This is a genomic window from Streptomyces sp. NPDC086554 (assembly GCF_040686095.1).
Lineage (GTDB): Bacteria > Actinomycetota > Actinomycetes > Streptomycetales > Streptomycetaceae > Streptomyces.
In genome coordinates, this window is record NZ_JBFBJK010000006.1 from 75794 (window position 1) to 131742 (window position 55949).

The 55949-nt window shown below is 70.4% G+C and carries 54 protein-coding genes (1 of these 54 cut by a window edge); 30 read left to right on the forward strand and 24 right to left on the reverse strand.

The window, feature by feature from the left end; translation table 11 throughout:
* Window positions 1-198: 198 nt before the first annotated feature.
* From AB0O76_RS11830 to AB0O76_RS11850, 5 genes are all read left to right on the forward strand, one after another.
* On the forward strand, window positions 199-798 hold the full coding sequence (locus AB0O76_RS11830) for a chemotaxis protein CheB (RefSeq protein ID WP_365488271.1): 600 nt from the start codon (window positions 199-201) through the stop codon (window positions 796-798).
* Entirely contained in the window at window positions 798-2699 is a 1902-nt protein-coding gene (locus tag AB0O76_RS11835; RefSeq protein WP_365488274.1) for a CheR family methyltransferase, read from the forward strand. The genes AB0O76_RS11830 and AB0O76_RS11835 overlap by 1 nt, the downstream gene beginning before the upstream one ends.
* 25 nt (window positions 2700-2724) lie before the next feature.
* Window positions 2725-3612 (forward strand): GAF domain-containing protein, encoded by an 888-nt coding sequence (locus AB0O76_RS11840; RefSeq protein ID WP_365488277.1) that lies wholly within the window; start codon window positions 2725-2727, stop codon window positions 3610-3612.
* Window positions 3613-3686: 74 nt separating this feature from the next.
* Window positions 3687-4898: a hypothetical protein gene (locus AB0O76_RS11845; RefSeq protein ID WP_365488280.1), complete on the forward strand. Its 1212-nt coding sequence runs from the start codon at window positions 3687-3689 to the stop codon at window positions 4896-4898.
* On the forward strand, window positions 4886-6154 hold the full coding sequence (locus AB0O76_RS11850) for a hypothetical protein (protein ID WP_365488283.1): 1269 nt from the start codon (window positions 4886-4888) through the stop codon (window positions 6152-6154). The genes AB0O76_RS11845 and AB0O76_RS11850 overlap by 13 nt, the downstream gene beginning before the upstream one ends.
* Window positions 6155-6165: 11 nt before the next feature.
* Here the strand turns inward: AB0O76_RS11850 and AB0O76_RS11855 are convergent, their stop codons facing one another.
* Entirely contained in the window at window positions 6166-6861 is a 696-nt protein-coding gene (locus AB0O76_RS11855) for a pyridoxamine 5'-phosphate oxidase family protein (RefSeq protein WP_365488286.1), read from the reverse strand.
* A 189-nt stretch (window positions 6862-7050) separates the two neighbouring features.
* Between AB0O76_RS11855 and AB0O76_RS11860 the strand changes: the two genes are divergently transcribed.
* The 3 genes from AB0O76_RS11860 (at window position 7051) to AB0O76_RS11870 (ending at window position 12191) form a co-directional block, all read left to right on the forward strand.
* On the forward strand, window positions 7051-9945 hold the full coding sequence (locus tag AB0O76_RS11860; protein WP_365488289.1) for a glycoside hydrolase family 2 TIM barrel-domain containing protein: 2895 nt from the start codon (window positions 7051-7053) through the stop codon (window positions 9943-9945).
* A gap of 63 nt (window positions 9946-10008) precedes the next feature.
* Complete coding sequence (locus AB0O76_RS11865; RefSeq protein WP_365488292.1) at window positions 10009-11391, forward strand: hypothetical protein; 1383 nt, start codon at window positions 10009-10011, stop codon at window positions 11389-11391.
* 38 nt (window positions 11392-11429) lie between these two features.
* Window positions 11430-12191: a hypothetical protein gene (locus AB0O76_RS11870; RefSeq protein ID WP_365488295.1), complete on the forward strand. Its 762-nt coding sequence runs from the start codon at window positions 11430-11432 to the stop codon at window positions 12189-12191.
* Window positions 12192-12214: 23 nt separating this feature from the next.
* On the opposite strand, the gene AB0O76_RS11875 is transcribed toward AB0O76_RS11870, so the two are convergent.
* Entirely contained in the window at window positions 12215-12649 is a 435-nt protein-coding gene (locus AB0O76_RS11875; protein ID WP_365488298.1) for an NUDIX hydrolase, read from the reverse strand.
* 37 nt (window positions 12650-12686) lie between these two features.
* Window positions 12687-13346: a DUF4389 domain-containing protein gene (locus AB0O76_RS11880; protein ID WP_365488301.1), complete on the reverse strand. Its 660-nt coding sequence runs from the start codon at window positions 13344-13346 to the stop codon at window positions 12687-12689.
* Window positions 13347-13496: 150 nt separating this feature from the next.
* Between AB0O76_RS11880 and AB0O76_RS11885 the strand changes: the two genes are divergently transcribed.
* Window positions 13497-13898 (forward strand): VOC family protein, encoded by a 402-nt coding sequence (locus AB0O76_RS11885; protein ID WP_365488928.1) that lies wholly within the window; start codon window positions 13497-13499, stop codon window positions 13896-13898.
* Here the strand turns inward: AB0O76_RS11885 and AB0O76_RS11890 are convergent.
* Window positions 13881-14579 carry a DUF6597 domain-containing transcriptional factor gene (locus AB0O76_RS11890; RefSeq protein ID WP_365488931.1) on the reverse strand — a complete coding sequence of 233 codons (699 nt, stop codon included), beginning with the start codon at window positions 14577-14579 and terminating at the stop codon, window positions 13881-13883. The two genes, AB0O76_RS11885 and AB0O76_RS11890, sit on opposite strands and share 18 nt — an antisense overlap.
* A 13-nt stretch (window positions 14580-14592) precedes the next feature.
* Window positions 14593-15531, reverse strand: coding sequence for an AraC family transcriptional regulator (locus AB0O76_RS11895; RefSeq protein ID WP_365488303.1), 939 nt, complete (start codon window positions 15529-15531; stop codon window positions 14593-14595).
* A gap of 80 nt (window positions 15532-15611) precedes the next feature.
* Between AB0O76_RS11895 and AB0O76_RS11900 the strand changes: the two genes are divergently transcribed.
* Window positions 15612-16472: an NAD(P)H-binding protein gene (locus tag AB0O76_RS11900; protein WP_365488306.1), complete on the forward strand. Its 861-nt coding sequence runs from the start codon at window positions 15612-15614 to the stop codon at window positions 16470-16472.
* A gap of 48 nt (window positions 16473-16520) precedes the next feature.
* Here AB0O76_RS11900 and AB0O76_RS11905 read toward each other — a convergent pair whose 3' ends face one another.
* Window positions 16521-17660, reverse strand: coding sequence for a YihY/virulence factor BrkB family protein (locus AB0O76_RS11905; protein ID WP_365488309.1), 1140 nt, complete (start codon window positions 17658-17660; stop codon window positions 16521-16523).
* Window positions 17661-17677: 17 nt separating this feature from the next.
* Between AB0O76_RS11905 and AB0O76_RS11910 the strand changes: the two genes are divergently transcribed.
* The gene (locus AB0O76_RS11910; RefSeq protein ID WP_365488312.1) at window positions 17678-19318 is read left to right on the forward strand and encodes an acyl-CoA dehydrogenase family protein; all 1641 of its coding nucleotides are present in this window, start codon (window positions 17678-17680) and stop codon (window positions 19316-19318) included.
* Window positions 19319-19561: 243 nt separating this feature from the next.
* Window positions 19562-20854 (forward strand): GAF domain-containing protein, encoded by a 1293-nt coding sequence (locus AB0O76_RS11915; RefSeq protein ID WP_365488315.1) that lies wholly within the window; start codon window positions 19562-19564, stop codon window positions 20852-20854.
* Window positions 20855-20974: 120 nt separating this feature from the next.
* Here AB0O76_RS11915 and AB0O76_RS11920 read toward each other — a convergent pair whose 3' ends face one another.
* Window positions 20975-22000: a M36 family metallopeptidase gene (locus AB0O76_RS11920; RefSeq protein WP_365488318.1), complete on the reverse strand. Its 1026-nt coding sequence runs from the start codon at window positions 21998-22000 to the stop codon at window positions 20975-20977.
* A 109-nt stretch (window positions 22001-22109) separates the two neighbouring features.
* Here AB0O76_RS11920 and AB0O76_RS11925 point away from each other — a divergent pair, with 109 nt between their 5' ends.
* The 13 genes from AB0O76_RS11925 (at window position 22110) to AB0O76_RS11985 (ending at window position 33277) form a co-directional block, all read left to right on the forward strand.
* Window positions 22110-22673: a GNAT family N-acetyltransferase gene (locus AB0O76_RS11925; protein ID WP_365488321.1), complete on the forward strand. Its 564-nt coding sequence runs from the start codon at window positions 22110-22112 to the stop codon at window positions 22671-22673.
* Window positions 22674-22855: 182 nt separating this feature from the next.
* Window positions 22856-22939 carry a putative leader peptide gene (locus tag AB0O76_RS11930; RefSeq protein ID WP_365488934.1) on the forward strand — a complete coding sequence of 28 codons (84 nt, stop codon included), beginning with the start codon at window positions 22856-22858 and terminating at the stop codon, window positions 22937-22939.
* A gap of 116 nt (window positions 22940-23055) precedes the next feature.
* The gene (locus AB0O76_RS11935) at window positions 23056-24753 is read left to right on the forward strand and encodes a nitrite/sulfite reductase (protein WP_365488324.1); all 1698 of its coding nucleotides are present in this window, start codon (window positions 23056-23058) and stop codon (window positions 24751-24753) included.
* The gene (locus AB0O76_RS11940; protein WP_160507861.1) at window positions 24750-24929 is read left to right on the forward strand and encodes a hypothetical protein; all 180 of its coding nucleotides are present in this window, start codon (window positions 24750-24752) and stop codon (window positions 24927-24929) included. The genes AB0O76_RS11935 and AB0O76_RS11940 overlap by 4 nt, the downstream gene beginning before the upstream one ends.
* Window positions 24926-25639 carry a phosphoadenylyl-sulfate reductase gene (locus AB0O76_RS11945; RefSeq protein WP_135335605.1) on the forward strand — a complete coding sequence of 238 codons (714 nt, stop codon included), beginning with the start codon at window positions 24926-24928 and terminating at the stop codon, window positions 25637-25639. The genes AB0O76_RS11940 and AB0O76_RS11945 overlap by 4 nt, the downstream gene beginning before the upstream one ends.
* Window positions 25639-26247 (forward strand): adenylyl-sulfate kinase, encoded by a 609-nt coding sequence (gene cysC, locus AB0O76_RS11950; RefSeq protein ID WP_365488328.1) that lies wholly within the window; start codon window positions 25639-25641, stop codon window positions 26245-26247. Before AB0O76_RS11945 ends, cysC begins: the two co-directional genes overlap by 1 nt.
* On the forward strand, window positions 26244-27182 hold the full coding sequence (cysD, locus tag AB0O76_RS11955; RefSeq protein ID WP_266871640.1) for a sulfate adenylyltransferase subunit CysD: 939 nt from the start codon (window positions 26244-26246) through the stop codon (window positions 27180-27182). The genes cysC and cysD overlap by 4 nt, the downstream gene beginning before the upstream one ends.
* Window positions 27183-27184: 2 nt before the next feature.
* Window positions 27185-28558: a GTP-binding protein gene (locus AB0O76_RS11960; protein WP_365488332.1), complete on the forward strand. Its 1374-nt coding sequence runs from the start codon at window positions 27185-27187 to the stop codon at window positions 28556-28558.
* 250 nt (window positions 28559-28808) lie between these two features.
* The gene (locus AB0O76_RS11965; protein ID WP_365488335.1) at window positions 28809-29939 is read left to right on the forward strand and encodes an aliphatic sulfonate ABC transporter substrate-binding protein; all 1131 of its coding nucleotides are present in this window, start codon (window positions 28809-28811) and stop codon (window positions 29937-29939) included.
* Window positions 29940-29975: 36 nt separating this feature from the next.
* A complete protein-coding gene (locus AB0O76_RS11970) occupies window positions 29976-30770 on the forward strand; it encodes an ABC transporter ATP-binding protein (protein WP_365488338.1) in 795 nt (264 codons plus the stop codon).
* Window positions 30757-31656, forward strand: a complete 900-nt coding sequence (locus AB0O76_RS11975) for an ABC transporter permease (RefSeq protein WP_365488341.1) — start codon at window positions 30757-30759, stop codon at window positions 31654-31656. Before AB0O76_RS11970 ends, AB0O76_RS11975 begins: the two co-directional genes overlap by 14 nt.
* A gap of 5 nt (window positions 31657-31661) precedes the next feature.
* Entirely contained in the window at window positions 31662-32408 is a 747-nt protein-coding gene (locus AB0O76_RS11980; protein ID WP_365488344.1) for a sirohydrochlorin chelatase, read from the forward strand.
* Window positions 32409-32419: 11 nt separating this feature from the next.
* Complete coding sequence (locus tag AB0O76_RS11985; protein ID WP_365488347.1) at window positions 32420-33277, forward strand: hypothetical protein; 858 nt, start codon at window positions 32420-32422, stop codon at window positions 33275-33277.
* Between the two features lie 10 nt (window positions 33278-33287).
* Here the strand turns inward: AB0O76_RS11985 and AB0O76_RS11990 are convergent, their stop codons facing one another.
* On the reverse strand, window positions 33288-33590 hold the full coding sequence (locus tag AB0O76_RS11990) for a helix-turn-helix domain-containing protein (RefSeq protein WP_365488350.1): 303 nt from the start codon (window positions 33588-33590) through the stop codon (window positions 33288-33290).
* A gap of 306 nt (window positions 33591-33896) precedes the next feature.
* Window positions 33897-34223, reverse strand: coding sequence for a hypothetical protein (locus AB0O76_RS11995; RefSeq protein ID WP_365488353.1), 327 nt, complete (start codon window positions 34221-34223; stop codon window positions 33897-33899).
* Window positions 34224-34321: 98 nt separating this feature from the next.
* On the opposite strand from AB0O76_RS11995, the gene AB0O76_RS12000 reads away from it, so the two are divergent.
* Both AB0O76_RS12000 and AB0O76_RS12005 read left to right on the forward strand, forming a co-directional pair.
* Window positions 34322-35662: an MFS transporter gene (locus tag AB0O76_RS12000; protein ID WP_365488356.1), complete on the forward strand. Its 1341-nt coding sequence runs from the start codon at window positions 34322-34324 to the stop codon at window positions 35660-35662.
* 68 nt (window positions 35663-35730) lie between these two features.
* Window positions 35731-36240 (forward strand): GNAT family N-acetyltransferase, encoded by a 510-nt coding sequence (locus AB0O76_RS12005; protein WP_365488359.1) that lies wholly within the window; start codon window positions 35731-35733, stop codon window positions 36238-36240.
* On the opposite strand, the gene AB0O76_RS12010 is transcribed toward AB0O76_RS12005, so the two are convergent.
* From AB0O76_RS12010 to AB0O76_RS12055, 10 genes are all read right to left on the reverse strand, one after another.
* A complete protein-coding gene (locus AB0O76_RS12010; RefSeq protein WP_365488362.1) occupies window positions 36233-36847 on the reverse strand; it encodes a DsbA family protein in 615 nt (204 codons plus the stop codon). The two genes, AB0O76_RS12005 and AB0O76_RS12010, sit on opposite strands and share 8 nt — an antisense overlap.
* 10 nt (window positions 36848-36857) lie before the next feature.
* Window positions 36858-37925, reverse strand: coding sequence for a 2-dehydropantoate 2-reductase N-terminal domain-containing protein (locus AB0O76_RS12015; protein WP_365488365.1), 1068 nt, complete (start codon window positions 37923-37925; stop codon window positions 36858-36860).
* A gap of 22 nt (window positions 37926-37947) precedes the next feature.
* A complete protein-coding gene (locus tag AB0O76_RS12020) occupies window positions 37948-38334 on the reverse strand; it encodes a DUF4440 domain-containing protein (protein WP_365488368.1) in 387 nt (128 codons plus the stop codon).
* Entirely contained in the window at window positions 38324-38890 is a 567-nt protein-coding gene (locus AB0O76_RS12025; RefSeq protein ID WP_365488371.1) for a DUF1697 domain-containing protein, read from the reverse strand. The genes AB0O76_RS12020 and AB0O76_RS12025 overlap by 11 nt, the downstream gene beginning before the upstream one ends.
* 106 nt (window positions 38891-38996) lie before the next feature.
* A complete protein-coding gene (locus AB0O76_RS12030; protein ID WP_365488374.1) occupies window positions 38997-40205 on the reverse strand; it encodes a S8 family peptidase in 1209 nt (402 codons plus the stop codon).
* Between the two features lie 391 nt (window positions 40206-40596).
* Entirely contained in the window at window positions 40597-41595 is a 999-nt protein-coding gene (locus tag AB0O76_RS12035) for a CDP-alcohol phosphatidyltransferase family protein (RefSeq protein WP_365488377.1), read from the reverse strand.
* Window positions 41596-41839: 244 nt separating this feature from the next.
* Window positions 41840-43063 carry a macrolide-inactivating glycosyltransferase gene (mgt, locus tag AB0O76_RS12040; protein ID WP_365488380.1) on the reverse strand — a complete coding sequence of 408 codons (1224 nt, stop codon included), beginning with the start codon at window positions 43061-43063 and terminating at the stop codon, window positions 41840-41842.
* Window positions 43064-43150: 87 nt separating this feature from the next.
* Window positions 43151-44446, reverse strand: a complete 1296-nt coding sequence (locus tag AB0O76_RS12045; protein ID WP_365488383.1) for a sugar ABC transporter substrate-binding protein — start codon at window positions 44444-44446, stop codon at window positions 43151-43153.
* On the reverse strand, window positions 44446-45279 hold the full coding sequence (locus AB0O76_RS12050) for a carbohydrate ABC transporter permease (protein ID WP_365488937.1): 834 nt from the start codon (window positions 45277-45279) through the stop codon (window positions 44446-44448). Before AB0O76_RS12050 ends, AB0O76_RS12045 begins: the two co-directional genes overlap by 1 nt.
* A complete protein-coding gene (locus tag AB0O76_RS12055; protein ID WP_365488940.1) occupies window positions 45279-46199 on the reverse strand; it encodes a sugar ABC transporter permease in 921 nt (306 codons plus the stop codon). The genes AB0O76_RS12050 and AB0O76_RS12055 overlap by 1 nt, the downstream gene beginning before the upstream one ends.
* A gap of 190 nt (window positions 46200-46389) precedes the next feature.
* Here AB0O76_RS12055 and AB0O76_RS12060 point away from each other — a divergent pair, with 190 nt between their 5' ends.
* On the forward strand, window positions 46390-47244 hold the full coding sequence (locus AB0O76_RS12060; protein ID WP_365488386.1) for an aminoglycoside phosphotransferase family protein: 855 nt from the start codon (window positions 46390-46392) through the stop codon (window positions 47242-47244).
* A gap of 10 nt (window positions 47245-47254) precedes the next feature.
* On the opposite strand, the gene AB0O76_RS12065 is transcribed toward AB0O76_RS12060, so the two are convergent.
* The 4 genes from AB0O76_RS12065 to AB0O76_RS12080 form a co-directional block, all read right to left on the reverse strand.
* A complete protein-coding gene (locus AB0O76_RS12065) occupies window positions 47255-47989 on the reverse strand; it encodes a 3'-5' exonuclease (protein WP_365488389.1) in 735 nt (244 codons plus the stop codon).
* A gap of 112 nt (window positions 47990-48101) precedes the next feature.
* Complete coding sequence (locus tag AB0O76_RS12070) at window positions 48102-49343, reverse strand: SAV2148 family HEPN domain-containing protein (protein WP_360766835.1); 1242 nt, start codon at window positions 49341-49343, stop codon at window positions 48102-48104.
* Window positions 49344-49446: 103 nt separating this feature from the next.
* Window positions 49447-50775 (reverse strand): copper amine oxidase, encoded by a 1329-nt coding sequence (locus AB0O76_RS12075; RefSeq protein WP_365488393.1) that lies wholly within the window; start codon window positions 50773-50775, stop codon window positions 49447-49449.
* 61 nt (window positions 50776-50836) lie between these two features.
* Window positions 50837-51607 carry a Tat pathway signal sequence domain protein gene (locus tag AB0O76_RS12080; RefSeq protein ID WP_365488396.1) on the reverse strand — a complete coding sequence of 257 codons (771 nt, stop codon included), beginning with the start codon at window positions 51605-51607 and terminating at the stop codon, window positions 50837-50839.
* Window positions 51608-51803: 196 nt separating this feature from the next.
* On the opposite strand from AB0O76_RS12080, the gene glgX reads away from it, so the two are divergent.
* Window positions 51804-53912 (forward strand): glycogen debranching protein GlgX, encoded by a 2109-nt coding sequence (glgX, locus tag AB0O76_RS12085; RefSeq protein WP_365488399.1) that lies wholly within the window; start codon window positions 51804-51806, stop codon window positions 53910-53912.
* Here glgX and AB0O76_RS12090 read toward each other — a convergent pair.
* A complete protein-coding gene (locus AB0O76_RS12090; RefSeq protein WP_365488402.1) occupies window positions 53887-55188 on the reverse strand; it encodes an MFS transporter in 1302 nt (433 codons plus the stop codon). The genes glgX and AB0O76_RS12090 overlap by 26 nt on opposite strands.
* An 81-nt stretch (window positions 55189-55269) precedes the next feature.
* On the opposite strand from AB0O76_RS12090, the gene treY reads away from it, so the two are divergent.
* Window positions 55270-55949, forward strand: partial view of a malto-oligosyltrehalose synthase gene (gene treY / locus AB0O76_RS12095; protein WP_365488405.1) — the 5' end (the start) only. Its footprint extends 1789 nt past the window's final position; the window shows 680 of its 2469 coding nt (coding positions 1-680); it begins with the start codon at window positions 55270-55272; its stop codon lies off the right edge, out of view.

Below are 55949 nucleotides of genomic sequence, written 5' to 3' on the forward strand. Positions count from 1 at the left end.
CGTCCGGCGTTCCGGCGTTCCGGCGTTCCGGCGTTCCGGCGTTCCGGCGTTCCGGCGTTCCGGCGTTCCGGCGTTCCGGCGTTCCGGCGTTCCGGCGTTCCGGCGGGCGGAGTCAAGCAGATGGCCCGGGCAGCGACAAGGGTCCCCGCCGCCCCGTGCTGCCCCACCGGTACGACCCGCAGCGGCTAGGCTCGGAATATGACGTCCGAACAGCACACATCGGGGCAGTACTCGGTCGTGGCTGTCGCGTCGTCCGCCGGAGGCATTCAGGGTCTCGGCGCGCTCCTCGGCGCCCTCGGCGCCGATCTGCCGGTGCCGGTGCTCGTGGTCCAGCACCTCGACCCCCGCCACCGGACGCTGCTCGCGGAGGTACTCGCCCGGCGTACGGAACTCGGCGTCAAGCTGGCGGAGGACCACGAGCGCATCCGCCCGGGCACGGTCTACCTGGCACCGCCGGACCGGCACCTCCTCGTGGGCCCCGAGGGCATCCTCAGCCTGTCGGACAGCGAACTCGTGCACTTCGTGCGTCCCTCCGCCGACCTGCTCTTCGAGTCGGTGGCCGGCGCGTACGGATCGCGGGCCATCGCCTGTGTGCTGACCGGCACCGGTGTGGACGGCGCGATGGGCGTGGAGGCGGTCAAGTCGCGCGGCGGCACCGTGATCGCCGAGGACCCGGAGACCGCGCAGTTCGCCGGCATGCCGTCGGCGGCGGTCGGCACGGGGGCCGTCGACTTCGTACTCCGTCTAGAGGAAATCGCCGCGGCCGTCCGTGGACTCGTCGAGAGCAAGAGGCAGTGATGAGCAAGTCGTCCGGCGCCGGGAGCGGGCCGGCGCCCGAGCAGAGCACCGGTGCCGAGCAGGAGACCGGGGGCAAGCGCGGATCCGCGCCCGAACCCGACGTCGACCAGGGCCTTGAGGACCTGCTCCGCTTCATCCGCGACGCCCGTGGCTTCGACTTCACCGGCTACAAGCGGTCCACCCTGGGCCGCCGCATCCGCAAGCGGATGGACGACGTCGGCGTGCGGGACTACGCGGACTACCGCGATCTCCTGGAGACCGACACCGTCGAGTTCCGCACGCTCTTCAACACGATCCTGATCAACGTCACGTCGGTGTTCCGCGACCCGGAAGCCTGGGAGCTCCTGCGGCGTGAGGTGGTGCCCCGGCTGATCGCCGATCTGGAGCCCGACGAGGAGATCCGGGTGTGGAGCGCGGGCTGCTCCAGCGGTGAGGAGGCGTACTCGCTCGCCATCATGTTCGCCGAGGCGCTCGGCATCGAGGAGAGCCTGAACCGCGTCAAGATCTACGCCACGGACATCGACGAGGAGGCGCTGCGCGACGCCCGTTCGGGCCAGTACCCGGCGAAGAACCTCGAATCGCTCTCCCCCGAGCTGCGCGACAAGTACTTCGAGCGGCACGACAACCGCTACGTCTTCCGGCCCGACCTGCGGCGCCGGGTGATCTTCGGCCGGCACGACATCACCCGGGACGCCCCGATCTCCCGCCTCGACCTGCTCGTCTGCCGCAACACCCTGATGTACTTCAACGTCGAGGCGCAGAACCAGATCGTCGACCGCTTCCACTTCGCGCTGCGCGAGGGCCGCTATCTCTTCCTCGGCAAGGCCGAGATGCTGCTGAGCGACGGCGAGCGGTTCGAGGCGCTCAGCATCCGCCAGCGCATCTTCCGGCGCAGGCCCGGCGGCAGCGCCACGCCGTACCCCGCGATCCCCATGAAGATGAGACCCGGCATCGGCGCCGAGACGCACGCCGTGTCGCGCACGCGCCAGCTGCGCGACCTGATCCTCGACGCCGCTCCGGGTGCCGCCGTCGCCCTGGACGAGGACGGCGTCGTCGTCGTGATCAACAATGAGGCCCGGGCACAGTTCGGTCTCACGGCCCATGACATCGGCCGCCCCTTCCAGGACCTGGAGCTGTCCTACCGGCCCACCGAGCTGCGTTCCCTGATCGACCAGGCCACCCATGAGCGCCGGACGCTGCGGGTGAACGGCGCGGAGCGGCGCCTGGGCAGCGAGGTGCAGTACTTCGACATCGTCATCCAGCCCATCTCCGGGGGCCAGGGGCTGCCGGTCGCCACCAACGTCACGTTCACGGACGTCACGCTGGCGACACAGCTCAAGGCGGAGGTCAAGCGGGTGCGTGAGGACCTGGAGACCGCGTACGAGGAACTCCAGTCCACCAACGAAGAGTTGGAGACCACCAACGAGGAACTCCAGTCGACGAACGAGGAGCTGGAGACCACCAACGAAGAACTCCAGTCGACGAACGAGGAGCTGGAGACGATGAACGACGAGATGCGGCTGCGCTCCACGGATCTGGACGAGGCCCGCGCCTTCCTCGAAGGCGTGGTCAGCAGCATCGCGGCGGGCGTGGTGGTCCTCTCCGCCGACATGCGGGTCAGGAGCTGGAACCGCGGCGCGATCGACCTGTGGGGGCTGCGGGCCGACGAGGTCCTCGACGAGGAGTTCTTCGCGCTGGACTTCGGGCTGCCCACCGACGCCCTGCGCCGGATCGTCCAGGAGTGCATCAGGTCGGGGAAGCGGTCGGGCCCGGTCGTCATCCCCGCCGTGAACCGCATCGGCCGGAGCATCGACTGCTCGGTGAACTGTTCCCCGTTCGACGGGCACAAGGGGGGCGTCGTTCTCCTCATGGAAGACGATTCCGAGGCGGGCGGCGGCTGACCCAGCGAGTCGTATTCTGGTGAACATGAAGGCCATGGGAGGCAGTTCGCCATCCTCGGAGGGCCAGGCCGAAGCCGCCTGGCGGCGTGCCGTCCGGGCGGTCGACCGCGCGGCGCGCGAGACGGCGAACGCCGAACGCCATGAGCGGCGCTTCGCGGAGACCGGCCGGATGTTCCACTCGACGATGGCCGAACGGCACCGCGCGGTCGCGGAGCGGCATCTGACCGCGGCCCGCCTCCAGGAGTCCTACGCCCGCCGGGTGCGGGAGTGGTCGAACGGCCACGGCCCCGGCCGGCCGGGGACCAAGAGCGTCGGCCGCCCCTTGTTCATGGCCGGGGTCGCGGAGGCCTGCGGGACCCGCAGTGCCGCGCTCACCCTGGTCGGCGCCGATCTGAGCCAGCTCGCGGTCGCCGCGTCGGACCGGCCGTCGCGCGGCGCCCAGGATCTCGAGTACGTCCTGACCGCGGGCCCCGGACGCGACGCGGCCCGCGCCCGCCGCAAGGTGTATGTGTCGGGCGGCGCCATCGAGGAGCGCTGGCCCGCTTACGGCTCCGGTCTCGCCGCCCTCGGCCTGAGCGCGGTCGCCGCGCTTCCGCTGCAGGTGGCGGAGGGCTGCATCGGCACGCTGACCGTCTTCGATCCCCCGCAGGACCTCGCCAGGTCGGAGGTCTTCGACGGGGTCGCGGGCGCCCTGACGGCGGGCGTGCTCCTCGGCCCCGACGCGGATCCCGGCCTGTACGGCGGCGCCGACATCCGGGCCGCGGTGCACCAGGCGGCGGGCGCCCTGTCCGAGCAGACGGGCGGCTCGATCGGTGACGCCCTCGCACTCATCAAGGCACGGGCGTTCGCCCTCGGCGAGTCCCCCGAGTCGGTGGCGCACCGCTTCCTGTCCGGCGAACTGAAGCTCCGCTAGCCCTTGCCCCGTGGCGCGCTCGCCCGGTTGGTAGCGTCGCCTCCCTGATCTTGTGAACGGGGAGGGGGAGCGCCATGTCCAAGCTGCGTGGCGTCAGCAGGCGTACGCGACTGCTTGTCGCCGGGGTGGCGGTATTCGCCGTCGCGGCGGCGGGCACCGGGATCGCGGTGTCACGGTCCGTGGAGCACAGCGAGCAACTGGCCGCCGACAAGGAGCAGTTGACGGAGGCGTGCGCGGGCCTGCTGCCCGAAGGGGTGGGCCACCTCATGCCGGACGACACGGCGGGCGAGCTGCGCGAGTACGGCACGATGCTGCGGCCGGGGCAGCAGAGCCGGGCGCTGCTCGACTGCACCGTGCGGTGGGGCGAGGAGGAGCCGGTGGTCCGGGTGCGGGCCCAGGCCGTGCTCGGCCCCGTCGATGCGCCCGGCGGCGGCTTCGCGCTGCCGCTGCCGAGCAGCGCGCTCGGCGGCGCGAGCGGCTCGGAGGGGATCGGCCCCGAGCAGGTGTCGGCGACCCTCCTGGCATCCTGCCCGAAGGGGCTCACCGGGCGGGTCAGGCCGTCGAAGGACCTGCTGGTGTCCGTGGAGGTGCCCTCGTCGGACGAGGACTCCATCGACGTACCGAAGAGCGATCGGCTCCTCGTGTCCCGTACGGCGGTGCGCGCCGCCGACTGGGTGAGCCGCGAGCAGGGTTGTGGCGGGCAGCCGCTGAAGGCGGGCAGGAGCACCGACGGCTCCGCGCTCTGCGACTGGTTCTCGCCCAAGGCGCTGAAGTTCACGCCGGGCAGCTGGCAGTTCGACGGCAACGACACGACGTACAGCGAGCGGGCGGGCTCCTGTGCCGGCGAGTGGGACGACACCGCGGGCCGGGCCGAGGAGCGGAAGGTCAAGGCGGCGAGCGCGGAGAGCTGGTCGGGGGTCGTCGGGGCGGGCGCGTACGAGCGTCATGGAGACTCCGGTGACGTTCCGGGCGGTAACGACAGCACCCACAAGCCCGACGACGACGGGCAGTTGAGGATCGAGTCGTCGGGCGACGAACCCCAGCTCGCGCTCTGGGCGCGGTCGGCGTGCGATGCCGGGCCGACGTACCACCGCATCTCGGTGGTGCCCGCCTTCGACTTCCAGTACGAGGACACGGTCGTCCTCGACAAGAAGGACCGGCGGCGGATCTCCGCCCAGGCGCGTGCCGTGCTCGACCGCTATCTGGCGGCAGCAGACGGCTGGCCGCGGCGTTCGCACTGCCGGAACACCGAGATCATGGGAGAGGTGGAGGAGTGGCAGGGCTGACCTGGCGGTCCGGCGCGGGACGGAAGCTGACCGCGGCGGCCGGGGCGGTGCTCGCCCTCGCGCTGCTTGCGGGCGGGTGGTTCTGGTTCGGCGGGGGCTACGACCGGTGGGCGGCGCAGCGGCAGATCGACGGGGCCTGCGACGGTGTGCTGCCCTCCGCCGAGGTGCGTGACGTCCTCGGCGAAGGACCGTTCGATGACGGCACCGACGCCGACAACCGCACGGAGGGCGAACTGGCCGACGCCTCGCTGCGGGTGGAGTGCTCGCTGCTGCGCCAGGTCGAAGAGGGCACGGGCAAGCCCACGCGGCACGGATCGCTGGAGGTCAGTGTGCGCGCGGTGCCGGAGCGGCGGGATGGGGACGACGAAAGCCCCGCCGCGCGGCAGCAGCGGCGCGAGGACTTCCTCGGCCAGGACGGCGGGGTGTATCCGGACGTGGGCGGTGTGCTGCCGCCTGCCGCGCTCGGCCAGGGGTGGAACAGCACCTTCGCCGCCGGCGACGGCAGCTCCGGTGCCGGTGCCCGCACCTCGGTCCTGCTCGACTGCGCACGCGGCCGCGGCGGGCTGCTCGTGACGGTCGTCGCCGAGGACGAGGGGAGGACCGCCGAGGACCCGGCGACGCGTACCGCGTTCGCCCGGATGGTCACCGCCACGGCCGCCAATGCCTCCGCCCACTGGGGCTGCGAGGCCGACCTGGGCAAGCGTCCGCGTACGGCGCCGCTGGACGTGAACGAGGACGAGAGCGTGCCGCTTGCGGAGGCCACCGCGTCCTGCGAGGGCGTTCCGGGGCGTGGCTTCGCGGTCTCGCGGGCCTGGGAGGGCGCGCGGCGCGGGACGCCCGTCGAGATGTGCGTCGTCGGCGCCGGGTCCGTGGACGGGCAAGGGCGCCCGGTGGCCGGTGCCGCGTCGGACGTCGAGGGCCGCTACCGGCTGACCGCCCGCTACGGCCCGTACGCGCAGGACGAGCGGTACGGCTACCTGGAACGCTACGACTACATCGAGCGCGACCGCATGCTGGGCGTGGCCCCGGCCGGACCCCTCGTGTTCGGCGGGTACTGGGCGAGCGCGGAGTGCGCGAAGGGCGGCGAGCGCGCCCTGTTCACGATCGAGCCGCCGGGTTCTGGATCCCCGTCGTACGCGAGCGACAAGCGGGACAGGCCCACCGCCGCCGACCGTGCCTACGAGCGCGCCGCCCTGAAGGCGTTCGCCGAGAAATCGGCGAAGGCGCACGGCTGCAAGGCCCCCGTGCAGCCGTGAGCTGACCTCCGTCAGCCCTGCCGGGTCCCACCGCGCTCCGCGATGTGCGGCGGGACCCCGACGCCCGGGGCGAGCGCCGGATCCGGCACCGGGGTGCCCCAACTGGCCGTCAGGGGAAGGTTTCCGGCCCAGACGCCGAGCGCGGCGTCCGGTCCCTCGCCGTCGTCCGGAGGGCCCACGCTCGTCTTGACGGACGCCTCCTCCAGCGAGAGCGCGAGCAGGGTCGTCGCGGCCAGTTCCTTGCGGCTCGGGCGCCGCGCATAGTCCCACTGGCCGGGCGTCGCGTGCTCGGTGAGCAGCCGCAGGCCCCGCAGCTTCCGCTCCGGTTCTGTGACCTTGCGCGGTACGCCGTAGATCATCGCGCTGCGGTAGTTCACGCCGTGCTCGAAGACGGAGCGGGCCAGGATCAGACCGTCGACATGGGTCACGGTCACACAGATCTCGGCGTCCGGGTCGGCGGCCAGGCTGCGGCTTGCGACCGAGCCGTGCAGATACAGGTGGGTGTCGTCGCGGCCGTAGACGGTCGGGACCACCATGGGATGGCCGTCGACGACGACGCCCAGGTGGCAGACGAATCCCGCGTCGAGGATCGCTTCGAGCTCCGCGCGCTCCAGGCCGCCCTGCTCACGCAGCCTGCTGTGGCGGGTGCGGCCGGTCTGCGGCAGTTGGGCGGGCAGTGTCGCGGACGGGTAGGGCTGGCTGGTCATCACACCCGGGGAGATTACCGATATCGCAACCAGAGCGCCATACCTAAGATGCTTTCCACTGAGTGATGCGCCTCATTCAACGAAATCCGCACCCAGTGCGTTATTCGTCCAACTCGCTCGCCGAGAATCCAACAACCCCCGCCGCCCGAGTGTTGTGAGGCCCCGCATCCCCGCTGTCTGATGGAAACCATGGATCTCCCCTATTACGAGGACGTATCCCCCGGTTCCGGCTGCCTCCCGCCCCGCGCCTGGTACGCGCGGTCGGACGCCGCCGCCCTCTCCCTGAACGGCAGTTGGCGCTTCCGCCTCTCCGCCACCGCAGGATCCGCCGACGACTCCTTCGCATCCGACGGGTACGACGCCGCCTCCTGGGCCGACATCGCGGTGCCCGGCACCTGGGCGCTCCAGGGCCACGGCGCGCCCGCCTACACCAACGTGAATTATCCCTTCCCGGTCGACCCGCCCCGCGTACCGACCGAGAACCCCACCGGCGACCACCTGCGCGTCTTCGACCTGCCGGGCGACTGGCCCGCGGACGGCGGGAACGTGCTGCGGTTCGACGGGGTCGAGTCCTGCGCCCGTGTCTGGCTGAACGGCACGGACCTCGGCGAGTTCAAGGGGTCCCGCCTTCCGCACGAGTTCGCCGTGGGGCATCTGCTGCGCCGCGAGGGCAACGTCCTCGCGGTCCGTGTCCACCAGTGGTCGTCCGGTTCGTATCTGGAGGACCAGGACCAGTGGTGGCTGCCGGGCATCTTCCGCGACGTTACCCTCCTGCACCGCCCCGAGGGCTGCGCGCTCGACTTCTTCACGCATGCCTCGTACGACCATCGCGCGGGGACGGGAACGCTGCGGGTCGCTTCCGACGTGGCGGGGCGGGTCACCGTGCCCGAGCTGGGCATCGACGTCGCGACCGGCGACGCGGTGACGGTGGCCGTCGAGCCGTGGACGGCCGAGACGCCCCGTCTGTACGACGGTGTGCTCGCCACGGCGGGCGAGCGGATCCCGCTGCGGATCGGCTTCCGCACGGTCGCCGTCGAGGGCGGTGTCATCAAGGTCAACGGCCGCCGCATCCTGTTCCGGGGCGTGAACCGGCACGAGTTCCACCCGGAGACGGGCCGCACCCTCGACCTCGCCACGATGCGCGCCGACATCCGCCTGATGAAGCAGCACAACATCAACGCGGTCCGCACCAGCCACTATCCGCCGCACCCGGCGTTCCTCGACCTCTGCGACGATCTTGGCCTGTGGGTCATCGACGAGTGCGATCTGGAGACCCACGGCTTCACCTTCCAGGACTGGCGCGCCAATCCCGTCGACGACGAACGCTGGACGCCCGCCCTCCTGGACCGCGCGGCCCGCATGGTCGAGCGCGACAAGAACCACGCCTCGGTGATCATCTGGTCCCTCGGCAACGAGTGCGGCACGGGCCGCGGCCTGACCGCGATGGCCCGCTGGATCCGCGAGCGGGACTCCGACCGCCTCATCCACTACGAGGGCGACCGTTCCTGCGCGGACACCGACATGTACTCGCGCATGTACGCCGATCACGCCGAGGTCGAGCGGATCGGCCGCAGGGAGGACGACGACGGCCCCGCATCGCGCCGCCAACTGCCCTTCATCCTCTGCGAGTACGGGCACGCGATGGGCAACGGCCCGGGCGGCCTGAGCGAGTACCAGAAGCTCTTCGAGGCGCACGAGCGCAACCAGGGCGGCTTCATCTGGGAGTGGATCGACCACGGCATCGCACACGCGGAGTTCGGCTTCACCTACGGCGGCGACTTCGGCGAGGAGCTGCACGACGGGAACTTCGTCTGCGACGGACTGCTCTTCCCCGACCGGGTGCCGTCGCCGGGCCTGACGGACTACAAGGCGGTCATCCAGCCGGTGCGTTTCGCGTACGACGGGGCGGCGGGGACGGTCCGGATCACCAATCTGCACGACTTCGCCGACCTCTCCCACCTGGACTTCGAGTGGACGTACGTGAGCGACGGCGACACGGCCGACGAGGGCGGTGAACTGGCCGTGCCGAAGGACCTCGCGGCGGGTGAATCCGTCGAACTCAAGCTTCCGGACGTGCCGTTGGAGTCCCGTGACGTCGAGACGCGGCTGCACGTGACGGCGGCGGTCGCCGTGGAGACGAACTGGACGAGGCTCGATCACGTCGTGGCGCGGGCCGACTTCCCCGTCGTGCCGCGCCCCGCCACCCGCGCCGCGACCGGCGCACGCCCCACGCCCGACACCGGCCCCGTCACGCTCGGCCGCGTCACCCTGGGCCCCGGCACCTTCGACGCCCGCACCGGCGAACTGCGCACCCTCGGCGGCATCCCGCTGCGGGCCGCCCCGCGTCTGGACGTCTGGCGCGCCCCCACCGACAACGACAACGGAGCGTCCTGGCAGTCCGACCGGCGCAACGGCGTGCTCTGGCGCGAGCTGGGCCTGCATCGCATGCAACACCGCCTGGATGATGTCGAGTTGACCGACGACGCGCTCACCGTCCGCACCCGCGTGGCGCCCGCCGCGCGCGACATCGGCCTGCGCGCCGTGTACCGCTGGACGTCCGACGGCTCCCGGTTGCGGATCACGGTCTCCGTCGCGCCCGAGGGCGAGTGGCCGGTGCCGCTGCCCCGGCTCGGTGTCCGGCTCGGGCTTCCGGCCGCGTACGGGTACGCGCACTGGTTCGGCGGCGGACCCGGCGAAGCGTATCCGGACACGGCGGCGGCCTCCGTCGTCGGCCGGCACTCCATGCCGGTCGACCGGATGCAGACCCCGTACGTCTACCCGCAGGAGAACGGCGCCCGTGCGGACGTCCGTTGGGCCGAGCTGCGCACCGCCCTCGCCGGCGACGGCGTACGCGTCGAAGGCGATCCGGCGTTCTGGTTCACGGCGCGGCGCTGGACGACCGAGCAACTGGACGCGGCCAGGCACCGCACGGATCTCTCCCCGGGCGACACGGTGTGGGTCCATCTCGACCACGGCCAGCAGGGCATCGGTTCGCAGTCCTGCGGGCCCGCTGTGCTGCCTCCGCACGAACTCCACGCCGCTCCGGCGGAGTTCACGTTCACCTTCACCGGGGTTTCCGTGTGACTCAGCACTAGACTGGGGGTCAACGACGAACCACGTGCCGCCTTGAGGGGGAGGGAGCACCCCTTGTCACAACCGCGGCTGGGCCGCGGCCCGTTGCGGCCGTCGGCCCCACCTCCTCCCCCGCCGGACGACTCCCGCCCCAGCCGTTTCGTGGGCTGGCTGGGCGGCTTCGGCTGCGCGGCGGCGGGGTACGCGGTGTTCCAGTCCCTGGTGGGCGTGTTGCCGGACGCGATATCCGGCGACACGGCCCGCTATGGAATCGCGGCGGTCAGCGGCATCGGTACGAGTGTCGCCGCGTGGCTCGCGGCGGCGCTGATCCGGGCCAGAGCCGGGGCGGACGCCACCATCCGTGTCCCTGAACCCCGCACCCCGGCCGCCGTCGCACCCGCCCCCGGACCGCTGCCGCAGCTGATGGCGGCCACCCACGCGACGCTCACCGCCGAGCTCGCCACCTTCGACGACCCGGAGCGCGGCCGCCTCACCGGCTGGGCACACGCGCTCGACGAGCCCACCCGGCCGGTGCGGCCCACGCCGACCGGCACCGCCTACGGACTGCACATCGCGCTCGAACTGGGCCTGCCCGACGGCCGGTTGCGCACATCGGAGCTCGTCGAGACGCTGTGGCGGCTGCGCCTCGCGGACGGCGGCTGGGCGGCCCGCTCACAGGGCTCCACACCCCGCCCCGAGGTGACCGCCCTTGTGCTCGGGGCGCTCGCGCGGGCGGGCGCGGACCCGGTGCGGCTCGCGGAGGAGGCGACGCAGTGCTCGGCGCGCTTCACCGAGGAGCTGGAGCCGTCGGGGCTCGGCAGGACCCATGTCGTGACGACGATGCTGCGCGGACTGCTGCGCGCGGCGCCCGACTCGCCCGCCCTGACGCGCCTTCGGGCCGAGCTGGTCGACCGGACGATCACCGATCCCCAGCGGGAGCACCGGCGCTGCTGGGGCCCGGCCCTGCGCGCCCCCGTCACGCGCCCGTCCTCTGTGCACACCGCTCAGGCCGTGGTCGCGCTCGACCGCGCGGCGCGGGTGCTCGGCGAGGACAGCAACACGCGCGCCGCCCGCGAGGACGGCATCCGCTGGCTGCTCGCATGCCCGACCCCGGACCACGAGGACTGCGCCGACCTGCGCAACACCCAGGAGGAGGTGCGCCGCCCGCACCCGGTCGACTCCTGGCGCCAAGAGGTCCTTGCCGTACGGCACTTCACCGCCGCCTGGATGGTGCGGGCGCTGCTCACGCCGGACGCCTGGGAGATCGCCGCCGACGAGGGCCGCGAAGAGGCCTGGCGTTCGCTCCTGTCGGGAGCGGTGGGCGCGGTGTGGCGGCAGCAGGACGACGGGATCTGGAACTGGGACGGGTTCGATCTCGGCCGCCCGATGTGGATGACCTATCAAGGCCTTTCGGCGCTGCGGGCACATGCCGTATGGATGTATCAGCCGGGTAGGTGATCCCCCGGCGCGCTCGCGACCAGGGGGAGAGTGACCGCATGGGTGGGCGGCATGTGCACGGGGCCCGGCGGCTGCTCGAAGGGGCCCTGGAAGGGCTGCCCGAGGAGGACCTGGTGCGGGCGGCCCGCACGGTCGTCGCCCGGCTCGGCGCACCCGAGCGGCTCCCTGCCCTGGTGCGCGAGCTGGCGACGGGCGTCGGCGACCCCTCGGGCTGCGCACTCCTCTCGTACCGCCATGTGCTCGGCTTCGACAAGCTGCTCCTGGTCGACGGCGGTCCCCGGCACATGCTGCGCGCCCACATCTGGCATCCGGGCACCCGTACGACGGGCCGCGAGGACATCCACAACCACCGTTCCCCGCTTGCCTCCTACGTGGTGCGGGGCACCCTCGGCATGGAGCTGTACGAGTCGGTCAAGAGCGCCGAGAGCGCGACCGGCGGTGGGCTCGCGGCGTCCTGGTACCGGGAGTCCCTTTCCGACGAGGAGGGCCACTGGCTCCTCGAACCTGCGGGCGCCGCACTGCTGCGGCTCACCCAGAACGCGGAGTACGGGGCGGGCAGCAGCTACGGCCTTCCGTCGTACGCCCTGCACCGCGCGTGGTGCGCGTCGGCGGAGACGACGGTGACGCTGTTCCTGGAGACCGGGTCGGGGCGGCGCACCTACACGGACGTGTTCGCCGAGACCGAGACCGAAGCCGAGGCCGACTCGGGCGGCCGCGCGGAGGCGGTCGCCAAACGGCCGATGGAGGTCAAGGAGTACCTGGCGGAACTGGAGTCGCTGGCGGGTCTGATCAGCCGGTAGGAGTCAGCTCAGCCGGTAGGAGGTCAGCGCCAGGAGCTGAACGCCGTCGCGCTGAACGCCTGCTCCACGATGTCCCGGTTGTAGTCGTCGATCTCGACCGTGCCGATGTCGGCAGGCGCGAGCCAGCGGTACTCCTGATCGGGCAGCGGAAGGGACACGTCGAAAGTGAGCGGCCTGACAAGGAAGTTGTCCTGCCAGTTCTTCACCTCGTGCCCGTGATACCGGCTGACGAAGGACGACTCGCCGACCTTGCGCAGCACCTCGCCGAGCAGCCCGGTCTCCTCCTTGAGCTCCCGCAGCACGCCCGCCCCCGGACTCTCGTCCGGATCGAGCTTCCCGCAGGGAACGCCCCACACCCGCGGCAGGAAACGCTCGGTCTCACTGCGCCGCACGAGCAGCACACGGCCTCGGTGGGCCACGACGGCAGCCGCCAGTCGGTTGTCGCTCGGCAAGTCCATGGCTCCCACCGTAGCGAGGATTCGCGGACCGGGACAGTCAGCCGAGGGGCTCCCGCTCCCCCTGATCGAGGCGGTACGGCGGATACACGTCCGTGAGCAGCAGGCCGTACGCCATGACGCGCGCGACCCAGCGGTGCAGACCGATGTTGAGGTCGTACATGCCCCTCGGGTAGCGGCCTGTGAAGAGCAGCGAGACGCCGGCGTAGAAGGCGAGGAGCCCGGCGAGCCCGCCGTTGAAGCGGTAGCCGCCCGACATCAGTGCGGCCACCAGGAGCTGGGGCAGGACGAGCAGCCAGCTCTTGACGAGGACCAGGCCGCGGGAGAGGTGCTCGGGGTGCGCGATGTCCAGGTGGGCCGGATAGTCGGCGACGTCCCGCAGCGTGAAGGGCGGATAGCGGTCGGTGCCGAGCGATCCGTACGCGTAGTACTCGACGCGCCAACTCCAGCGCAGTACACCGACGTTGAAGTCGAACAGCGCCCGTGGATAGCCGCCGGTGATCAGAACCGCGAAGAACGCGACCACGGTGACCAGCAAGAATCCGATCCAGAGGAAGAACAGCACGACGTAGTGCGGTATCGCGAGCAGCCACTTCACCAGCCAGAGCCAGCGGGACAGCGCGGGGTCGAAATCGGCCTCCAGGCGTACAGGGCTGAGCGGGTACTTGCTGGGTGCGGTCGCCGTGGGCATGGCGCACATGTCGGTCATCTCCCGTGTCGGCCCGTACGTGCCTTCTCTCTCTGCACATGTACGACCGTGAGCGGGCGGCGGCAAGGAGTGGCGCGGCGTCCGTTTCCTTCAAGACCGGGGCCGGGGCCGCTGCCTACGCTGCGAGGCATGAACACGAACATCACACCCCGCTTCGATCTCGTCGGCCTCGTCGTCTCGGACATGGCCGCCGCTCTTGAATTCTACCGCCGCCTCGGCCTCGACTTCCCGGCCGGATCTGACCGCCAACCGCATGTGGAGGCGGCGCTGCCGGGCGGTCTGCGGATCGCCTTCGACACGGAGGAGACCATCCGCTCGTTCGTCCAGGGCTGGGAGCCGCCGCAGAGCGCGGGCCGCATCGGTCTCGCCTTCCACTGCGAGACACCCGAGGGCGTCGACGCGGCCTACGCGGACCTGACCTGTGCGGGATACCGCAGTGAGCTCAAGCCGTTCGACGCGGAGTGGGGGCAGCGGTACGCCACTGTCCTGGACCCGGACGGCAACAGCGTCGACCTTTTCGCACCCCTAGCGCCCGCGCAGTAGTTCGCCAAGGGGCAGCCCCGTCAACTCCTTTACGTCGCGGGCCAGATGAGCCTGGTCGGCGAAGCCGGCGACGGTGGCCGTCTCCGCGTACGGCACTCCGTCCCGGGCCAGGGCGAGGGCCCGCTGCAGTCGCAGCACCCTGCCGAGGGTCTTGGGGCCGTAGCCGAACGCGGCCAGTGAACGCCGGTGCAGGAGGCGGGTGTTGACGCCCGCATCCGCAGCGGTCGCCGCGACGCTCCGCCCCGCCTCAAGTGCCTTCACGACGTACGTGATCAGCGGGTCCTGCGGCTCCGCGCGGGCCGCGCGCTCCAGAGCGAGGGAATCCAGGGCTGCCACCGGATCCGGGGCCGCTTCCATCCGCTCGGTCAGCCTGCGCGCCTCGGCGGACGGCAACAGGTCGGTCAACTCGACGCGCCGGTCGCGCAGTTCGTGCGCGGGGACGCCGAGGAAGGCGGGGGCGGTGCCGGGGTAGAAGCGGATGCCGACGTAGCGGTCGGCTGCCGACTCCGGGCCCGGGTGGTACGCGCGGGTGTCCGGTCCCGCGACCAGGAGTCTGCCACCGGACCAGAGCAGATCCATGCAGCCGTCGGGCAGGACGGGCCGCACGCTCCGGGCGTCACCGGCGCCGGTGCGGGTCCACAGCACCGCGCCGGCCACGCGGGACGCCCGCTCCGCGTACACCATGCCCGACACGCTACGCCGCCCGCGACCGATGTTCCTGGGGGCTGACCCCGTACACCCGCTTGAAGGCGCTGGACAGCGCGAACGCGCTGCCGTACCCGACGCGGCGGGCGATCGCGGCGATCGTCTGCTCGCCGTCCCGCAGCAGATCGGCGGCGAGCGCGAGCCGCCAGCCCGTCAGATACGCCATCGGCGGCTCGCCCACCAGCTCGGTGAACCGCCGGGCGAGCGCGGCCCGCGAGACCCCCGCCTTCGCGGCGAGCGCGGCGATGGTCCACGGGTGCGCGGGGTCGTCCTGGAGCAACCGGATCGCCTGTCCGACGACCGGGTCGCTCATCGCCTTGTACCAGGCGGGCGCGGCCGCCTCCGGCCGCGAGAACCAGGCACGCAGCGAGGCGATCATCAGCAGGTCGAGCAACCGGTCGAGGACGACGTCCTGGCCCGGCTCGTCCTTGGCGATCTCGTCGGCGAGCAGCGGGGTGAGCGGGCAGTCCCACACGTCGGTGGGCAGCACGAGCAACGGGGGCAGCGCGTCGAGGAGCCGTCCGGTGATCTCGCCGCGCGCCTGATAGGTCCCGATCAGCATCTCGACGGGGCTGTCGAGCGACTGACCCCAGGCCCGCAGGCCGAGGTCCTTGTACTGGCCGAACGGGGGGCCGCCGAGCGGCACGCAGCGCTCGCCCGGCTGGATCTCGGCGAGCGGTCGCGTCGCCGGGTCGTCGGCGCAGGTGTAGTGGTCGGGGCCGCGGGCGATCGCGACGTCGCCGGGACGGATCAGCTGGGGCGCCGCCCCGTCGTCGGGCACGATCCAGGCGTTGCCGCGGACCATGATCATCACCGAGAGCGGCGCTTCGTCCGCGATCCGGACGGCCCAGGGCGGCTCGAAGCACGCCCGGATCATGAAGGCTCCCCGCGCGCGCGGGCCCTCCAGCAAGCCTGCGAGTACGTCCATACCGGAAGCGTAGACGCACGCGTATGGGAGTGAGTCCCTGACGGATGGTTCCTTGTGGCGCGCGGCAGTTCACTGAAGTCATGACAGAGAACGCACTGAACACACAGCAGACGCAGAACAAGACCGTGTTGGTCACGGGCGCTTCCGGCAAGACCGGGCGCCGGGTCGCGGAGGCCGCCGATGCGGCCGGGTTCACGGTGCGGGCCGCTTCGCGGTCGGGCGCGGTGCGCTTCGACTGGTACGACCCCACGACGTGGGAGGAGGCGCTGCGGGGCGCGGACGCGGCGTACCTCGCGTACCAGCCGGACGTCGGGGCGCCCGGCGCGGGCGATGCGGTGGGCGCGCTGGCCCGGCAGGCGGTGGCGCTCGGCGTACGGCGGATCGTGCTGCTCTCGGCACGGGGCGAGGACCAGGCGGAGCCGGCCGAGCGGGCGGTGCGGGAGTCCGGGGCGCAGTGGACGGTCGTACGGGCCAGCTGGTTCGCCCAGAACCTCAGCGAGGGTCCGCTGCTTGACGGCATGCGGGCCGGGGAGCTGGTGTTCCCCGCCGGGGAGGTGCTCGAGCCGTTCATCGACACGCGGGACATCGCGGATGTGGTGGTGGCGGTGCTCGGCGCGGCCGACGACCGGTACGCGGGGCAGGTCGTGGAGGTCTCCGGGGGACGGCTGCTTTCGTTCCGGGACGCGGTGGCGGAGATATCGGCGGCTGCGGGGCGGGAGATTCGGTATGTGCCGGTTTCCGCGCGGGAGTACGGGGGTGCTCTCGCGGAGTACGGGGTGCCGGCGGAGGAGGCGGAGTTCCTGATCGAACTCTTCGAGACGAATCTCGACGGCCGCAACGCGTACCTCTCCGAGGGGGTTCAGCGGATTCTGGGGCGGGCCCCTCGTGACTTCGCCGATTTCGCTCGGGAGCATGCGGAACTGGGCGTCTGGAAGCGGTGAGGCTACGCCCCAGACCCCGCTCCCCACCCGATTGCCCCGCAGAGCCCCCTACTCCGGGGGCTCCTCCTCGCCCCCGTTCTTCTTCGCATGCGTCCGCAGCCGCGACGACACATCGTCCGGCGGGAGGAACTTCGACCAGCGTTCGGGGAATTCGGACGGCATGTCCGGGTCGTCCGGGTCCTGGGAGGCCTCCCGCGCGGCCGCCGCGCGGGCCACCACCTCCGCCGCCCGCGCCTCACGGATCCGCTCGTTCGCGGCCCGCGCCGCCGCCGTGGCGACGGACGGCCACACCCGGTCGATCGCCGCGTTCACGGCCGCGCCCACAAGCACCGCGAACGCGGAGACGCCGATCCACAGCAGCACCGCGACCGGCGCCGCCAACGAGCCGTAGATCGTGGGGCCTTCGACCGTGCTGGTGAGATAGATGCGGAGCAGGAAGCTGCCGAGGACCCACATGCCAAGGGCGATCAGCGCGCCCGGCATGTCCTCCACCCAGGGCGACCGCACCGGTACGGACACGTGGTAGAGGGTCGTGAGGAAGACGATCGACAGGAGTATCACCACCGGCCAGTACACGATCTGCACCACCGTCGTGGAGCCCGGCACCAGTTGGACCACCGCGTCGGGCCCCGCCACCATCAGCGGCAGCGCCACCGAGCCGATCAGCAGCGCCACGATGAACAGGCCGAAGGCAAGGAGACGGGTCTTGACGATGCCGCGTGCGCCGTCCAACCCGTACATGACCGTGATCGTGTCGATGAAGACGTTCACCGCGCGCGAGCCCGACCACAGGGCGAAGAGGAAGCCGATGGAGATGACGTCGGGCCTGCCGACCCGCATCACGTCCTCCAGTATCGGCTGCGCGATCTGGCTGACGCCCCTGTCGGACAGGACCGTGCGGGACGCCTCCAGGATGTTGTTCTCCACGCTGGCGATCGTGTTCGCGCCGGTCCACCGGTCGACGTACGCGAGCAGGCCGATCAGGCTGAGCAGCAGCGGCGGCACGGAGAGGAGGGTGAAGAACGCCGCCTCGGCCGCAAGGCCCAGGATCCGGTATTCCACGCACGAGTTGACCGTGTCTTTGAGCAGCAGCCAGGCGGTCCTGCGCTTGGAGACGTTGCTGTAGAGAGCGCGGGCCCGGGTCCAGCGGCCCGACGGCCGCCCGGGTGTTTCTTTTGCCTGGTGCACCTCCTTACCGTAGCGGCATGGCAGCCACCACCCACACCGTGACCAACCAGGCTCCGCCCCTGGTGGGATATGACGTCTTTACGGCGGACCGGGCACTTGTCGAGGGAATCGAACGGCACCTCGACCCCGCGCTGCTCAGTACCGCGCATGAGCAACTCTCCGAACTCGGGCGCGCGGCGGGCTCCGCGCAGGCGCGGGAATGGGGGTTCCTCGCCAATGAGAATCCGCCCGTTCTGCACACCCATGACCGATACGGCCATCGCGTCGACGAAGTCGCATTCCATCCCGCGTGGCACCGGCTGCTCGGAAAGGCCGTCTCGTCGGGTCTCACCACCGCCTGGGTGCGGCCCGGCGGGCATCTGCGGCGCGCGGCGGGATTTCTGGTGTGGACGCAGGTGGAGGCGGGTCACGGCTGCCCCCTGTCGATGACGCACGCGGCAGTGCCCGCGCTGCGGGCCGATCCCGCGCTCGCCGCCGAGTGGGAGCCGCGGCTGACTTCTCTCGTGTACGACGAAGGTCTTCGGCCCGCGTCCCAGAAGGCCGGTGTGCTCTTCGGCATGGGGATGACCGAGAAACAGGGCGGCAGCGACGTACGGACGAATACGACGCGGGCGCGGGCGCTTGCCGATGAAGGCACCTATGAGCTGACGGGGCACAAGTGGTTCTGTTCCGCTCCTATGTCCGACGGTTTTCTCGTGCTCGCGCAGACCGACGCGGGACTCACGTGCTTTCTCGTACCGCGTGTGCTCGCGGACGGAACGCGTAACGCCTTTGCCATTCAGCGGCTCAAGGACAAGCTGGGCAATAGGTCGAACGCGTCGAGCGAGGTCGAGTTCGACGGGACCTGGGCGCGCCGGGTCGGTGAGGAAGGGCGCGGGGTGCGCACCATCATCGAGATGGTGGCGGCGACGCGGCTCGACTGTGTCGTCGGGTCGGCGGCGATCATGCGGCAGTCCGTCGCACAGGCCGTGCACCACGCCACGTACCGCGAGGCTTTCGGCGGCAAGCTCGTCGACAAGCCGCTGATGCGCAACGTCCTCGCGGATCTGGCCCTGGAGTCGGAGGCGGCCACGACGCTCGCGCTGCGGCTCGCGGCGGCGTACGACGACGGGAGCGAGCAGGAGCGGGCGTTCCTGCGGATCGCGGTGCCGGCCGCGAAGTACTGGGTGACGAAGCGGTGCACGCCGCACGCGGTGGAGGCGCTCGAAGTCCTCGGCGGCAACGGCTACGTCGAGGAGTCGGGGATGCCGCGGCTGCTTCGCGAGTCGCCGCTCAACTCGATCTGGGAGGGCTCGGGAAACGTACAGGCACTGGATGTGCTGCGGGCGCTGCAACGGGAGCCGCTGGCGCTGAACGCCTTCCTCCAGGAGGTCGGGCTCGCGCGCGGCGCCGACTACCGCCTGGACGGCGCGATCAAGGGCCTGCTGACCGAACTGGCCGATCTGGAGGGCGCCGAGGCGCGGGCGCGGCGGCTCGCCGAGCGGATGGCGACGGTGCTGCAGGGCTCGCTGCTCGTGCGGTACGCGTCCCCGGAGGTGGCCGACGCGTTCTGCGCGTCGCGGCTCGGCGGGGACTGGGGGTCGGCGTTCGGGACGCTGCCGCACACGCTCGATCTGGCGGCCGTGGTGGAGCGTGCCGCCCCTCGCATCACGGACTGACCGAGGTCACGGGGGTGGTGCTGCGCCGACACGGCACCACCCCCGCTTTCAGGCCCCGTTGAGGAGCGTGAACGCCGCGCGAACGGCGTTGGGCCAAGCCTCGACTCCCGCACGGCTGTTCGCGAGGGTTGCATGAGGTTGCAAGTGAATTGTTTATTCCCGAACTAATACCCTTGCGGGCGTCGAAGGGGCACGATTGAGTACGGGCCCCGACGCACTGGTCTGTTCGGGAAGGACTCAGTGATGACCGCGACGTCGACGATCAATCTCGCGAGGATCTCCACCATGGACTGCACGCAGGCCGCGCGGCTGCTCGCGAATGTCCGCCACGCCGCGCTCTGCGGGCAGCGGCCGCGCGTGCTGCCGCGTCCGGTGATCGGTGAGTCCTGGGGGCGCATGCTGAACGACGGGGTCGACCCGGACCGGGACTTCAGGTCCCGGCTCCTGAGCGTCGAGGAGCTGGAGGAGCGGCGCCGCGCATCGCCCCTGTTGGAGGTCCTTCCGCTGCTGCGGAACGCCCTCGTCTCGGTGGCTGACGTGGCGCACCACATCATGGTCGTCTGTGACGCCGACGGCCGGGTCCTGTGGCGCGAGGGAAACTCCACGGTGCTGCGCAAGGCCGACTCGCTCGGCTTCGAACTGGGCGCCGACTGGGGCGAGAGCATCGTCGGCACCAACGGCATAGGTACGCCGCTCGTGGTGCGCAGGCCCGTGCAGGTGTTCTCCGCCGAGCACTTCGTGGAGACCCACCACGCGTGGACGTGCACGGGCGCGCCCATCACCGATCCCCGCTCCGGCCGGCTCATCGGCGTCGTCGACGTCAGCGGCCCGCTCAACACGATGCATCCGGCGACGCTCGCCCTGGTCGACTCGGTGGCCAAGCTCGCCGAGGCACGGCTGCGGGAGAACCATCTGACGACGCTCGACCGGCTGCGGACGGTGGCGGCGCCGGTCCTCGCCCGGCTCGACGGGCGCGCCGTCGCGGTGGACCCCGACGGCTGGACGGCCGCGGTCACGGGGATGCCGCCGATGGACCGCATATCCCTGCCCAAGTCCCTTGCCTCGGGGCACACCTGGCTGCCCTCGCTCGGCACCTGCGCGGTGGAGCCGCTGCCCGGCGGCTGGCTGGTCCGCGTCGAGGAGGAACCCCAGCCGCTCGCCGCGACCCGCGTGATCCTCGACGTGAGCGGTCCGCGCCGCTGGACGGTCACCGTCGAGGGCGGCGGCACCGGCGACTGGACCCACGAACTGAGCCCGCGCCACGCGGAGTTGCTCTACCTCCTCAGTACGCACCCGACGGGGCGCAGCGCTTCGGACCTCGCCGAGGACATGTTCGGCGACCCGGCCCGCACGGTGACGGTCCGCGCCGAACTCTCCCGAGTACGCCGCTACTTGGGCGGCCTCCTCGCCCACCGCCCGTACCGCTTCCCGGAGGACGTGGACGTCGAGGTGCTCCTGCCCGACAACACGGCGAGCCTGCTTCCGCACTCGACGGCGCCCGCGGTGCGGAGGGCGCGGGGGGTGGCGGAGCCTTGAGGGGCGGATCGGGAGCGCCCCGAAGGGGCGCGGGGAACTGCGCGACCAGCCACAATGGCGCCGCAGAAAGGCGACCTGCCGCCGGCAGGGGTGACCACCGGCGGCAGGACGCACCGGGGCTCACACCCCGGGTATCTCCCGAGCCTGGAAGGCCTTACGCACGGCATCAGCCGCCCCCTTGCCATACATCTTCTGCGCGGTCGCAATCGTCGTCACGGCCGCGTCCTCAAAGCTCGTGTCGGGCGCAAACCCGAACTGGGCGTTCACAATGATCCGGTCAGCGGTACGCGCACCGAGCGCGCCGCGGATGTCGAAGAGCGCGCGGGACCAGATCTCACCGTCCGCGTGCACCTCGCCTTCCCGGTCGGCGTACGTCTTGTCGCTGTCGATCCGGCGCAGGCAGTGCGGGGCGTCGGAGTACGAGACGGCGTCCCAGTCCGCGACACAGGCGAGGTCCGCCTTCGCGGGCCAGCCGTACTTGGCATCCGCGTACGCGCCGACCGACACCGCCAGATAGTCGCCCCAGGCCTCGCCGATCGACCCGGCCTCCAGGGAGGTGCCGAAGCCGGGCACCTGTGCGTGATGCACGGCGTGCCCGTACTCGTGGATGACGACCTCCGCGTCCTCGGCGTCGTCGACGCCGCCCTTGCCGAAGCGGATCTCGGCCTTCTTGTCGGTGAAGTAGGAGTTGTCCGCACCCCACTGATTGATGCGGACGGGCTGGGCGCGGTCGTTGGCACCCGGCAGCTCGGTCCCGAAGCCGAGGCTCTGCAGATACTCCTGTGACTCATTGACCCAGAAGTACGCCATGACCTGCTCGAACTGGTCGTCGTCGCGGGAGTACGTTCCGACGTCCGCGATCTTGGCCGAGGCACCGGTGTCCGATCTGACGTACGCCCACTTCCCGTTGAGCCCGCCGCTCGCGTCGAGATGGCGCAGGGCGGCGGTTGCGTAGGCGCTCTCGGGTACGGAGCTCGCGGAATCCTTGGCGTCGACGAGGGTCTGGTCCCCCGACGACTGGACGGGGTTGACCATGAAAACGCGGGCCTGCGGGTCGGCCGAGGCCGAAGCGGGTGCGGCAAGCGTCGCGAGGGCCACGGTGACGGTGGCCGCGGCGAGCAGGCCGCGGGGTGTGCGGCGGGCCATGGGACATCCTCCAGCTAGAAGAATGCGGGGGGTGGCAGAGCGCTGCGGGATCTTCCCGCATCCCGGACCCCTTTGGCCAGGGTGCGCGGCTCATGATTCGCTGACCCGCATGAGCATCACTGTCACCACGTGGTCCCTGGAGCAGACCGCTCCCACCGATCTGCTCCCCGCCGCCGCACCCGAGGGCGACGATCTGCGGATCGTCAGGGCCGAGATCCCCTCCCCCGAGTTCAGCCGCTTCCTCTACGCCTCCGTCGGCGGCGACATCCGCTGGACGGACCGGCTCTCCCTCTCCTACGCCCAGTGGCAGGAGGAGCTCGGGAAGCCGGGCGTCGAGACCTGGGTCGCGTACGAGAAGGGGACGCCGGCCGGATACGTCGAACTGGCCGCGCAGGAGGACGGAGTCGTCGAGATCGTCTACTTCGGTCTCATCCCCGCCTTCCGGGGCCGCCGGATCGGCGGCCACCTGCTCTCGCAGGGCGTCCGCCGCGCCTGGGACCTGGCCGAGCGGTGGCCGGAGCTCACGCCGACGAAGCGGGTGTGGCTGCACACCTGCTCCAAGGACGGCGAGCACGCGATGGACAACTACCTGCGGCGCGGCTTCAAGCTTTTCGACACGAAGGTGGAGCAGGAGCCGGATGTGGCTGCGCCGGGGCCTTGGCCGGGGGCCTGAATCCGACCACGAGGGCTTCACGTCGGGGCCCGAAGGGACCGCGAAGGGGATCGGCACCTCATGGTGCCGCCGGTGGAGCGTCGCAAGTGACCCACGTCACGACGTCTCATGAAGTGGGACGAGAGTGTCCAGATTACGGACACTGGTGGACTGGGTCTAAAGTCCCGTGACACGCTTCCGCCATGGATCGCACTGGAATTGCCTTGGTGAGTCGACGTCACGTCGATCTCGGCCGCATGTCCAGCGCCATGTGTCCGGCGAGCTGACAGCACCAGCGCCGACGACTCCCCCTGCTTGACCATCCCCTAGCGCACCGCCGCGCCCCTAGCGCGAAGTGTGCAGGTCAGAGCCGCCCTCAGCCCGCCTTGAAGGACGTATAGCCATGGCTGCCACCCCCGAAAACCCCACGACTGCCGCGCCCAAGCGCAAGGTGAGCCGTCACCGTGGTGAGGGCCAGTGGGCCGTTGGCCACTTCACGCCGCTCAACGGCAACGAACAGTTCAAGAAGGACGACGACGGTCTCAATGTGCGGACACGCATTGAGACGATCTACTCGAAGCGTGGGTTCGACTCCATCGACCCCAACGATCTTCGGGGGCGTATGCGCTGGTGGGGGCTCTACACCCAGCGCCGACAGGGGATCGACGGCGGCAAGACCGCCATCCTGGAGCCCGAAGAGCTGGACGACGAGTACTTCATGCTGCGGGTGCGGATCGACGGCGGACGGCTCACCACCGAGCAGCTGCGGGTCATCGGTGAGATCTCGCAGGAGTTCGCGCGCGGCACCGCCGACCTCACCGACCGGCAGAACGTCCAGTACCACTGGATCCGCATCGAGGACGTTCCCGAGATCTGGGAGCGGCTTGAGGCCGTGGGGCTCTCCACTACCGAGGCCTGTGGTGACACGCCCCGCGTCATCCTCGGCTCGCCCGTCGCCGGTATCGCCGAGAACGAGATCATCGACGGCTCCCCCGCGATCGACGAGATCCAGCGCCGCTTCATCGGCAACCCCGACTTCTCGAACTTGCCCCGTAAGTTCAAGTCCGCCGTCTCCGGATCGCCTCAGCTCGACGTCGCGCACGAGATCAATGACATCGCCTTCGTCGGCGTCAACCACCCCGAGCACGGGCCCGGCTTCGACCTCTGGGTCGGCGGCGGGCTCTCCACCAACCCGAAGCTCGGCGTGCGGCTCGGCGCCTGGGTGCCGTTGGACGAGGTGCCGGACGTGTACGGCGGTGTCATCGGCATCTTCCGTGACTACGGCTACCGGCGCCTTCGCAACCGCGCCCGCCTGAAGTTCCTCGTCGCCGACTGGGGCCCGGAGAAGTTCCGGCAGATCCTGGAGGACGAGTACCTGAAGCGGAAGCTCGTCGACGGGCCCGCGCCCGAGCAGCCGACCGGCACCTGGCGCGATCACCTCGGCGTGCACAAGCAGAAGGACGGCCGCTTCTACGTCGGCTTCGCACCCCGCGTCGGGCGCGTGGACGGCACCACGCTCACGAAGATCGCCGAGGTCGCCGACGCCCATGGCTCGGGCCGGCTCCGCACCACCGCCGAGCAGAAGATGATCGTGCTCGATGTGGAGGAGGCTCAGGTCGAGTCCCTCGTCGCCGGGCTCGAAGCGCTCGATCTGCGGGTCACCCCCTCCCCCTTCCGGCGCGGCACGATGGCCTGCACCGGCATCGAGTTCTGCAAGCTGGCGATCGTCGAGACCAAGGCGCGCGGCGCCTCGCTCATCGATGAACTGGAGCGCCGCATCCCGGAGTTCGACCACCCGATCACCATCAACATCAACGGCTGCCCGAACGCCTGCGCCCGCATCCAGGTCGCCGACATCGGCCTCAAGGGCCAGCTGGTCCTCGACGCCGACGGCAACCAGGTCGAGGGCTTCCAGGTGCACCTGGGCGGCGCGCTCGGGCTCGAAGCCGGGTTCGGCCGCAAGGTCCGTGGCCTGAAGGTCACTTCGGCCGAGCTGCCCGACTACGTGGAGCGGGTCCTCAAGCGCTTCGAGCAGGAGCGCGCGGACGACGAGCGGTTCGCCACCTGGGTGGCGCGTGCTTCCGAGGAGGCCCTCTCGTGAGCGAGCGTGCCGCGCCCTTCTACTGCCCCTACTGCGGTGACGAGGATCTGCGTCCGAACGAGACCGGTCACGGCGCCTGGGAATGCGCCGCGTGCAACCGGGCCTTCCAGTTGAAGTTCCTCGGGCTGCTCGCCCAGGGAGTTCAGCGCAACAGCGGTGGAGGGGAAGAGATATGACCACGGCTCAGGCTCAGGAGTCGCGTACGAACGACGAGTTGAAGGCGCTCGCCGAGCAGGCCGGGCGCGACCTGGAGGACGCCTCCGCGCTTGAGATCCTCCAGTGGGCCGTCGACACCTTCGGGAGCCGCTTCTGCGTGACCTCCTCCATGGAGGACGCCGTCGTCGCCCACCTCGCGTCGCGCGCCCGCCCCGGCGTCGACGTGGTGTTCCTCGACACCGGCTACCACTTCCCCGAGACCATCGGCACCCGTGACGCCGTCGCCGCCGTGATGGACGTCAACGTCATCACGCTCACGCCGCGGCAGAGCGTCGCCGAGCAGGACGCCGAGTTCGGCGCGAAGCTGCACGACCGCAACCCCGACCTGTGCTGCGCCATGCGCAAGGTCAAGCCCCTTGAGGAGGGCCTGACTTCGTACGCCGCCTGGGCCACGGGCCTGCGCCGCGACGAGTCGCCGACGCGGGCAAACACCCCGGTCGTCGGCTGGGACGAGAAGCGGCAGAAGGTGAAGGTCTCGCCGATCGCCCGCTGGACGCAGGACGACGTCGACGCCTACGTCACCGAGCACGGCGTCCTCACCAACCCCCTCCTCATGGACGGCTACGGCTCCGTGGGCTGCGCGCCCTGCACCCGCCGCCTCCTGGAGGGCGAGGACGCCCGCGCCGGACGCTGGGCGGGCAACGCCAAGACCGAGTGCGGGATCCACTGATGACGGCCACTCGGACAAGCACTCAGGACCAGACACACACTCAGGATCAGACACACCCTCAGGAGAAGCACGTGACCACCGGAGCCACCATCTGGCTCACCGGTCTGCCCAGCGCGGGCAAGACCACCATCGCGTACGAACTCGCCGGCAAGCTCGGCGAGGACGGCCACCACGTCGAGGTGCTCGACGGCGACGAGATCCGCGAGTTCCTCTCGGCGGGCCTCGGCTTCAGCCGCGAGGACCGGCACACCAACGTGCAGCGGATCGGCTTCGTCGCCGAACTGCTCGCCCGCAACGGCGTGAAGGTCCTGGTACCGGTGATCGCGCCGTTCGCCGACAGCCGCGAGGCGGTGCGCAAGCGCCACCAGACGGGCGGCACGCCGTACATCGAGGTCCATGTGGCCACGCCGGTCGAGGTCTGCTCCGTACGCGATGTGAAGGGTCTGTACGCCAAGCAGGCGGCGGGCGAGATCTCCGGGCTCACCGGGGTCGACGACCCGTACGAGGCACCCGAGTCGCCCGATCTGCGCATCGAGTCCCAGGACCAGACCGTGCAGGAGTCCGCGGCGGCCTTGCGCGCGCTGCTCATCGAAAGGGGTCTGGCATGACGACCACCGTGGCCACCGTGACCGAGGGCACCGACAGCCCGTACGCGCTGTCGCACCTGGACGCCCTGGAGTCCGAGGCGGTGCACATCTTCCGCGAGGTGGCGGGTGAGTTCGAGCGGCCGGTGATTCTCTTCTCCGGCGGCAAGGACTCCATCGTCATGCTGCATCTGGCGCTGAAGGCGTTCGCTCCCGCGGCGGTGCCCTTCTCGCTGCTTCACGTCGACACCGGGCACAACTTCCCCGAGGTCATCGAGTACCGCGACCGCGTGGTCGCCGAGCACGGCCTGCGGCTGCACGTCGCCTCCGTGCAGGACTACATCGACGCCGGAAAGCTGCGGGAGCGCCCGGACGGGACCCGCAACCCGCTGCAGACCGTGCCGCTCACGGAGAAGATCCAGAGCGAGAAGTTCGACGCGGTCTTCGGCGGCGGGCGCCGCGACGAGGAGAAGGCGCGCGCCAAGGAGCGGGTGTTCAGCCTCCGTGACGAGTTCTCGCAGTGGGACCCGCGCCGCCAGCGCCCCGAGCTGTGGCAGCTCTACAACGGCCGGCACGCCCCCGGTGAGCACGTCCGCGTGTTCCCGCTGTCCAACTGGACCGAGCTTGACGTGTGGCAGTACATCGCCCGCGAGGGCATCGAGCTGCCCGAGATCTACTTCGCGCACGAGCGTGACGTGTTCAAGCGTTCCGGGATGTGGCTGACCGCCGGCGAGTGGGGCGGCCCCAAGGACGACGAGACGGTCGAGAAGCGGCTTATCCGCTACCGCACCGTCGGCGACATGTCCTGCACCGGTGCCGTCGACTCCGACGCCACCACGCTGGACGCCGTCATCGCCGAGATCGCAGCGTCCCGCCTCACCGAGCGCGGCGCGACGAGGGCCGACGACAAGCTCTCCGAGGCCGCGATGGAAGACCGCAAGCGCGAGGGGTACTTCTAGACATGACCAGCACCACCGGACCCGACAAGGCGCAGCCGCTCTCCACGGAGCAGCTGTCGGCCACCACCCTGCTGCGCTTCGCCACCGCCGGGTCCGTCGACGACGGCAAGTCCACCCTGGTGGGCCGGCTCCTGCACGACTCCAAGTCGGTCCTCACCGACCAGCTTGAGGCCGTCGAGCGGGTCTCGCTCGGCCGCGGCCAGGAGGCGCCCGACCTCGCGCTGCTCACCGACGGTCTGCGGGCCGAGCGCGAGCAGGGCATCACCATCGACGTCGCGTACCGCTACTTCGCCACCGCGCAGCGCCGGTTCATCCTGGCCGACACGCCGGGCCATGTGCAGTACACGCGGAACATGGTCACCGGCGCGTCGACGGCCGACCTGGCCGTGGTCCTCGTCGACGCCCGCAACGGCGTCATCGAGCAGACCCGCAGGCACGCCGCCGTCGCCGCGCTCCTGCGCGTCCCGCACGTCGTGCTCGCCGTGAACAAGATGGACCTCGTCGCGTACGAGGAGACGGTCTTCGCGAAGATCGCCGAGGAATTCACCGCGTACGCCGTCGGGTTGGGCGTCCCGGAGATCACCGCGATCCCGATCTCCGCGCTCGCCGGCGACAACGTCGTGGAGCCGTCCTCCAACATGGACTGGTACGGCGGCCCGACCGTCCTGGAGCACCTGGAGACGGTCCCGGTCAGCCACGACCTGACCTCCTGCCACGCGCGCCTTCCCGTCCAGTACGTGATCCGCCCGCAGACCGCCGAGCACCCCGACTACCGGGGTTACGCGGGGCAGATCGCGGCCGGCACCTTCCGGGTCGGCGAGTCCGTGACGGTGCTGCCTTCGGGGCGTACGTCGAAGATCGCGGGCATCGATCTGCTCGGTGAGCCGGTGGACGTGGCCTGGACGCCGCAGTCGGTGACGCTGCTCCTGGAGAGCGACATCGACATCTCGCGCGGCGACCTGATCGTGCCGAGCGGCGACCAGCCACCGACCACGCAGGACATCGAGGCGACGGTCTGCCATGTCGCGGACCAGCCGCTCGCCGTCGGCCAGCGGGTGCTGCTCAAGCACACCACCCGTACGGTCAAGGCGATCGTCAAGGAGATCCCCTCGCGGCTCACCCTCGACGACCTCTCCCAGCACCCCGCCCCCGGGCAGCTCGTCGCCAACGACATCGGCCGGGTCCTGGTGCGCACCGCCGAGCCGATCGCGCTCGACTCGTACGCCGCGTCGCGCCGCACCGGTTCCTTCCTCCTGATCGACCCGGCGGACGGCACGACGCTCGCGGCGGGCATGGCGGGCGACGCGTTCGCCACCGGCGACGAGGCGGCCGACGAGGCCAAGTCGGCCGCCGACGACGAGGGTTGGGACTTCTGACCATGATCTCGATCGATTACTTCTCGACCTTCGCGAAGGAGGGCGGCCGCATCGGCAGCGGCGCCCTCGGCAGCGGGCAGGGCGGGGTCGGGCGATGTGCGGCATGACGTACGCGCACCGCTTGCGCGCCCTCACCCCCCGCGAGATCGATCTGCGAAGACGAAAACCTGCCGACCTTCCCGGCCACGACCTGAGGGCGTAGACACGACCCGACGGCGTGCGAGCCGGGCCGACGAGAGGACCCCCTCCCGTGCCTGCCAGCTTCCGCGCACCACGCACCACCGGCGGCCGCCGTGCCCTGGCCGCCGCGGCCGCCCTGCCGCTGCTCGCCGTGGTGCTCACCTCCTGCGGTTACGGCTCCGAGGCCTCCGACAAGAACGACAAGGCCGACATCGCCGCCGGGGCGAAGAAGATCGAGGGCCTCGACGAGGTGAAGATCGGGTACTTCCCGAACCTCACGCACGCCACCGCGCTCGTCGGCGACCAGGAGGGCCTGTTCCAGAAGGAACTGGGCGCCACCCAGGCCAAGTACACGCAGTTCAACGCGGGCCCCTCGGAGATCGAGGCGCTGAACTCGAAGTCGATCGACATCGGCTGGATCGGCCCGTCGCCCGCCATCAACGGCTACGCCAAGTCCGACGGCAAGAGCCTGCGCATCATCGGCGGCTCGGCGTCCGGCGGCGTGAAGCTGGTGGTGAACCCGGACAAGATCAAGTCCCTGGACGACGTCAAGGGCAAGAAGATCGCGACGCCGCAGCTCGGCAACACCCAGGACGTGGCCTTCCTCAACTGGATCTCCGAGAAGGGCTGGAAGGTCGACGCGGAGAGCGGCAAGGGCGATGTGTCGGTGGTCCGCACCGACAACAAGATCACCCCGGACGCCTACAAGTCGGGTTCCGTGGACGGCGCCTGGGTCCCCGAGCCGACCGCGTCGAAGCTGGTCGCCGAGGGCGGCAAGGTGATCCTCGACGAGGCCGACCTGTGGCCGGACAAGAAGTTCGTGATCACGAACATCATCGTGTCGCAGGAGTTCCTCGCCAAGCACCCGAAGGTCGTCGAGGCCGTCCTGCGCGGCTCGGTGAAGACCAACCAGTGGATCAAGGACAACCCGGACAAGGCTAAGGCCTCCGCCAACGCCGCACTCAAGGAGTCGTCCGGCAAGGCGCTGCCCGCCGAGATCCTCGACCCGGCGTGGAAGTCGATCCAGACCACCGACGACCCGCTCGCGGCGACGCTGGACACCGAAGCCGAGCACGCGGTCAAGGCGGGCCTCCTCGAGAAGCCCGACCTCAAGGGCATCTACGACCTGAAGCCGCTGAACAAGGTCCTGAAGGCCGCGGGCAGGCCCGAGGTCGACGACGCCGGTCTCGGCGTCAAGTAAGCCCGGAATCCGACCAGTTCCCAGGAGGTGACGACCATGGCAACCGCAACCACCCTCGCCAAGGCGGCGGACAGCACCGAGATCAGCGGGTACGCGGCCCGGATCGAGCACGTCTCGAAGTCCTTCGCCACACCCGCAGGGCCCCAGCTCGTCCTGGACGACATCACGCTCGATGTCGCTCCCGGCGAGTTCGTCACCCTCCTGGGAGCCTCGGGCTGCGGCAAGTCGACGCTGCTCAACCTGGTGGCCGGGCTCGACAAGCCGTCGGCGGGCTCCATCGCGACGGACGGCCGCCCGGCCCTGATGTTCCAGGAGCACGCGCTCTTCCCGTGGCTGACCGCGGGCAAGAACATCGAGCTCGCCCTGAAGCTGCGCGGCATCACGAAGGCCGAGCGGCGCGAGCGGGCCGAGGAGCTCCTCGAACTCGTACGGCTCAAGGGCGCGCACGGCAAGCGGGTGCACGAGCTGTCCGGCGGCATGCGGCAGCGCGTGGCGCTCGCCCGCGCGCTCGCGCAGGACAGCCAACTCCTGCTGATGGACGAGCCGTTCGCGGCGCTCGACGCGATCACCCGTGACGTGCTGCACGACGAGCTGACCCGCATCTGGCGCGAGACGGACGTCTCCGTCCTCTTCGTCACGCACAACGTGCGCGAGGCGGTCCGCCTCGCGCAGCGCGTCGTGCTCCTCTCGTCGCGCCCGGGCCGGGTGGCGCACGAGTGGCGGGTGGACATCCCCCACCCGCGCCGCATCGAGGACACCGCCGTGGCGGAACTGTCCGTCGAGATCACCGAACAACTGCGTGGGGAGATCCGCCGTCATGGCCAGCACTGAGAGCACCACCTCAGTCGTCAAGGACAGCAGCGAGGACCTGGCCGGTCTGGAGGCGGGCCTCGACGCCCTGGAGACGGTCCAGACGAGCCGTACGCCCTTCCGCAGGACCCTGGTCCAGAAGGTCCTGCCGCCGGTGACCGCCGTCGTGCTGGTCCTGGTGGTGTGGCAGATCCTGGTGTGGGCGGAGGTCACCGACTCCTACAAGCTGCCCTCGCCCTCCGCCGTCTGGGACGAGGTCCAGGAGGCCTGGCTGCAGGGCACGCTCCTCGACTACATCTGGACGTCCGTCTCCCGCGGTCTGCTCGGCTTCCTGATGGCCCTGGTGATCGGTACGCCGCTCGGCCTGATCGTCGCGCGGATCCGCTTCGTGCGGGCGGCCATCGGTCCGATCCTGTCGGGTCTGCAGTCGCTGCCGTCGGTGGCCTGGGTGCCGCCGGCCGTGATCTGGCTGGGTCTCAACGACCAGATGATGTACGCGGTGATCCTGCTCGGCGCGGTCCCCTCGATCGCCAACGGCCTGGTCGCGGGCGTCGACCAGGTGCCGCCGCTGTTCCTGCGCGCGGGCCGCACCCTGGGCGCCACGGGCCTGCGGCACACCTGGCACATCGTGATGCCGGCCGCGCTGCCCGGGTACCTGGCGGGTCTGAAGCAGGGCTGGGCGTTCTCGTGGCGTTCGCTGATGGCCGCCGAGATCATCGCGCAGTCGCCGGATCTGGGCATGGGCCTCGGCCAGCTCCTCGAAGCGGGCCGCACCAACAGCAGCATGTCGCAGGTGTTCCTGGCGATCCTGCTGATCCTGGTCGTCGGCATCGCCATCGACCTGCTCATCTTCAGCCCGCTCGAGCGGCGCGTGCTGCGCAGCCGCGGTCTGCTCGTGAAGAGCTGATTCCCATGTCCGCACCGGTGCTTCTCGTCATCGCCCACGGCAGCCGCGATCCGCGGCATGCCGCGACGGTGCGCGCCCTGGTGCGGCGGGTGCGGATGCAGCGTCCTGGGCTCCGGGTGGAGACGGGGTTCCTGGACTTCAACTCGCCGACGGTCCCTGAGGTGTTGGAGTCCCTGGACGCAGAGGGCGTACGCGACGTGATCGCACTGCCGCTGCTCCTCACCCGGGCCTTCCACGCGAAGTCGGACATCCCCGCGGTCCTGGCCCAGGCCCCGCCCCGGCTGCGTATCCGGCAGGCGGCGGTGCTCGGGCCTTCGCCGCTGCTCCAGAGCGCCCTGGAACGGCGGTTGTACGAGGCGGGCCTGACGCCCGCCGACAAGTCCTCGACCGGGGTCGTGCTGGCCTCGGCGGGGTCATCCGACCCGGAGGCGATCGCAGTGATCGCTGAAATCGCGCGGGAGTGGCGGCACACCGGTTGGTGCGCCGTGCGGCCTGCGTTCGCCTCCGCATCTCTTCCCCGCACGGAGGACGCCGTGCGGGAACTGCGTGAGATGGGGGTGCGCCGCGTCGCGGTCGCGCCCTATGTGATCGCGCCAGGTTTTCTGCCGGACCGCATCGACCGCGGCGCCGCCGACGCGGACGTACTGGCCCGGGTTCTGGGCCCCGCGCCGGAGGTGGCCCGGCTTCTGCTGCGGCGCTATGACGAGTCATGTGCGGCCCGGCGGGTGGCGCGGGTACTCGCGCTGGCCTAGCTTGTGGGTCCATGACCCTCACCAGATCCCGCACGCTCTGGCTGCGGACCGAGCCCCTGCACGCCGTGATCTACTTCGAGGAAGGCTGCCGCGCCATGGGCCGCGCGCTCGGCCTCAAGGGCTTCTGGATGGGCTACTTCGCGGCCCGCACCGCCCCGATGGGCCCGGTCGAACCGGGCGCGGCAACCGCCGCGCTCGGCGTCTTCGCCCCCGGCATGGTGGCGCGCGCCCTCCCCTCCGCCTGGCAGTACGCGCACCCCGGCCGGATCGTGGAGGAACGCGCGGCGCACTCGGCGCGGGCCCTGCGCTCCCTCGTCCCGGACATCGAGAAGCGGGTGGCCGAACTCGTCCCGCCCCTCGCGGCGATGGTCGAGGACGCCCCGTCGCCGGCCCGCCCGCTGTTCACGGCGAACCGCGAGGTGAGCGAGCGCACCGACCCGGTACAACGCTTGTGGCAACTGGCGACCTGCGTACGGGAGTTCAGAGGCGACGCGCATGTCGCGGCGCTCGCCGACCACGGCCTCGACTCCTGCGAGGCGCTGGTGCTCGCCGCGGCGACGGACCGGGTGGACCCGGGGACCATCCGCCAGGACAGGGGCTGGAGCGAGCAGGAGTGGGCGGAAGCGGTGGACCGGCTGCGCGGCCGCGGCCTGCTTGACGGCGAGGGGCACATCACCGAACACGGGCGCACCGAACGGGAGTTGATCGAGGACGCCACGGACCGCCTGTCGGCACGGCTGCTCCGCCCGCTCGGCGCACGCGACGCGGACACCCTCCTGGCCGCCCTCGAACACCCCGTACGGCAGATCCTCGCGGCAGAGGTACTGCCCTTCCCCAATCCGATCGGGCTGCCGCGACCCACCGGGTGAACTCCTTTGCTCAACGGCAGAGTTCATCCCCGAGCTCGGTCCTGCTGTACCGCACGCTGCGGCCATGACGCGTGCGGCCGAGCAGCCCGGCGTCGTACAGGACCGTGAGGTGCTGGCTGACCGCGCCCGGAGTGACGCCGAGGCGGTGGGCCAGCTCGGTGGTGGAGGCGGGCTCGGCGAGCAGGAGAAGGAGCCGGGCCCGCGCCCGGCCGAGGAGGCGGATCAGGGCGTCGCCGGTGACCGGGGGCGGCTCCTCGGAGATGGCGGCGCGGCCCCGCAGGGGGGTGGCAACTGCTCGCCCTGTAGGGCGCATTGGGCCGATTTAGCTCGATCGTGTGATGATCGGGCTCTGGGCTTGCTGTGTCGCGGGGGCGTCCGGGTAGCGTCGGTGGTGCGATCTGGGACACCGAGTGCGGTGCCAGCGTGCGGGGCCCCTGCTCCACCAGAGTGATGGTTCAGGGCCTCCCCGTCGCCTCTGGCCACACTCACCTGGCCAGGTCGCGCAGGGAACTGGCCTCCCGGGAACGGACCACGCACGAGATGCGTGTCGCCGCCCCGGGGTCGAGTACGCCGGGGACCAGTGCGCCCAAGACCGTTCGGGGCACGCCAGAGAGCGGACTCACTCCCGCTCACTGCCAAGGAACGGTAGAAGAGCAGCGGCGGCAGGGAACTGTCGATCATCGGCTGGGCGCCGCCCGCGAAGAGCGTCGGGGCGAGGACCAGGCCGCGCCCGGCGCGGCACCCACAGGCGCGGCGTGACGAGTGCGGCCAGGAGCTCGGTGTCCTGCCGGTCGAAGGCGGGGCGCAGCCGCCGCAGCCAGGGCCGTTGATGCGGGTAGCGCGCCGGGTCCCGCCAGGAGCGGAGCGAGAAGGCCGCTTCCTGGAGCGGTGAGTACGCGAAGGACGTACGGGCGAGATCGTCGACGCCGAATCTGAACGTGATCACCTGGCCCGCTCCCCTCCCCCTGGTCCGGCCCGGTTCGACTGTTTAGGTGCACGCTAAATGAATGCCGCCGGGGTGGTGACGGCGGGTTGGGTGAGCGCATGAGCACTCCATCACGCGAGACGACGGAGCCGGAACCGATACCGCGGGCCGACCAGGTGGACCGGGCGGAAAGGGCGGACCCCGAACCAGCAGGCCACGCCACCAAGGCCGCCGGCTTCCTCCCCGCCGACCCGATCCTGCGCCGCCTCTCCGTCCTCACCTTCCTCAACGCCTTCGGCAACGGCCTCTACTACCCCATCGGCGTCCTCTACTTCACCCGCGTCGTCGGCATCGACGCGACGGCGGTCGGGCTCGGCCTGACGGTGGCCGGTGTGGTCGGCGTGCTCGCCGGCGTACCGGCGGGGCGGGCGGCCGACCGCTGGGGCAGCAGGCGCGTCGGGGCGCTGCTGTGGGGCGGGACCGGGCTCGCCACCCTCAGTTACGTCTTCGTGGGGTCGTACGCGGCATTCCTCCTCGCCGTGGTCTGCACGACCGGCCTGATGCAGGCGAGCCGGGGCGTCATGGGTGCCGTCTTCGCCGAGGTGCTGCCCGGTGCGACACGTGTGGAGTCCCGCGCCTACCTGCGCATGGTGACGAATGTGGCCATGGGCGTGGGCGGCGCGTGCGGCGCGCTCGCCCTGACGGCGGACACCCGGGGCGCGTACACCGCGGTGATCGTGACGAACGCGCTGACGTTCGCCGCGCCCGCGCTGATGGTGGCGCGCCTGCCGCTCGGGGCCCACCGGCGTGACGTGCCGGCCGCCGCCGTGGAGGCGGGCAGCCGCTGGCGGGCGGTGCGGGATCTGCCGTATCTGGCCGTGACACTCCTGAACGCGGTGCTCGTGATCCAGTACACGCTCCTCGAAGTGGGCCTGCCCCTCTGGATCGTCGAGCGCACGGACGCACCGCGCTGGACGGCGGCTCTTCTGCTGATCGTCAACTGTGTCCTGGTGGCGCTGCTCCAGGTGCGGATGAGCCGGAGCGTCTCCGATGTACCGGGCGCGGTACGGGCGTTCGGCAGGTCGGGGGTGCTGCTCGCGGTGGCCTGCGCGGTGTTCGCGGTATCGGCCGGGCTCCCGCCGGTGTGGGCGGTGGTGGTCCTGGTGATCGGCGCCGTCATCCAGGTGCTCGCGGAGGTCCTCTCCTCCACAGGAGGCTGGACCCTCGGCTACGAACTCGCCGACGCGCGCGCCCACGGTGTCTACCAGGGAGTCTTCAACTCGGGTACGGCGATCGGCCTGATGGCGGGCCCCGCCCTGGTCACCCTGACCGCGGTCCGGCACGGCCCGGTGGGCTGGGTGGCGCTCGCGGTCGTGTTCGCGGGGGCCGGCCTCGCGGTGCGTCCCGCGGTGCGGTGGGCACAGCGGGACGGGGAGTGGCGGGGAGAGGCCGCGAAATAGCCAACAGGGGGCGCACATCCCAGCCATCCGGTTGCCGAACCGTCACTCCTGCCCCTAGCGTCACGCCGATGACCCCCGTACTACGCTCCGCGCGCCTGCGCCTTTCGCCCTATGTCGCCGCCGACGAAGGCCAGTTCGTGGCACTTCTGCGGGACGAGGCCGTGGGCCGCTGGTTCGGGGACGGGACGCAGAGCGCGGAGCAGACCCACGCGCTGTTCCGGCGGATCTTCTCTCTCGTGTACGCGGAGAACCACTTCCCGGTCTGGGCGGTGCGGCACGAGGGGCGGTACATCGGCCATGCGGAGATCAAGCCGTCGCCCGAGTCGTGGCTGGACGGCCACGAGATCGTATACGGCCTTTCGCGGGACAGCTGGGGGCTCGGCCTCGGCACGGAGCTTGCCGGTCTGCTCACTTCGTACGGCCATGAGACCTTGGCCCTCTCCGAGGTGCACGCGACCGTCGACGCGCAGAACACCGCCTCGATCGCCGTCCTCAAGCGCCTGGGGTACGAGCAGGGCCGCGCGGTCCCCGAGGACAACGGCCGCACCACGCTCCTGATGACGTCCCGTCTCAGCTGAAGTCGAGGCCTCCGGTGCGGGTGCGCTTCAGCTCGAAGAGGTCCGGGTAGCCCGCAAGGACGCGGAAGCTGTCGAAGAGCCGCACCGCCTCTTCGCCGCGCGGGATCGCCCGCAGGACGGGGCCGAACCAGACGGTGCCGTCGACGTGGATGGTGGGCGTGCCGACGTAGGCGTCGGCCTCGGGGTCCTTGCCCCCGTCGTGGCTGAGGCGCAGCATGTCGTCGCATGCGGGGTCGTGCGCGGCGGCCGCGAGCCCGGCGGGCAGTCCGGTCTCTGCGAGGGCCTCGGCGACGACCTGGTCGAAGTCCTCGTACTTCTCCTGATGTATGCGGGTGCCGAAGGCCGTGTAGAGGTCCCTGAGTACGTCCTCGCCGTGCTGCTCGGCCGCGGCGGCCGCGACCCGAACAGGACCGATCGACTTGTCGACCAACTCGCGGTACCAGTCCGGGAGTTCGTTGCCGGCGTTGTGGAAGTAGAGGCTCATCACATGGAAGTGGAGGTCGAGCTCGCGGGCGCGCTCGACCTCCAGGATCCAGCGGGAGGTGATCCAGGCGAAGGGGCAGGCCGGGTCGAAGTAGAAGTCGATGCGGGTGTCGGTCGTCGTCATGGCCTCGACACTAGTGACCAGTGGCGCACGCCACTGGGCCATTCCCGCTCCGCCGGGCTGGGCCAGTTCCGCGCTGTCCGGCGGAGGCCACCAGCGCCACGAGGTCGGCGACCGTCATCGAGCCCGCGGCGCGGCGCTCGCGCGCGAAGGTGTTCGCGATGTTCTGCAGGGCGTCGTTCACCGGCGTCGGCACGCCGTGCAGCCGCCCGAGGAGGGCGATCTCGCCGTTGAGGTAGTCCGCCTCGATGGTGCCCGTGCCCCGGCTCAGGCTCTGCCAGGAGGAGCCGCCGCCGCGCTCCGAACGGTCGAAGGGCTCGAAGCGGATGCGGTCGCCGCGGGCCTCCTTCTGCTCCTGCTCGCCGACCGCCTCGATGCCGGCCGCGGCGAGCACCGCCTCACCCTCGGCGCGGGCCCGCCGGAAGAGCTCGATGGCCTCGTCGCTGGTGATCAACCCCGTGACGGCTTCGATGGAGTTGGCCAGGTTCGCGAGGAGTTTCCCGTACTTCCAGCGCATCACGTCCGGCACGACGGGCGCGATGATCTTCGACTTCTCCAGATCCGCGGCGATCAGACCCGCCGTCTCGTCCGTGCCCGTCGGGTAGCGGCCGATGTGCAGCATGCCTGTGTAGGGGACACCCGCCGCGGAGACCGCGCCCGGCTCGACATGGGTCGCGGGCAGCCAGACGCACACGCCGTACACCCGCCGGAAGCGGCGCAGCGCGATGCGTTCGCTCTCCACGCCGTTCTGCGCGCAGACCAGCGGAAGGACCTCGGCCGCCGTCCCGCCGCCCGCCACCGGGCGGCCGCCCCAGGCGTCGACGGCGGCCTGGCAGTCCTGTGTCTTCACCGCGAGGAACAGGACGTCGTCCGCCCTCAACTCCCCCAGATCGGCGGGCTGCTGTACGACGGGCAACCGGTGCGTACGCGTCCCGTCGGGCGTGCTGACCCGCAGCCCGCTCTCCCGCAGTGCGTCATGGTGCGCACCCCGCGCGACGAGAACCACGTCGTGTCCTGCCTCGGCGAGCCGCCCGCCCACGGTGCCGCCGATCGCTCCTGCTCCGATGATGATGTAGCGCATGCCGTCGAGCCTCGCACAAAGATCAGGCTTCCGCGCCGTCGTCCGCGCTGAACGGCGTCCCCTGGTGGAACCAGAGCAGCCACTCGCCCTCGCACCGCCGCCACAGTGAACTGCGGTGCGCGAGGCGGCCGTTGCTGTCCGTGTCGAACGTCAGGTGCACCACGTCGTCCGCCAGCTGAACGCCCCGCATACGCGAGGCGATGAGCGGGCGGGCGCCCCGCTCGGTGCTCTCGGTCAGGGCCGTGATGATCGACGCCCGGTCCCAGCGGGCCCCGGAGACGCCGAACTCGGTGAACTCGGGGTGCAGCAGCTGCCCGAGGAGCTCGGGCGAGGTGCGGACCTCGGGGGCGAGCAGGCGCAGTTCGGCCTCGATGGCCGCGTCCACGGCGGTGGTGCGGTCAGCGGCCATGGTGCGCCTCCCCGGTCATCTCGACCAGCTTGGCGACGGTGTTCCAGTTGCGGCTCGTGGCGACGACGCCCTTGAACAGGGCGGGACGCGACAGGACCTCGCCCAGCTTGGAGCGGCCGAGGCCGTCGGGAGCGTACAGATACAGCGCACGGTCGCCGAGCCGGAACTCCTCCGGCAGGAAGGCCGCCGTGTCGATCGCGTCGAACCGGGAGGCGTCGACCGGCTCGGAGAAGTAGGTGACGTGCAGCTGCTTGCCCTCGAGCGACTCCGCGGGGAAGGGGCAGGCGTCCGCGACCGCCTTCAGATACGGGCCGCCGCGCACCAGGACGTCCACGGGGAAGCCGAAGTGCTGCTCGATGGCCTCACCGACCCGCGCCGCCAGAGCGTCCTCATCGCCGGTCTCACTCGTGAAGACCGCGTTGCCGCTCTGCAGATAGGTGCGTACGTCGCCGAGACCGAGCCCGGCGAGCAGCGTACGCAACTCCCCCATCGGCACCTTCTTCTTGCCGCCCACGTTGATGCCGCGGAGGAGCGCCGCGTACGCCTTGACCGTCATCCGGACACCATAGGACGGCCGCCGCGCCCCGTGGGGGTGGGCGCGACGGCCGCCGGTTCACTGGGTGTTACTCCGGGGAGCAACGGAAGGGCGTATGCCCTGGGACCTACTCGACCACCTTGAGCAGCTTGTTGGGCGTGCCCTCGCTCGGGTTCGAGATCTTGTCCGGGGTCGCACCGTCGGTCAGCGCCTTGGCGACGGCGTCCGGGGCGGCGTCCGGGTGGGCGGCGACGTAGACGGCGGCCGCGCCGACGACGTGCGGGGTGGCCATCGACGTACCGGAGATGGTGTTGGTGGCGTCGTCACCGGTGTTCCAGGCGGACGTGATGTCCGAACCCGGGGCGTAGATGTCCACGACCTCACCGTAGTTGGAGAAGTCCGACTGCTCGTCGTCCTTGGTGGAGGAGGCGACCGTGATGGCCTCCTTCACGCGGGCCGGGGAGCCCTGCGAGGCGTCGGTCGACTCGTTGCCGGCCGCGACACCGAAGGTCACACCGGCCGCGATGGCCTTCTGGACCGCGGCGTCGAGGGCTTCGTCGGCGCCGCCGCCGAGGCTCATGTTGGCGACCGAGGGGCCCTCGTGGTTCTTTGTGACCCAGTCGATGCCCGCGACGACCTGCTCGGTGGTGCCGGAGCCCTGGTCGTCCAGGACGCGGACCGCGACGATCTTCGCCTTCTTGGCGACACCGTGCGCCTCACCGGCGATGGTGCCGGCGACGTGGGTGCCGTGGCCGTTGCCGTCGTCGGCGTTGTCGTCGTTGTCGACGGCGTCGAAGCCGGAGACGGCGCGGCCGCCGAAGTCCTTGTGGCTGACGCGGACACCGGTGTCGATGACGTACGCCGTGGCGCCCTCACCGGCCGCGTCCGGGTACGTGTACTTCTTGTCACCGGCGGTGTCCGCCTGGTCGATGCGGTCCAGGCCCCACGACGGCGGGTCGTCCTGGGTGGCGTCGATGGTGAACTTCTTCGACTGGACGACCTTGCCGACGGCCGGGTCGGCGGCCAGCTGCTTGGCCTCGGTCTCGGTCAGACCCTTGGCGGAGAAGCCGTTGATCGCGGAGGAGTAGTTGCGCTTGAGCGAGCCGCCGTACTCCTCGGCCAGGTCGGACTTGGCGCCCTTGTCGGCCTTCTCGTCGAGCATGACGATGTAGCTGCCGGCGACGGCACCCTTGGCGTCCGCGCCGTAGACCTTGCCCTCGGCGGGGGTGGCCGCACCGGCGAAGGAAGTGGCGAAGACGGTCACACCGATCGCGGTTGCGGTCGTGGCTATCGCAGCGGTGAGCTTCAGCGTGCGAGCGCGCTTGTGAGTTGCCATGAAGAGGGGTCTCCTCGTGGTGATTGTGGGGGGATGTGGGGGATTTCAAAACTTCACTGCAACACCTGTCGATCTCCGGAAGATCTCCGGGTGTTGGGACGAAACCCTGTCTGATTGACGCGCGCAGATCAATACCTACATACACCTGTGACTTGTTCAACAAGGTTCTGTAATAACAAAACGGGCCCCTGTCCGCAGATCGGACATCGCACTGCCGAAGCGCCCCAAGTGCCCTGAGATGTAAGGGGCTTGTTACGGACACCTCACACTTGACCTGGCCGGTCCGTAACGGAGATGTCCGCAAACTCCCCCAAGCTCTTAATGAGCAGGGGGGACCCCCTCGACGGGCTGGATTTCCAGCCCGTCCGGCGACAGTCTCCGCAGGGTCCCCTTATGCCGCGGCCACGACCTTCCGCTCCTCGAAGGAATCAATCGTCCGCGTGAAGTCACGCGTGGACAGCAACAGCTTGTAGATGATGGCCAGTTCGAAGACCAGCAGCAGCGCCCCGGAGACAATCGTCGCCGGCAGCACCACGTCGAACAGCGGGCCGATCATGAAGACGCCCATCTGGAACTCGATGCCGCTCACCAGGTGCGCGCGGATGCGGTGGCGCAGCAGGAAGGAGCGGGCCCGCAGATAGGCGGGGAACTTGCGCCGGAACTCCTGGTGGAGATCGATGACCTGAGCCTTGGCCACGGGGACGGGCGCCTCAGGCGCCTCCAGAACCCCCGCCTCCGGAACGCCCGCCTCCGGAACCCCTGCCTCCGACCGCGCCTTCTGCAGATCCTGCTCGATGTCCGCCTCGGGATTGTCCCGCAGCAGATCCTCCATGAAGGCGAGCTCGGCCTGGTTCTCCGCGCGCCGCGCGGCCCTCATCCGCACCTTGATCTGCTTGCGCATGGAATGGCGGATCTTGAAGATCTCCAGGGAGTTGATGTAGCGCAACGTGTCGAGCCCGACCACGGCGACCGCGGCCCAGATGTACAGGGACTCGCCGGTGCGGTCGTACTGACCCCACATCAGCGCCACCGCACACGCCATCACGCGGATCCGGTCGAAGACGAAGTCGAGCCAGGCGCCGAACACCGAACCGGTGCCGGTGAGTCTGGCGACCTTGCCGTCCATGCAGTCGAGGATGAAGCTGAGGTGATAGACGACGGCACCGGCGATGAGCCACCGCCAGTCACCGAGCGCGAAAAACGCCGCGGAGACGAGCCCCAACAGGAACGCGCCCCAGGTGATCTGGTTCGGTGTGATCCGTGTTCGCATGGCCGTCAGTCGCACGAGAGGCGTGGCGACCGGGTCGACAAGCAGCACGGTCCACCACGCGTCGCGCTTCTTCTGAGTGATGCGGCGCACCTCGTCGAGGGGCGGTATGTCTCGTCGCATGGGGTCAACTTCCTGGCGTTCGTGGAAAGTTCACCTCACGCTAAGAAGCCATTGGTTCAAGGAACAAGAACCTGCCCGTGCAACCTTTCACCCGGGGTAACGGTCAACCTTTCAGGGCGAGTCAATGGCCCCACCAGAGCAACCCTGCGTTACCTGAGCGTTATCGAATGACCTGGGCGTTACCGAAACGCTTCACAGAGCGTTACGCCGCGGCGGAACCGGGCCTGGTGCAGGACCGCCGCCATCACGCTCCGCCCCGCCCGGCCGCCGCCTTCACCAGCTCCGCCTCGATGAGGTCGGCCGCCATCTTCGCGCCGCCCTCCCCGGCCATCCCGGCCTGCACCTCGCCCAACTTGCGCGCCACTTCGGGGTCCCCGGCCAGGGCGAGCACCGCCTCGCGCAGGGTGGCCGAAGTGGCCTCCTCCATCGGCAGATGCCGGGCCACGCCGAGCGCCTGCAGCATGTCGGCGTTGCCGAACTGGTCGACCGCCTGCGGCACCGCGACCATCGGCGTCGCCGTGGCGAGGCCCTCCTGGCTGCCGCCCGCGCCGGCGTGGGTGATGAAGGCGTCGGCCTGCTTGAGGACCGCGAGCTGTGGAACCCAGGAGCGCACCTCGACGTTCGCGGGGACGTCCCCCAGCTCGGCCACGTCGACGTGCCCGCCGATCTGGAGGACCACATGCCAGCCCGGCAGGTCCCCGAACGCCTCGATGCACGCGCGGTAGAAGTCGGGCTGCTTGGTGAACGACGAGCCGAGCGAGACCAGGAGCACCTTCTCCGCATCGGCGGGCCGCCGCCAGTCGCCCTGCGCCGCACGGTCGCCCTGGCAGGCGCCGACGAATGTGTGCACGCTCTCGTCGACACGGTCGGCGTTCGGCTGGAGCGCCTTGGGGATGAGCACGAGCGAACGGGGCGGGCGGCCGACGAAGGGATCGGGGTGCTGGGCGATCGCGTTCTCCTCGAGCCAGGCGTGGAAGCGCTCGTAGTAGGCCTGGCCCCGCTCGGACGCCTTCAGCTCGGCGTACATGGGCTCGGCGACCTCCTCCTCGTAGCCGTCCCAGGCCACCAGGTTCGGCGAGAGCGAGATCTCGGGCACGCCCCAGCGGCGGGCCAGGACGCGCGCCGGGAAGGAGGTGATGTCGTGCAGGACAAGGTCGGGCTCGTCACCTTCGTACGCCGCCGCCAGCTGGGGCAGCGTCTCGATCGCCTCGGTGAGGAACGGCTCGATGTTGTCGATCAGTTCGGTCCCCCAGGCCTCGGGGTCGGCGTCCGGGCCCGGCAGGGTCGTCGTGAAGAGGACGGGCTCGGCGCCGGTCTCGGCGACCTTCTCGGCGAAGAGGTGCGGAATCGCGTACGTGACACGGTGACCGCGAGCGACGAGCTCTCGGATCACTTCGAGGCTCGGGTTGACGTGCCCGTGGGCGGCGATGGAGAACATGGCGATATGGGCACGCTGGCGTATGGTCATGCGCCGACCTTAAACGAGACGAGACGTCTCGTGCAACCCCTGACCAGCCACAACGAACCCGCAGACGGACCCAGTTCCGCGAGGTTCCTACCTCTGATACCGCGCAAGCACCAGGTTCCCGTCCTTCACCAGGCGTTTGCGCAGCTCATCCAGACCGATCGCCCCGCTGTAGTACTCCTGCAAAGCGGGAGTCGCCACCTTGTCCTTCCACTCCGGGTAGCCCCGAACGGACTGCGCCGGCGCAGGACGCAGGTCCTCGGCGAGGGCCGTGCCCGCGGCCCAGTCGTCCTTCTTCGTGCGCAGGGCAGGGTCCTTCAGGGCCTCCGTGCCCGTCGGCAGCATCCAGTCGCCGCGCGCGAGCTTCACCATGTTGTCCGGCTGGAGGAAGAAGTCGATGAACTCGGCCGCCTCCTTCTTGTGCGGGCTGTCCTCAGAGACCGACAGGGTCTGCGGGCTGACGCCCTGCGCGAGCCCCTCCGCTCCCGCCGGGGCGGGCAGCACCTGCCAGTCGAAGCCCTTGGGCGCCTGCTGGACGATCTGCTGACGGTAGGAGAAGCCGAGCGGCACCATCGCGTACTTGCCGCCGAAGAAGCCGGGCAGGGTGTCGGAGCCGCCCATGCCGAGGGTCGTGCCCGACGCGCTCTTGTCATTGTTGACCTGGTCGTGGACCGTGCGCGGCATGATCTCGTCGGCCTGGTCGAAGCGGATGTCGACCTTGCCGTCCGCGCCCCGGTGGAACATCTTCCCGCCGGTCGAGAGCGAGAGGTTGAGCGTCGCGGAGACCGGCTCCTTGAGCGGCCAGGCGACGCCGTACCTGCCCTTGTCCTTGTCCGTCAGGTCCTTGGTGACGGCGCGGAACTCGTCCCAGGACCACGGCTTCTCGGGGGTCGGAATGCGTACGCCGGACTCCTTGAGCCACTTGGCGTTGGCGATCAGGACGCGGGGTTCCTGGAGAAACGGCACTCCATAGACGCCGTCCCCGAAGGTCGTCGTCTCCCAACTGCGCTTCGGGATGTCGGACTTGAGGCGCGCGGGGAGGAGGTCGCCGATGTCCGCGAGATAGCCGCCGTACGCGAAGTCGGCCAGGTCGTCCGATGCGTCATGGATGATGTCCGGCGCCTCGCCGCCCTCGAAGGAGGTGAGCAGCTGGTCGTGGACGCTGTCCCAACTGCCCTGGACGTACTCGACCTTGACGTCCGGGTGGGTGGCGTTCCACTCCTTGACGAGCGCCTTGTTGGCGTCGACGGACTCCTTCTGCCAGGCCAGGGACTGGAACTGGAGGGTGATCTTCCCGTCCTCGTCACCGGAGTCGCCGCTACAGCCGGCGAGCAGCAGAGCCAAGGCGGTCGCGGTGGCGGCCAGCAGCCGTGGTGCCGTGCGCATCAGGCCTTCACCGCCCCTGCCAGCATGCCGCCCGTGATCCGCTTCTGGATGATCGCGAAGATGACGAGCGAGGGGATCGTCGCGAGGAACGCCGCCGCGGCGAGCGGCCCGAGGTCGGCGACGCCCTCCGTGCCGATGAAGCGGTTGAGGATGACCGGCAAGGTCTGCTTCTCCGGGGTCTTGAGCAGGACGAGCGCGAAGAAGAACTCGTTCCATGCGGTGATGAAGGCGAACATCGCCGTGGCCACGATGCCGGGTGCGAGCAGCGGCGCGACGACCGACACGAACGTCCGCACCTTGCTCGCGCCGTCCACCGCCGCCGCCTCCTCCAACTCGGCGGGCACGGCGCGGACATACCCGACGAGCATCCACAGCGCGAAGGGCAGCGACCACACGACGTACACCATGATCAGGCCGAGCAGCGAGTTGATCAGGTGCAGGTTCTTCAGGATCAGGAAGAGCGGGATGATGATCAGGACGAACGGGAACGCCTGGCTGATCACCACCCAGCCCGTCGCCGCCTTGGAGACGCGATTGCGGTGCCGCGCCATGACGTACGCCATGGGGGTCGCGATGACGACCGCGATCAGGGACGCGCTGAGCGCCGCGATCAGGGAGTTGCCCGCGGCCTGGAGGAGCGGCTGCTCGTCGAAGGCCTGCCGGAAGTTCTCCAGGGTCGGGTCCTTCGGGATCCAGGTGGGGTGCAGACTGCCCAGTTCCCGTGCGGGCTTGAAGGCCGTGGAGATCAGCCAGAGGAACGGGAAGGCGAGGAAGACCAGATAGGCGGCGAGCGCCGCGTACTGCGCGGCGCGCGTCGACTTCTTCGTACGCATCATGCCTCGTCGCCTCCCTTCAGGCGGCCCACGAGGTAGAAGGCGAGGATCACGGAGATCACGGCGACCATCACACAGCCCATGGCCGCGGCGTAGCCGAACTGGCCGTAGCGGAAGGCCTCTTCGTAGGCGAAGAGCATCGGGAGGCGGGTGCGGCCGCCGGGGCCGCCCTGGGTCAGGACATAGACCAGGGCGAAGGAGTTGAAGTTCCAGATGAAGTTGAGCGCCGTGATGGCGAGGGCGATCGGCTTGATCGCGGGCCAGGTGACGGTGCGGAAGCGCCGCCAGGCACCGGCGCCGTCCATCGCGGCGGCCTCGTGCAGTTCGCGTGGGGTGTTCTGCAGTCCTGCGAGGAGCGCGACGGTGGTCTGCGGCATGCCCGCCCAGACGCCGACGACGATCACGGCGAAGAGCGCGGTGGCCGTTCCCGTCAGCCAGTCCTTCCCCTCCCCCAGGCCGAAGTTGGAGAGCGTCTCGTTGAGCACGCCCGCGTCCGGGTGGTAGACGAGCCGCCACATGATGCCGACGACCACCTCGGGCATCGCCCACGGGATGATCGCGAGCGCCCGCGCAAGCCAGCGCATCCGCAGCGGCTGGTTGAGCAGGAGCGCAAGGCCGAGCGCGAGGAAGAACTGCGGCACGGTGACGCCGAACGCCCACAGCAGGCCGATCCGGAACGAGTCCCAGAACAGCGTGTCGTGCAGCAGGTCCTGGAAGTTGAGGGCGCCGACCCACTCGGTGGGTTCGGTGCGGCCCGACTGGGAGTCGGTGAAGGCGAGCGCGATCCCGTAGAGCAGCGGGCCCACGCTCAGGATCAGGATCGGGATCAGCGCGGGCAGCACCAGGAACCAGGCGCCGTGGTCCGTCCGTCCGGGGCCGGGCGCGTCCTTCTTCGCTGACCGCCTCGTTGCGGTCGCCAATGTCACGGAATCGGCTCCTTTGGGCGGCTCATCGGGGTATGGCCGCCCAGGCGGCCCCCGTCATCGTGCTGATGGGATCTTGATACGTCAAGCAGGTACGCAGAGCTCACGGGCCGCCCTCGCACGCCACTTGGCCAGTGCGAATGCGAGACTGTCGGCGAGCGGGGCACGTGGTGCGGGAGGCAATGGGATGGACGAGGCGCGGGCACGGGACGTACTGGGCGCGGCGGGTCTGGAACGGGACGCCGAGCTGCTCGCCCTCGGCGAGAACGCGGTGTTCGGCAGCGGCGAGCTGGTCGTCAAGGTCGGCCGCGACGCCCCCGAGCTGCTCGACCGCGCGCGGCGTGAACTGCGCGTCGCCCAGTGGCTTGAGGCGTCCGGTGTGCCTGCGGTGCGGGCGGCGGAGGGCCAACCCCGCCTGGTGGACGGCCATCCGGTGACGCTCTGGCACCGGCTTCCGCCGGCCGCGCGCCCCGCCGAGCCGCGCGACCTCGCCGCGCTGCTGCGTCTGGTGCACGCACTGCCCGCCCCCTCCTTCGAACTGCCGCGCCGCGAACTGCTCGGCGGTGTCGAGCGCTGGCTGCGCCTCGCCGGCTCCGCGATCGACCGCGAGGATGCGGACTATCTGCGGGAGCGGCGGGACGGCTTCGCCGCGGCCGCCGCCGCGCTCACCCCGCAGCTGCCGCCAGGACCCATCCACGGGGACGCGCTGCCCCGCAATGTCCTCGTGGGCCCGGAAGGGCCGGTCCTCGCGGACCTGGAGACGTTCTCCTCCGATCTGCGGGAGCACGACCTGGTGGTGATGGCGCTGTCCCGCGACCGGTACGGCCTGCCGGCCGAGGCGTACGACGGGTTCGTCGCCGAGTACGGCTGGGACGTGCGGGAGTGGGAGGGGTGTGCGGTGCTCCGGGGAGCCCGGGAGACCGCAAGCTGTGCGTGGGTCGCCCAGCACGCGCCGACCAATCCGAAGGCCCTTGCCGAGTTCCGGCGCCGCGTCGCCTCGCTCCGTGACGGGGACTCAGCCGTGCGGTGGTATCCCTTCTGAGGGAGCTCCCTCAGACGCCGGACCGGCCGGAAAGGCTGAACTCCTCCCGCAGCGGCCAGGTGCCGTCCACCACCGCGTCCGCATTGCCCTTGCGGCGCAGGAAGTTCTGGAAGTCCGCCGCCCACTCCGCGTACCAGTCGATCTGGCGACGGTGCAGTTCCGCGGGGCCGAAGGCGGCGAGCTTGGGGTGGCGGGTGGCTATCGCGGTGGCGAGCCGCGCCGCGGCCAGGGCGTCCGACATGGCGTCATGGGCCGACTCCAGGACCACGCCGTACTCCGTGCAGACCGCTTCGAGGTTGCGCTTGCCCTTGCGGTAGCGCTCGACGGAACGGTCGATCGTGTACGGATCGATGACCGGCGCCGGCTCCGCGCCGCCCAGGCGCTCGCGCAGCGACGGCAGTCCGTGCCGCCGCAGTTCCGCGGAGAGCAGGTTCAGGTCGAACGTCGCGTTGTACGCCACGACCGGCACGCCCGCCTGCCAGTACGAGGTGAGGACACCCGCCAGCGCTTCGGCGACCTCAGCGGCCGGTCTGCCGTCCGCCGCCGCCCGTTCGTTCGAGATGCCGTGGACCGCCACCGCTTCCTCGGGGATCTCGACCCCCGGATCGGCCAGCCACTCCCTGCGTCCCAGGACCTCGTCGGCCTTGACCTCGATCACCGCCCCCGTGACGATGCGTGCCTCGCTCGGATCCGTCCCTGTCGTCTCCAGGTCGAATCCGATCAGCAGCTCCCGGTGCCAGCCCATGGCCGCCCCCTTCTCTGTGGTGCGTTCCCCCAATGACCACCACGATCCCACGCGCCACTGACAATCAGAGGGCTGCGTTCCGCTTGACCGTGCGGGGCGGCCCGGCAGCGGCTCAGGAGACCGGCCGCGAGTCGGCCCACGCCAGTTCGAACTCCTCCCGATACGTCTCGAAGAGTCCGCTTTCACCCGGCTCGCCCGCTTTCACCACCCGGCGTCCGCCGCGCAGCACGAGCACCGGCGCCTCCATCCCCCGCGTCCTGCGCAGATACGACTGGACGACCGCGACACCGTCCGCGCCGTCCCCGTCGACCAGATACGCGGTGAAGCGCGGCGTCTCGTCGAACACCTGGATCTCGAAGGCGCCCGGGTCGCGAAGCCGGGCCCGCACCCGGCGCATGTGCAGGATGTTCATCTCGACGGAGCGGCTCAGCTCGCCCTTCTTCAGGCCGAGCTCGCGCTCCCTGCGCCGGACCGCGCTGCTCGCCGGGTTGAGGAAGAGCAGCCGCACCCGGCAGCCGGACTCCGCGAGCCGCACCAGGCGGCGGCCGGAGAAGTTCTGCACCAGGAGGTTGAGGCCTATCCCGATCGCGTCGAGACGCCTGGCCCCGCCGAAGATGTCCTCGGCGGGGAACTGCGTGAGGAGCCGCACCCGGTCCGAGTGCACGCCCACCACATCGGCGTACCGGTCGCCGACCAGGGACTCGACGGCGTCCACGGGCAGCCGGCGCGCGGACGGCGCGTCGGTGCCCGCGCCGAGTATGTCCAGGAGCCTGGACGACGCGCGCTCCGCCTGGGCGAGCACCGTCTCGGACAGGGCGCGGTTGCGGGAGACGACGTTGCGGGTGACTTCCAGCTCGTCCAGGGCCAGTTCGACGTCGCGGCGGTCGTCGAAGTAGGGCTCGAAGCACGGCCAGTGCTGCACCATCAGCTCGCGCAGCTGGGGCAGCGTGAGGAAGCTGAGCACGTTGTCGTCGGCCGGGTCGAGCAAGTAGCCCTTGCGGCGGCTCACTTCGCGTACGGCGACGGCCCGCTGCACCCACTCCTGTCCCGCGGGCCCCGCGGCCGCGACCACCCAGTCGTCGGCGTGGACGGGTTCGTAGATGGGGCGGAGCACAGCGGCCACGACGGCGCGCAGCCGCTGCTCCACGAGGTTCAGCCAGATGTAGGCCCGCCCGGCGCGCTGGGCGCGCGTACGCACCTCGCGCCAGGCGTCGGCGCCCCAGTCCAGTTCGGGTCCGATCTGGGATCCCATCTCCATCGGCCGCGCCAAGGACACCGCTCCGGGCGGGCCGTCCGCGGAACCCCCCTCGTGACCCTCGTCACCAGGGGGCAGTTCCCGCCCTCCCGAGCTCACCCAGCGCACCCCTTCCGCTCCCCCGAGCACTCCCCCGTTCAACGATCAAGGAAGGGTACTCCGGGAGCGGCGGCCGGTGCAGCAGGATGGGGAGGGTGCTTTCTCAACTACCGCCTTCCGTATTGCCGTTCTTGTCGGCGAGGTCGGCGGGAGTGAGCGGATTCATAGCGGTCACGTCACGCGGGGCCAGCGAGAAGCCCTGCCAGTGGACCGGCATGGGCTGCTGGTCCTCGTCCCGCGCGATGTGGTGGAAGCCGATGTTGACCCAGGTGACGGGGTGCTTCAGGGTCTGGCCGTTCACCCACTTGTCGACGCTCTTCGGGCCGCAGTTCTCGGACAGATTGTCGCTGGTGTACTTCTCACACTTCTTGTACTCGGTGAAGTACACATCGTGGTTGCTGTAGTTGCGCCCGGGGTGCTTGACGGTGTGGCCGGGCACGATCTCGTACGAACGGGGATGTCCGTCCTTGTTCTTTCCAGCCGTGCTCACCATGCGCCACCAGCGCATGCCCTTGACGTCGCCGATGAGTTCCTTGGTGACGGGCGTACGCGTCGTCTTCGTCTTGGGCTTGCCCCGCCCGGTGGGTGCCGTCACCTGGGAGTCGTACTGCTCGACCTTCGACTTCGGGGAGCCGTCCAGGCCGAAGTTGAGGCGCCAGGAGACGTTGTGGCTGTGGCTCTCCGCGTAGTCGCTGGCGCCCTTGCCGATGGGCCAGCCCTTGCCGTCCGTGCCGTCGAAGTCGCTGGGCGAAAGGCTGCCGGTGGCACCGACGTTGGACGTGATGGTGCCGTCCGACGAGAAGCGCCACTCGGTGATGTACTCGTACCAGGAGGCCTGGTTGACGGTGTAGATCAGCAGGTCCTTGCCCTGCGCCTGGTAGGTCTTGTTCGGGTTCTGATAGATGTCCTCTGTCATGCGGTACGCGTGGCCCCGCGCGCGCGTGGTGGTGCACAGGCCCTTCACCTTGCCGCCGGGGATGGGCGATCCCGCCACCTTGACGGTTTTGATGGTGCCGCCGGGGCACTCGGCGGGCTTGAGGGGCAGCAGGTCCGTGCCGAACGAGGCGCCGGTGATGTCCTGGTACTCGTCCTCGCCGTCGTCGTAGGGGACGTGGACCTGCGCCAGCCGGGCGCTGGTGAGGACGGGGATCGGCTTGGGCTCGTTCTTCGGCTGGTACGAGATGTTGTCGAGGACGAGACCGGCGTTGGTGTTGTAGTGCCAGCACATGCGCCAGGTGGTGCCGCCGTCGACGGTCTGCTCGATGCGGTAGTCGGCGCTGCAGGCAGGCGCGGGGGCCGCGGGGGCGTCCTTGGAGGACTGCGGGGCGGCACCGGCCGGTCCTGCCGCGGTCATGACGGTGCCTATGAGCGCGGTGACCGCAAGGCCGATGGAGGCGCGCTTGCGGGCGCGCGTGAGTCTGTTCACGTGCATACGGGTCGAACTCCCTTGTACGGGAAGTGAGATGGGTCCGGAGCGGGTCGCTTCGGGCCGCTCAGCGAAGGCGGGTGACGGTGCGGGCGCTCAGGTCGACGATCAGGTCACGGGTGTCGATCCAGGGGCCGTTGACGACCTTGCTGACGATGCTGAGGCAGCGGTGTTCGCCGCATTTGGCCAGCCCGGCGGGCAGTTGCTCGACGGTCTCCTTGTGGAAGACGAAGGCGCTGAGCCGCAGCTGGTCGGGCGAGGTGAGCTCCTTGCCCATGGCGTTCTTGTAGTCGCTCTTGAGGTCCTTGCCGAGCGGGTCGGCGATCAACAGCTGGGCGGCCTCGTTCAGTTCGTCCCTGGCCGCGGGCGGCTGGACGCCGTGCGAGGTATCGGAGTCCTCCACCTTGCCGGTGTCGAGGTTGACCGTCTTGGTGACCAGCGCGTCGTCCTTGTAGTCGTAGTAGACGATCTCCGCGCGGCGCGGCCGCTCGGCGTCGACGGCCTCGGTCGGGTCCGCCTCGCTCAGGTTGCTGCTCAGGAGCTGCGGGCCGCGGTCGCCCTCCACGTCCCTGGCCGACCTCCGCAGATCGCCGCCGCCCATGGCGATCTTCTCGGCCCGTTTCATCTCGTCGTCGGTCAACGGATCGCTGCCGACGCCCTTTTCGCCCTCTTCGGGAGCGGCCTCGACGACGCCGTCCTTGGGCACGGCGTCCTGCTGTGCCGCGCCCGCGGCCGCACTGCGGTCCTGATCCCGGGACTCCCCCGCCCCGGCCGATCCCGGCAGTGTGACTCCCACCATCACGGCGGTGGCCGCCACGGCGACCGCGGCTCCCGCCATCACCTTTCCCAGATGGCGTCTGACTATTTCGCGCACATCCTCCCCCTACTTCCCCTGGTGTCCCCACGAATGGGCATAACGAGTTTGTGGTCGGCTCGTTAGACGGCCTCAACTCCTGGGTGGTTGCCCCACTTTCGGGGAGACTCTGGCCAAAGTGACCCCGGGCCGAGGGGGCGGTAGTGGAAGAGTCATATGCATGCAGGTGTGGCCAGGGCAGGCGTATCCACTGGGTGCCACGTACGACGGCGCCGGGACGAATTTCGCGGTCTTCTCCGAGGCCGCCGACCGCGTAGAGCTCTGCTTGTTGCACGACGACGGCTCGGAGACCGCCGTCGAGCTGCGCGAGTCCGACGCGTTCGTGCTCCACGCGTACGTGCCGGGCGTGATGCCGGGGCAGCGCTACGGCTTCCGGGTGCACGGCCCGTACGCGCCCGCGCGCGGGCACCGCTGCAACTCCGCGAAGCTGCTGCTCGATCCGTACGCGCGGGCGGTCAGCGGCCGTATCGACTGGGGCGAGGAGGTGTACGGCTACCGCTTCGGGGCCCCGGACAAGCGCAACGACATGGACTCGGCGCCGCACATGATGACCTCCGTGGTGGTCAATCCGTACTTCGACTGGGGCGACGACCGGCCGCCGCGCACCCCGTACAACGAAACGGTGATCTACGAGGCCCATGTGAAGGGCCTGACCATGCTCCACCCGGAGCTGCCCGAGGACCTGCGCGGCACGTACGCGGCGCTCGCGCATCCGGCGGTCATCGACCACCTCACCCGACTGGGCGTCACCGCGATCGAGTTGATGCCGGTCCATCAGTTCGTGAACGACCACCGCCTGGTCGACATGGGCCTGAACAACTACTGGGGCTACAACACCATCGGCTTCTTCGCGCCCCACAACACGTACGCGTCCTGGGGCGACCGGGGCGAGCAGGTCCTGGAGTTCAAGCAGGCCGTGAAGGCGCTGCACGAGGCGGACATCGAGGTGATCCTCGACGTCGTCTACAACCACACGGCGGAGGGCAACCACCTGGGCCCGACGCTCTCCTTCAGGGGCCTGGACAACGCCTCGTACTACCGGCTCTCGGGCGATCAGCGCTACTACACGGACACCACGGGGACGGGCAATTCGCTCCTGATGCGCTCCCCGCACGTGCTTCAGCTGATCATGGATTCGCTGCGGTACTGGGTCACGGAGATGCACGTGGACGGCTTCCGCTTCGATCTCGCGGCGACGCTCGCGCGGCAGTTCCACGAGGTGGACCGGCTTTCGTCGTTCTTCGATCTGGTGCAGCAGGATCCGGTGGTGAGCCAGGTGAAGCTGATCGCCGAGCCGTGGGACGTCGGCGAGGGCGGCTATCAGGTGGGCAATTTCCCGCCGATGTGGACGGAGTGGAACGGCAAGTACCGCGACACGGTACGAGACATGTGGCGGGGTGAACCGCGCACGCTCGCGGAGTTCGCGTCCCGGCTCACCGGCTCTTCGGACCTCTATCAGGACGACGGGCGGCGCCCGTTGGCGTCGATCAACTTCGCCACCTGCCACGACGGTTTCACGCTGCACGACCTGGTCGCGTACAACCACAAGCACAACGACGCCAACGGGGAGGGCAACCGGGACGGCGAGAGCCACAACCGGTCGTGGAACTGCGGCGCCGAGGGCGAGACGGAGGATCCGGACGTCCTTGAGCTGCGCGAGCGGCAGATGCGCAACTTCATCGCGACCCTGATGCTCTCCCAGGGCGTGCCAATGCTCAGCCACGGCGACGAGTTCGCACGGACCCAGGGCGGCAACAACAACGCGTACTGCCAGGACAACGAAGTCGCCTGGGTGCGCTGGCCGCAGGACGGCTGCACGCAACTGGCGTTCACGCGCGCGATGGCGTGGCTGCGCCGCGATCACCCCGTCTTCCGGCGCAGGCGCTTCTTCCACGGCCGTCCGGTCGAGGGCACGCACGACGAGCTCTCCGACATCGCCTGGTTCACCCCGGAAGGCGAGGAGATGACGCAGCGGGACTGGGACGCGTCGCAGGCGCGGGCGCTGACGGTGTTCCTGAACGGCAACGCGATCTCGGAGCCCGGCACGCGCGGCGAGCGGATCGCCGACGACTCGTTCCTGCTGATGTTCAACGCGTCCGATCAGCCCCTGGAGTTCGTGGTGCCGGTCAATCACGGCCGCCAGTGGCAGGTCGTGGTCGACACCGCGCGCTCGGACGGTGTGCCTCCGGACACCGGCCCGAAGGCGGGGGCCGGCGAGCGGCTCACCCTCCCGGACCGGAGCCTCACGGTCCTGCAGCGCCCGGCGTGACCTCGGCGGTGTCGCCGGCGCGGGTCCCCGGGCGGGCGACCAGCGCGACCAAGAAGGCGACGGCGGCGGCCGCGCTGCCGAGGGCGAACGCCGCGCCGGGGCCGTGCGACTCGGCCAGGCGTCCCGCGACGGCGAGCGTGACCGCCTGGCCGCCGACGAAGGCGCTCGCGGCGAACGTCATCCCCTCGGCGAGCCGCCCCGGCGGGCAGGCGCGCTCGGTCAGGCCGAAGCCGGTGATGAGGTTCGGTGCGTAGACGGCGCCGAACACGGTCACCACGAGGTACAGGCCCGTCATGCTGTCCGTCCACACCAGCGGCAGCGACAGGAGCGCCGCGGCGGCCGTGGCCAGGCGCCAGCGCGCGTTCAGGCCGAACCGCTCGGGCAGCGCGGCCATGGAGAGCCCCACGACGGCGCTCATCACGCCCATGGCGGCGTAGACGAGCCCCGCCTGGCCCGGCTGCCCCAACTCCTCGGTGAGCGCCGTGATGCCCGCTCCACAGGCGCCGAGCAGGACGCCCAGGAAGACGAGCCCGACGCGTACGACATAGACCTCGCGCGGGAGGCGGTGTCGGCCCCCACGCGCGCGTGGGGGCCGCTGCCCGGCGGCGGGCACCGTCCGTCCTGTGGGGTGCAGCGCGAAGCCCGTGCCGCAGACGGCGACCAGGAGCGCGGCCGCCCCGAAGGCGTACGCCGGGTGGGCGGCGACGGCCGCGAGGCCCACCAAGGCGGGGCCGAGCACGAAGGACAGCTCGTCCATGGTGCTCTCCAGGGACAGCACGGTGTTGACCAGGCGGTCGTCACCGCCCGCTCGGCGGACCAGCGGAACGGCGCGGGCGCGGGCCAGCGGCCCGATCCCGGGGATGCTCGCGCCGGCGAGGACGGCCAGGGCGACGAGCGCGGGCGTGGGCAGCTCCAGGAGGGCGCCGAGCGTGTACGCGGCGATCGCCACGGCGTTGAGCAGCGAGAAGGCGAGCACGACGGAACGCTGGCCGCGCCGGTCCGCGAGGCGGCCGACGAACGGACCCATGGTCACCTGGCCGAGGGCGAGCGCACACGCCACGATGCCTCCGGTGGCCAGCGATCCGCTGGTCTCCGTCACCAGCAGGACGCTGCCGAACTGGATCATGGCCACGGGGAGCCTGCCGAGGAACGAGATCACCGGAAGGGCCGCTCCGGTGTGCCCGATCACTTCCCGGTAGGCGTCCAGAAGCCCTCGCCCGCCCGACGTGTCCCCTGCGCGCTCTGCGTCCCGTGCGATCTGTGCCTTTGTAGCCATCGTCCGAAGCTAGCGACGACCTGACGGCCGAACGCATGAGTCGATGGCACGAAAGCCCGCAGGGCGGGTACGTACGTTCGCATGACGCCAGAGCGCTCAGTGCCCGTGGTTCCGCCGCCGCCCACCGCCACCTACCGGCTGCAGCTCCAGCCGGAGTTCCCGTTCGCGGCCGCCGAGGCGGCCGTGCCGTATCTGGCCGCGCTCGGTGTCTCGCATCTGCATCTGTCGCCAGTGCTCGAAGCCGTGCCGGGGTCCACGCACGGCTACGACGTCGTGGACCACGCGCGCGTGCGCGGCGAGCTGGGCGGCGAGGAGGGGCTGCGGGCGCTCTCGCGCACCGCGCGGACGCACGGCATCGGCCTGGTCGTGGACATCGTGCCGAACCACATGGCGGCGGTGCCGCGGCACAACCGCGCCCTCTGGGAGACCCTCCGGGAAGGCCCTGCGTCGCCCTGCGCACGCTGGTTCGACATCGACTGGGAGGCGGGCGGAGGACGGGTGCTCCTGCCGGTCCTCGGGCGGGGCATCGGGGACGAGTTGGAGCGGCTGCGGGTCGACGGGGACGTCCTGCGCTACCAGGAGCACGCGTTTCCGCTCCGGGAAGGCACCGAGGAGCTGCCGTTGCCGAAGCTGCTCGACGCGCAGTGGTACCGGCTCGGCTGGTGGCGACTTGCCCGTACGGAGCTCAACTACCGCCGCTTCTTCACCATTTCGGACCTCATCGGGGTGCGCGTCGAGGACCCGGAGGTGTTCGACGCGAC

Excerpts from the sequence above, each read along its gene's own strand:
- AB0O76_RS11830 (WP_365488271.1), top strand. The coding sequence starts at position 199 with ATGACGTCCGAACAGCACACATCGGGGCAGTACTCGGTCGTGGCTGTC.
- AB0O76_RS11835 (WP_365488274.1), top strand. The coding sequence starts at position 798 with ATGAGCAAGTCGTCCGGCGCCGGGAGCGGGCCGGCGCCCGAGCAGAGC.
- AB0O76_RS11840 (WP_365488277.1), top strand. The coding sequence starts at position 2,725 with ATGAAGGCCATGGGAGGCAGTTCGCCATCCTCGGAGGGCCAGGCCGAA.
- AB0O76_RS11845 (WP_365488280.1), top strand. The coding sequence starts at position 3,687 with ATGTCCAAGCTGCGTGGCGTCAGCAGGCGTACGCGACTGCTTGTCGCC.
- AB0O76_RS11855 (WP_365488286.1), bottom strand. The coding sequence starts at position 6,861 with ATGACCAGCCAGCCCTACCCGTCCGCGACACTGCCCGCCCAACTGCCG.
- AB0O76_RS11860 (WP_365488289.1), top strand. The coding sequence starts at position 7,051 with ATGGATCTCCCCTATTACGAGGACGTATCCCCCGGTTCCGGCTGCCTC.
- AB0O76_RS11870 (WP_365488295.1), top strand. The coding sequence starts at position 11,430 with ATGGGTGGGCGGCATGTGCACGGGGCCCGGCGGCTGCTCGAAGGGGCC.
- AB0O76_RS11875 (WP_365488298.1), bottom strand. The coding sequence starts at position 12,649 with ATGGACTTGCCGAGCGACAACCGACTGGCGGCTGCCGTCGTGGCCCAC.
- AB0O76_RS11880 (WP_365488301.1), bottom strand. The coding sequence starts at position 13,346 with ATGTGCGCCATGCCCACGGCGACCGCACCCAGCAAGTACCCGCTCAGC.
- AB0O76_RS11895 (WP_365488303.1), bottom strand. The coding sequence starts at position 15,531 with ATGGACGTACTCGCAGGCTTGCTGGAGGGCCCGCGCGCGCGGGGAGCC.
- AB0O76_RS11900 (WP_365488306.1), top strand. The coding sequence starts at position 15,612 with ATGACAGAGAACGCACTGAACACACAGCAGACGCAGAACAAGACCGTG.
- AB0O76_RS11910 (WP_365488312.1), top strand. The coding sequence starts at position 17,678 with ATGGCAGCCACCACCCACACCGTGACCAACCAGGCTCCGCCCCTGGTG.
- AB0O76_RS11915 (WP_365488315.1), top strand. The coding sequence starts at position 19,562 with ATGACCGCGACGTCGACGATCAATCTCGCGAGGATCTCCACCATGGAC.
- AB0O76_RS11920 (WP_365488318.1), bottom strand. The coding sequence starts at position 22,000 with ATGGCCCGCCGCACACCCCGCGGCCTGCTCGCCGCGGCCACCGTCACC.
- AB0O76_RS11925 (WP_365488321.1), top strand. The coding sequence starts at position 22,110 with ATGAGCATCACTGTCACCACGTGGTCCCTGGAGCAGACCGCTCCCACC.
- AB0O76_RS11930 (WP_365488934.1), top strand. The coding sequence starts at position 22,856 with ATGGATCGCACTGGAATTGCCTTGGTGAGTCGACGTCACGTCGATCTC.
- AB0O76_RS11935 (WP_365488324.1), top strand. The coding sequence starts at position 23,056 with ATGGCTGCCACCCCCGAAAACCCCACGACTGCCGCGCCCAAGCGCAAG.
- AB0O76_RS11945 (WP_135335605.1), top strand. The coding sequence starts at position 24,926 with ATGACCACGGCTCAGGCTCAGGAGTCGCGTACGAACGACGAGTTGAAG.
- cysC (WP_365488328.1), top strand. The coding sequence starts at position 25,639 with ATGACGGCCACTCGGACAAGCACTCAGGACCAGACACACACTCAGGAT.
- cysD (WP_266871640.1), top strand. The coding sequence starts at position 26,244 with ATGACGACCACCGTGGCCACCGTGACCGAGGGCACCGACAGCCCGTAC.
- AB0O76_RS11960 (WP_365488332.1), top strand. The coding sequence starts at position 27,185 with ATGACCAGCACCACCGGACCCGACAAGGCGCAGCCGCTCTCCACGGAG.
- AB0O76_RS11970 (WP_365488338.1), top strand. The coding sequence starts at position 29,976 with ATGGCAACCGCAACCACCCTCGCCAAGGCGGCGGACAGCACCGAGATC.
- AB0O76_RS11975 (WP_365488341.1), top strand. The coding sequence starts at position 30,757 with ATGGCCAGCACTGAGAGCACCACCTCAGTCGTCAAGGACAGCAGCGAG.
- AB0O76_RS11980 (WP_365488344.1), top strand. The coding sequence starts at position 31,662 with ATGTCCGCACCGGTGCTTCTCGTCATCGCCCACGGCAGCCGCGATCCG.
- AB0O76_RS11985 (WP_365488347.1), top strand. The coding sequence starts at position 32,420 with ATGACCCTCACCAGATCCCGCACGCTCTGGCTGCGGACCGAGCCCCTG.
- AB0O76_RS11990 (WP_365488350.1), bottom strand. The coding sequence starts at position 33,590 with ATGCGCCCTACAGGGCGAGCAGTTGCCACCCCCCTGCGGGGCCGCGCC.
- AB0O76_RS12000 (WP_365488356.1), top strand. The coding sequence starts at position 34,322 with ATGAGCACTCCATCACGCGAGACGACGGAGCCGGAACCGATACCGCGG.
- AB0O76_RS12005 (WP_365488359.1), top strand. The coding sequence starts at position 35,731 with ATGACCCCCGTACTACGCTCCGCGCGCCTGCGCCTTTCGCCCTATGTC.
- AB0O76_RS12010 (WP_365488362.1), bottom strand. The coding sequence starts at position 36,847 with ATGACGACGACCGACACCCGCATCGACTTCTACTTCGACCCGGCCTGC.
- AB0O76_RS12015 (WP_365488365.1), bottom strand. The coding sequence starts at position 37,925 with ATGCGCTACATCATCATCGGAGCAGGAGCGATCGGCGGCACCGTGGGC.
- AB0O76_RS12020 (WP_365488368.1), bottom strand. The coding sequence starts at position 38,334 with ATGGCCGCTGACCGCACCACCGCCGTGGACGCGGCCATCGAGGCCGAA.
- AB0O76_RS12025 (WP_365488371.1), bottom strand. The coding sequence starts at position 38,890 with ATGACGGTCAAGGCGTACGCGGCGCTCCTCCGCGGCATCAACGTGGGC.
- AB0O76_RS12030 (WP_365488374.1), bottom strand. The coding sequence starts at position 40,205 with ATGGCAACTCACAAGCGCGCTCGCACGCTGAAGCTCACCGCTGCGATA.
- AB0O76_RS12035 (WP_365488377.1), bottom strand. The coding sequence starts at position 41,595 with ATGCGACGAGACATACCGCCCCTCGACGAGGTGCGCCGCATCACTCAG.
- mgt (WP_365488380.1), bottom strand. The coding sequence starts at position 43,063 with ATGACCATACGCCAGCGTGCCCATATCGCCATGTTCTCCATCGCCGCC.
- AB0O76_RS12045 (WP_365488383.1), bottom strand. The coding sequence starts at position 44,446 with ATGCGCACGGCACCACGGCTGCTGGCCGCCACCGCGACCGCCTTGGCT.
- AB0O76_RS12050 (WP_365488937.1), bottom strand. The coding sequence starts at position 45,279 with ATGCGTACGAAGAAGTCGACGCGCGCCGCGCAGTACGCGGCGCTCGCC.
- AB0O76_RS12060 (WP_365488386.1), top strand. The coding sequence starts at position 46,390 with ATGGACGAGGCGCGGGCACGGGACGTACTGGGCGCGGCGGGTCTGGAA.
- AB0O76_RS12065 (WP_365488389.1), bottom strand. The coding sequence starts at position 47,989 with ATGGGCTGGCACCGGGAGCTGCTGATCGGATTCGACCTGGAGACGACA.
- AB0O76_RS12075 (WP_365488393.1), bottom strand. The coding sequence starts at position 50,775 with ATGCACGTGAACAGACTCACGCGCGCCCGCAAGCGCGCCTCCATCGGC.
- AB0O76_RS12080 (WP_365488396.1), bottom strand. The coding sequence starts at position 51,607 with ATGGCGGGAGCCGCGGTCGCCGTGGCGGCCACCGCCGTGATGGTGGGA.
- glgX (WP_365488399.1), top strand. The coding sequence starts at position 51,804 with ATGCAGGTGTGGCCAGGGCAGGCGTATCCACTGGGTGCCACGTACGAC.
- AB0O76_RS12090 (WP_365488402.1), bottom strand. The coding sequence starts at position 55,188 with ATGGCTACAAAGGCACAGATCGCACGGGACGCAGAGCGCGCAGGGGAC.